The sequence below is a fragment of the Methylocystis silviterrae genome, assembly GCF_013350005.1.
GTDB classification, from domain to species: Bacteria; Pseudomonadota; Alphaproteobacteria; order Rhizobiales; family Beijerinckiaceae; genus Methylocystis; species Methylocystis silviterrae.
Map to the genome: position 1 here is coordinate 1 of NZ_JABVWW010000016.1, position 54,827 is coordinate 54,827.

The 54,827-nt window shown below is 61.1% G+C and carries 55 protein-coding genes, 2 tRNA genes and 2 pseudogenes (1 of these 59 running past the window's edge); 26 read left to right on the forward strand and 33 right to left on the reverse strand.

The genetic code is table 11. From position 1 onward, the window contains the following. The first annotated feature begins 656 nt into the window (after positions 1–656). A tRNA-Phe gene (locus HUN39_RS14665) sits at positions 657–732 on the forward strand. 484 nt (positions 733–1,216) lie between these two features. On the opposite strand, the gene HUN39_RS14670 is transcribed toward HUN39_RS14665, so the two are convergent. After that, a complete protein-coding gene (locus HUN39_RS14670; protein WP_175095235.1) occupies positions 1,217–1,669 on the reverse strand; it encodes a MerR family transcriptional regulator in 453 nt (150 codons plus the stop codon). A gap of 70 nt (positions 1,670–1,739) precedes the next feature. On the opposite strand from HUN39_RS14670, the gene HUN39_RS14675 reads away from it, so the two are divergent. Together HUN39_RS14675 and HUN39_RS19310 are read left to right on the forward strand one after the other, a co-directional pair. Further along, entirely contained in the window at positions 1,740–2,171 is a 432-nt protein-coding gene (locus HUN39_RS14675; RefSeq protein WP_175095236.1) for a mercury transporter MerT, read from the forward strand. Beyond that, entirely contained in the window at positions 2,172–2,414 is a 243-nt protein-coding gene (locus HUN39_RS19310) for a GDCCVxC domain-containing (seleno)protein (protein ID WP_232366116.1), read from the forward strand. It begins immediately after the preceding gene. Between the two features lie 125 nt (positions 2,415–2,539). Here HUN39_RS19310 and HUN39_RS14680 read toward each other — a convergent pair whose 3' ends face one another. Then, positions 2,540–3,448, reverse strand: a complete 909-nt coding sequence (locus HUN39_RS14680) for a LysR family transcriptional regulator (protein ID WP_175095237.1) — start codon at positions 3,446–3,448, stop codon at positions 2,540–2,542. A gap of 126 nt (positions 3,449–3,574) precedes the next feature. Here HUN39_RS14680 and HUN39_RS14685 point away from each other — a divergent pair, with 126 nt between their 5' ends. The 8 genes from HUN39_RS14685 to HUN39_RS14720 all read left to right on the forward strand — a co-directional run bounded on the left by HUN39_RS14685 (position 3,575) and on the right by HUN39_RS14720 (position 9,864). Further along, entirely contained in the window at positions 3,575–4,120 is a 546-nt protein-coding gene (locus tag HUN39_RS14685; RefSeq protein ID WP_175095238.1) for a carboxymuconolactone decarboxylase family protein, read from the forward strand. A 60-nt stretch (positions 4,121–4,180) separates the two neighbouring features. Further along, positions 4,181–4,678 carry a nuclear transport factor 2 family protein gene (locus HUN39_RS14690; RefSeq protein WP_408631409.1) on the forward strand — a complete coding sequence of 166 codons (498 nt, stop codon included), beginning with the start codon at positions 4,181–4,183 and terminating at the stop codon, positions 4,676–4,678. Between the two features lie 32 nt (positions 4,679–4,710). Continuing rightward, positions 4,711–5,352, forward strand: a complete 642-nt coding sequence (locus HUN39_RS14695; RefSeq protein ID WP_175095239.1) for a pyridoxamine 5'-phosphate oxidase family protein — start codon at positions 4,711–4,713, stop codon at positions 5,350–5,352. Between the two features lie 664 nt (positions 5,353–6,016). After that, complete coding sequence (gene mtnP, locus HUN39_RS14700; protein ID WP_332310768.1) at positions 6,017–6,931, forward strand: S-methyl-5'-thioadenosine phosphorylase; 915 nt, start codon at positions 6,017–6,019, stop codon at positions 6,929–6,931. Between the two features lie 150 nt (positions 6,932–7,081). After that, positions 7,082–7,342, forward strand: a complete 261-nt coding sequence (bufA2, locus tag HUN39_RS14705; protein ID WP_175095241.1) for a BufA2 family periplasmic bufferin-type metallophore — start codon at positions 7,082–7,084, stop codon at positions 7,340–7,342. Between the two features lie 75 nt (positions 7,343–7,417). After that, on the forward strand, positions 7,418–8,263 hold the full coding sequence (gene bufB / locus HUN39_RS14710; RefSeq protein WP_175095242.1) for an MNIO family bufferin maturase: 846 nt from the start codon (positions 7,418–7,420) through the stop codon (positions 8,261–8,263). Then, positions 8,260–9,039 (forward strand): HvfC/BufC family peptide modification chaperone, encoded by a 780-nt coding sequence (locus HUN39_RS14715; protein ID WP_175095243.1) that lies wholly within the window; start codon positions 8,260–8,262, stop codon positions 9,037–9,039. The genes bufB and HUN39_RS14715 overlap by 4 nt, the downstream gene beginning before the upstream one ends. A 30-nt stretch (positions 9,040–9,069) precedes the next feature. Then, a complete protein-coding gene (locus HUN39_RS14720) occupies positions 9,070–9,864 on the forward strand; it encodes a C40 family peptidase (protein WP_175095244.1) in 795 nt (264 codons plus the stop codon). 2 nt (positions 9,865–9,866) lie between these two features. On the opposite strand, the gene HUN39_RS14725 is transcribed toward HUN39_RS14720, so the two are convergent. After that, on the reverse strand, positions 9,867–10,694 hold the full coding sequence (locus tag HUN39_RS14725; protein WP_175095245.1) for a TIGR04282 family arsenosugar biosynthesis glycosyltransferase: 828 nt from the start codon (positions 10,692–10,694) through the stop codon (positions 9,867–9,869). A 159-nt stretch (positions 10,695–10,853) separates the two neighbouring features. Here HUN39_RS14725 and HUN39_RS14730 point away from each other — a divergent pair, with 159 nt between their 5' ends. The 3 genes from HUN39_RS14730 to HUN39_RS14740 are packed head-to-tail and all read left to right on the forward strand — an operon-like array spanning position 10,854 to position 13,548. After that, the gene (locus HUN39_RS14730; protein WP_232366118.1) at positions 10,854–11,459 is read left to right on the forward strand and encodes a rhodanese-like domain-containing protein; all 606 of its coding nucleotides are present in this window, start codon (positions 10,854–10,856) and stop codon (positions 11,457–11,459) included. Next, the gene (locus tag HUN39_RS14735) at positions 11,459–12,844 is read left to right on the forward strand and encodes a hypothetical protein (protein WP_175095247.1); all 1,386 of its coding nucleotides are present in this window, start codon (positions 11,459–11,461) and stop codon (positions 12,842–12,844) included. Before HUN39_RS14730 ends, HUN39_RS14735 begins: the two co-directional genes overlap by 1 nt. After that, positions 12,841–13,548, forward strand: a complete 708-nt coding sequence (locus HUN39_RS14740) for a glycosyltransferase family 2 protein (protein WP_175095248.1) — start codon at positions 12,841–12,843, stop codon at positions 13,546–13,548. The genes HUN39_RS14735 and HUN39_RS14740 overlap by 4 nt, the downstream gene beginning before the upstream one ends. Positions 13,549–13,579: 31 nt before the next feature. Here the strand turns inward: HUN39_RS14740 and HUN39_RS14745 are convergent, their stop codons facing one another. From HUN39_RS14745 to HUN39_RS14780, 8 genes are read right to left on the reverse strand one after another with little or no spacing between them, the layout of a single operon-like run. Next, the gene (locus HUN39_RS14745; RefSeq protein WP_175095249.1) at positions 13,580–14,443 is read right to left on the reverse strand and encodes a phosphate ABC transporter ATP-binding protein; all 864 of its coding nucleotides are present in this window, start codon (positions 14,441–14,443) and stop codon (positions 13,580–13,582) included. After that, positions 14,440–15,291: a phosphate ABC transporter permease PstA gene (gene pstA / locus HUN39_RS14750; protein WP_175095250.1), complete on the reverse strand. Its 852-nt coding sequence runs from the start codon at positions 15,289–15,291 to the stop codon at positions 14,440–14,442. Before pstA ends, HUN39_RS14745 begins: the two co-directional genes overlap by 4 nt. Before the next feature lie 28 nt (positions 15,292–15,319). Further along, complete coding sequence (gene pstC / locus HUN39_RS14755; protein WP_175095251.1) at positions 15,320–16,198, reverse strand: phosphate ABC transporter permease subunit PstC; 879 nt, start codon at positions 16,196–16,198, stop codon at positions 15,320–15,322. Further along, positions 16,155–16,967, reverse strand: a complete 813-nt coding sequence (locus tag HUN39_RS14760; protein WP_210266990.1) for a phosphate ABC transporter substrate-binding protein — start codon at positions 16,965–16,967, stop codon at positions 16,155–16,157. Before HUN39_RS14760 ends, pstC begins: the two co-directional genes overlap by 44 nt. Positions 16,968–17,005: 38 nt before the next feature. Next, positions 17,006–18,058 carry a methyltransferase domain-containing protein gene (locus HUN39_RS14765; protein ID WP_175095253.1) on the reverse strand — a complete coding sequence of 351 codons (1,053 nt, stop codon included), beginning with the start codon at positions 18,056–18,058 and terminating at the stop codon, positions 17,006–17,008. Positions 18,059–18,103: 45 nt separating this feature from the next. Further along, positions 18,104–18,790 carry an NrsF family protein gene (locus tag HUN39_RS14770; protein ID WP_175095254.1) on the reverse strand — a complete coding sequence of 229 codons (687 nt, stop codon included), beginning with the start codon at positions 18,788–18,790 and terminating at the stop codon, positions 18,104–18,106. Then, positions 18,787–19,371 carry a sigma-70 family RNA polymerase sigma factor gene (locus HUN39_RS14775; protein ID WP_232366119.1) on the reverse strand — a complete coding sequence of 195 codons (585 nt, stop codon included), beginning with the start codon at positions 19,369–19,371 and terminating at the stop codon, positions 18,787–18,789. The genes HUN39_RS14770 and HUN39_RS14775 overlap by 4 nt, the downstream gene beginning before the upstream one ends. A 37-nt stretch (positions 19,372–19,408) precedes the next feature. Next, a complete protein-coding gene (locus tag HUN39_RS14780) occupies positions 19,409–19,804 on the reverse strand; it encodes a winged helix-turn-helix transcriptional regulator (protein ID WP_175095255.1) in 396 nt (131 codons plus the stop codon). A 114-nt stretch (positions 19,805–19,918) separates the two neighbouring features. On the opposite strand from HUN39_RS14780, the gene HUN39_RS14785 reads away from it, so the two are divergent. Both HUN39_RS14785 and HUN39_RS14790 read left to right on the forward strand, forming a co-directional pair. Then, the gene (locus HUN39_RS14785; RefSeq protein WP_175095256.1) at positions 19,919–20,134 is read left to right on the forward strand and encodes a tautomerase family protein; all 216 of its coding nucleotides are present in this window, start codon (positions 19,919–19,921) and stop codon (positions 20,132–20,134) included. Between the two features lie 16 nt (positions 20,135–20,150). Next, positions 20,151–20,726, forward strand: a complete 576-nt coding sequence (locus HUN39_RS14790; RefSeq protein WP_175095257.1) for a carboxymuconolactone decarboxylase family protein — start codon at positions 20,151–20,153, stop codon at positions 20,724–20,726. A 305-nt stretch (positions 20,727–21,031) separates the two neighbouring features. Here the strand turns inward: HUN39_RS14790 and HUN39_RS14795 are convergent, their stop codons facing one another. The 7 genes from HUN39_RS14795 to HUN39_RS14825 all read right to left on the reverse strand — a co-directional run bounded on the left by HUN39_RS14795 (position 21,032) and on the right by HUN39_RS14825 (position 27,585). Further along, complete coding sequence (locus tag HUN39_RS14795) at positions 21,032–21,640, reverse strand: DUF3047 domain-containing protein (protein WP_332310769.1); 609 nt, start codon at positions 21,638–21,640, stop codon at positions 21,032–21,034. A gap of 175 nt (positions 21,641–21,815) precedes the next feature. Continuing rightward, the gene (locus HUN39_RS14800) at positions 21,816–22,673 is read right to left on the reverse strand and encodes a DUF547 domain-containing protein (RefSeq protein ID WP_175095259.1); all 858 of its coding nucleotides are present in this window, start codon (positions 22,671–22,673) and stop codon (positions 21,816–21,818) included. A 164-nt stretch (positions 22,674–22,837) separates the two neighbouring features. Further along, on the reverse strand, positions 22,838–22,993 hold the full coding sequence (locus HUN39_RS14805; protein WP_175095260.1) for a hypothetical protein: 156 nt from the start codon (positions 22,991–22,993) through the stop codon (positions 22,838–22,840). Between the two features lie 868 nt (positions 22,994–23,861). Then, positions 23,862–24,437 (reverse strand): carboxymuconolactone decarboxylase family protein, encoded by a 576-nt coding sequence (locus HUN39_RS14810; protein WP_175095261.1) that lies wholly within the window; start codon positions 24,435–24,437, stop codon positions 23,862–23,864. Positions 24,438–24,470: 33 nt separating this feature from the next. Beyond that, entirely contained in the window at positions 24,471–25,166 is a 696-nt protein-coding gene (locus HUN39_RS14815) for a TVP38/TMEM64 family protein (RefSeq protein ID WP_175095262.1), read from the reverse strand. Further along, the gene (locus tag HUN39_RS14820; RefSeq protein ID WP_175095263.1) at positions 25,163–26,590 is read right to left on the reverse strand and encodes a dihydrolipoyl dehydrogenase family protein; all 1,428 of its coding nucleotides are present in this window, start codon (positions 26,588–26,590) and stop codon (positions 25,163–25,165) included. Before HUN39_RS14820 ends, HUN39_RS14815 begins: the two co-directional genes overlap by 4 nt. After that, the gene (locus HUN39_RS14825; protein ID WP_175095264.1) at positions 26,587–27,585 is read right to left on the reverse strand and encodes a radical SAM protein; all 999 of its coding nucleotides are present in this window, start codon (positions 27,583–27,585) and stop codon (positions 26,587–26,589) included. Before HUN39_RS14825 ends, HUN39_RS14820 begins: the two co-directional genes overlap by 4 nt. Positions 27,586–27,771: 186 nt before the next feature. Here HUN39_RS14825 and HUN39_RS14830 point away from each other — a divergent pair, with 186 nt between their 5' ends. Together HUN39_RS14830 and HUN39_RS14835 are read left to right on the forward strand one after the other, a co-directional pair. Beyond that, the gene (locus HUN39_RS14830) at positions 27,772–28,440 is read left to right on the forward strand and encodes a TIGR04283 family arsenosugar biosynthesis glycosyltransferase (RefSeq protein ID WP_175095265.1); all 669 of its coding nucleotides are present in this window, start codon (positions 27,772–27,774) and stop codon (positions 28,438–28,440) included. A gap of 2 nt (positions 28,441–28,442) precedes the next feature. Beyond that, positions 28,443–29,051, forward strand: coding sequence for a TIGR04282 family arsenosugar biosynthesis glycosyltransferase (locus HUN39_RS14835; protein ID WP_175095266.1), 609 nt, complete (start codon positions 28,443–28,445; stop codon positions 29,049–29,051). Here HUN39_RS14835 and HUN39_RS19610 read toward each other — a convergent pair. Then, positions 29,028–30,350, reverse strand: coding sequence for an adenylate/guanylate cyclase domain-containing protein (locus HUN39_RS19610; protein WP_175095267.1), 1,323 nt, complete (start codon positions 30,348–30,350; stop codon positions 29,028–29,030). The two genes, HUN39_RS14835 and HUN39_RS19610, sit on opposite strands and share 24 nt — an antisense overlap. A 981-nt stretch (positions 30,351–31,331) precedes the next feature. On the opposite strand from HUN39_RS19610, the gene HUN39_RS14845 reads away from it, so the two are divergent. The 7 genes from HUN39_RS14845 to HUN39_RS14875 all read left to right on the forward strand — a co-directional run bounded on the left by HUN39_RS14845 (position 31,332) and on the right by HUN39_RS14875 (position 40,020). After that, positions 31,332–32,180 (forward strand): sterol desaturase family protein, encoded by an 849-nt coding sequence (locus HUN39_RS14845; protein ID WP_175095268.1) that lies wholly within the window; start codon positions 31,332–31,334, stop codon positions 32,178–32,180. A gap of 444 nt (positions 32,181–32,624) precedes the next feature. After that, positions 32,625–32,948, forward strand: a complete 324-nt coding sequence (locus tag HUN39_RS14850) for a hypothetical protein (RefSeq protein ID WP_175095269.1) — start codon at positions 32,625–32,627, stop codon at positions 32,946–32,948. Positions 32,949–33,118: 170 nt separating this feature from the next. Continuing rightward, positions 33,119–33,526, forward strand: a complete 408-nt coding sequence (locus HUN39_RS14855; RefSeq protein WP_232366120.1) for a FixH family protein — start codon at positions 33,119–33,121, stop codon at positions 33,524–33,526. A gap of 38 nt (positions 33,527–33,564) precedes the next feature. Next, positions 33,565–34,761 carry a TolC family protein gene (locus tag HUN39_RS14860; RefSeq protein ID WP_232366121.1) on the forward strand — a complete coding sequence of 399 codons (1,197 nt, stop codon included), beginning with the start codon at positions 33,565–33,567 and terminating at the stop codon, positions 34,759–34,761. After that, positions 34,758–36,134, forward strand: a complete 1,377-nt coding sequence (locus tag HUN39_RS14865) for an efflux RND transporter periplasmic adaptor subunit (protein ID WP_175095271.1) — start codon at positions 34,758–34,760, stop codon at positions 36,132–36,134. The genes HUN39_RS14860 and HUN39_RS14865 overlap by 4 nt, the downstream gene beginning before the upstream one ends. Continuing rightward, positions 36,131–39,313 carry an efflux RND transporter permease subunit gene (locus tag HUN39_RS14870; RefSeq protein WP_175095272.1) on the forward strand — a complete coding sequence of 1,061 codons (3,183 nt, stop codon included), beginning with the start codon at positions 36,131–36,133 and terminating at the stop codon, positions 39,311–39,313. Before HUN39_RS14865 ends, HUN39_RS14870 begins: the two co-directional genes overlap by 4 nt. Positions 39,314–39,943: 630 nt before the next feature. Then, a tRNA-Met gene (locus HUN39_RS14875) sits at positions 39,944–40,020 on the forward strand. Here the strand turns inward: HUN39_RS14875 and HUN39_RS14880 are convergent. The 14 genes and pseudogenes from HUN39_RS14880 to HUN39_RS14945 form a co-directional block, all read right to left on the reverse strand. Then, a complete protein-coding gene (locus HUN39_RS14880; protein ID WP_175095290.1) occupies positions 39,977–41,638 on the reverse strand; it encodes a recombinase family protein in 1,662 nt (553 codons plus the stop codon). The two genes, HUN39_RS14875 and HUN39_RS14880, sit on opposite strands and share 44 nt — an antisense overlap. Before the next feature lie 428 nt (positions 41,639–42,066). Next, a complete protein-coding gene (locus tag HUN39_RS14885) occupies positions 42,067–42,351 on the reverse strand; it encodes a DUF2274 domain-containing protein (RefSeq protein ID WP_175095273.1) in 285 nt (94 codons plus the stop codon). Further along, the gene (locus HUN39_RS14890; RefSeq protein ID WP_175095274.1) at positions 42,348–43,556 is read right to left on the reverse strand and encodes a TrbI/VirB10 family protein; all 1,209 of its coding nucleotides are present in this window, start codon (positions 43,554–43,556) and stop codon (positions 42,348–42,350) included. Before HUN39_RS14890 ends, HUN39_RS14885 begins: the two co-directional genes overlap by 4 nt. After that, a complete protein-coding gene (trbG, locus tag HUN39_RS14895; protein WP_175095275.1) occupies positions 43,553–44,548 on the reverse strand; it encodes a P-type conjugative transfer protein TrbG in 996 nt (331 codons plus the stop codon). Before trbG ends, HUN39_RS14890 begins: the two co-directional genes overlap by 4 nt. Continuing rightward, on the reverse strand, positions 44,545–45,228 hold the full coding sequence (trbF, locus tag HUN39_RS14900; protein WP_175095276.1) for a conjugal transfer protein TrbF: 684 nt from the start codon (positions 45,226–45,228) through the stop codon (positions 44,545–44,547). Before trbF ends, trbG begins: the two co-directional genes overlap by 4 nt. After that, a pseudogene (gene trbL, locus HUN39_RS14905) lies at positions 45,228–46,505 on the reverse strand (P-type conjugative transfer protein TrbL). Before trbL ends, trbF begins: the two are co-directional and overlap by 1 nt. Positions 46,506–46,509: 4 nt before the next feature. Beyond that, a complete protein-coding gene (trbK-alt, locus tag HUN39_RS14910; protein WP_175095277.1) occupies positions 46,510–46,926 on the reverse strand; it encodes a putative entry exclusion protein TrbK-alt in 417 nt (138 codons plus the stop codon). A 15-nt stretch (positions 46,927–46,941) separates the two neighbouring features. Beyond that, positions 46,942–47,685: a P-type conjugative transfer protein TrbJ gene (gene trbJ, locus HUN39_RS14915; RefSeq protein ID WP_175095278.1), complete on the reverse strand. Its 744-nt coding sequence runs from the start codon at positions 47,683–47,685 to the stop codon at positions 46,942–46,944. Next, positions 47,682–50,117, reverse strand: coding sequence for a conjugal transfer protein TrbE (trbE, locus tag HUN39_RS14920; RefSeq protein ID WP_175095279.1), 2,436 nt, complete (start codon positions 50,115–50,117; stop codon positions 47,682–47,684). Before trbE ends, trbJ begins: the two co-directional genes overlap by 4 nt. Before the next feature lie 12 nt (positions 50,118–50,129). Continuing rightward, complete coding sequence (locus HUN39_RS14925) at positions 50,130–50,414, reverse strand: VirB3 family type IV secretion system protein (protein WP_175095280.1); 285 nt, start codon at positions 50,412–50,414, stop codon at positions 50,130–50,132. Next, entirely contained in the window at positions 50,414–50,737 is a 324-nt protein-coding gene (locus tag HUN39_RS14930) for a TrbC/VirB2 family protein (RefSeq protein WP_175095281.1), read from the reverse strand. Before HUN39_RS14930 ends, HUN39_RS14925 begins: the two co-directional genes overlap by 1 nt. Further along, on the reverse strand, positions 50,730–51,668 hold the full coding sequence (trbB, locus tag HUN39_RS14935; protein WP_210266992.1) for a P-type conjugative transfer ATPase TrbB: 939 nt from the start codon (positions 51,666–51,668) through the stop codon (positions 50,730–50,732). Before trbB ends, HUN39_RS14930 begins: the two co-directional genes overlap by 8 nt. Before the next feature lie 518 nt (positions 51,669–52,186). Then, complete coding sequence (locus HUN39_RS14940) at positions 52,187–52,555, reverse strand: ribbon-helix-helix protein, CopG family (RefSeq protein WP_175095283.1); 369 nt, start codon at positions 52,553–52,555, stop codon at positions 52,187–52,189. Positions 52,556–52,562: 7 nt separating this feature from the next. Beyond that, positions 52,563–54,581 (reverse strand): annotated as a pseudogene (locus HUN39_RS14945) (conjugal transfer protein TraG). Between the two features lie 207 nt (positions 54,582–54,788). Here HUN39_RS14945 and HUN39_RS19320 point away from each other — a divergent pair. Next, a protein-coding gene (locus HUN39_RS19320; protein ID WP_175095284.1) for an antitoxin Xre-like helix-turn-helix domain-containing protein crosses the window boundary here: on the forward strand, positions 54,789–54,827 show its 5' portion. It continues 408 nt past the right edge of the window; only the first 39 of its 447 coding nucleotides appear in the window; it begins with the start codon at positions 54,789–54,791; its stop codon lies beyond the right edge, outside the window.

The window sequence follows — 54,827 nt, forward strand, 5'->3', positions numbered from 1 at the left end:
ATCGAAGCGCGACTAACTTTCTCGCAGCCGTCTGCATCGCCGCGACAATCAGCTATTGGTTATGAGTCTGGACCCTAGGAGAGCGCTCGAAGCGAGCACGTTAGGTTGTTCGAACAGCTTGGCTATTCCGACAGAGTGGCCGTTGCGGTCACGCAAAGGCAGCTTGTCGCCTGGCGCCAAGCCTTGGTCCAACAAATCCGCCGCGACGGCGAGGAGAATGTTAGCAAGCTCTTGGCTTCGCGAGATCGAATCCCCGCCAAGCGCCGGAGCGCTACATTCGATTGTGAGCTGGAAATGCATAATGCAAGGTTCCTAATACTCCAGACAGCGCAATGCGCTAGGCGACAACAGCCTGCGTCTACAATTACCTCTTTTCGGGACGCTTCACAATCGGTCCCACCAAATCACGCGGCCGAGCGCTTTGAAGTCCTTTTTGTGCAAGATCACTGGACCGGGACCGGACGGACGCAAATCGGGCGGCCGAGATCATCGTGAGCAGCGGGTAAGCGCTGAGCCCGTGCTGCAAGGGATGCGGCGATCTGATCTGGCGCGTTAGGCCATTCGCTTTGTCGCGCTACAGCTACATCTCGCACCCTAGCGGGTCTGGACAAGTCGTTGCGCGCTTTCTATAAGCCCGACACATCGCGTCCGCGCGAGCCCAGGTAGCTCAGTTGGTAGAGCATGCGACTGAAAATCGCAGTGTCGGTGGTTCGATTCCGCCCCTGGGCACCATCAAAATCAATGAGTTAAGGCTGAGCGCCAAAGGCGTGTCGACACTTTTTTCGGCCAATGTTGACAACTTTGACTGCAATGTGTTCCCGGTAAAGTCGAGCTGCCGAGCGCCCGCCGCGCTTGGCGAGAAGTGTCAGCCGTCTCCGAATAATGCTGGCCCATGCTGAGCGTCTGCTGATCAAGAATGCGGCGGATCAGATCGAGGTCTGACGTGATCTCCCGCAGCCTCGTCCCCAGCGTATGCCTTAAGCTGTGCATCGTCAGTCCCGGCTTTATCGCCGCCAAACGTCGCGCCGATATCGACGCACTTCTTCCTCCGGGTCCAAAAATCGCAAGGTTTCAAGCGAAACGACCACATGCTGGCGACGCCGCCAATCGGCGTCATCGTCTTTCCCGGGTCAGGCTTCTCCGTCAATCTCGCCGATAAGGCGCGAATGCTCGGCGTCCCGGTATGGAAATTCATCGACGGCGGCGCGTCAGCGCGTCAGATCGACTTGATGCGGTGGTCAATCTTCGCCGATTGGTTGATTGGCGCGCCATTCGATGCGGCCAGCATGTCGAGCACGGGGCATGATGGCGCGGGGTCGCCCGAGCAGCGGGAGGCTGTCTCGGCCAGAATATTCTCAAGTCTGGCGAGGTCGGCGAGCTTCGCACGAACCTCGTCGAGATGCGCTTGCGCAATCTCTCTTACCTCGGCGCAGGACGCGCGGGACGGTTCGGCGAGCGACAGAAGCGCGCGGATTTGCTCGATGCTGAATCCCAGCTCGCGAGCGCGGCGAATAAAGGCCAGCCGTCGGATATGGCCGTCCTCATAGGCGCGGCGCCCATTCGCCGTCCGCGCCGGCGACGGCATGAGCTCGATGCGCTCATAATAGCGCACAGTTTCGAGATTGACGCCCGTCGCCGCCGCAAGTCGCCCAATGGTGAAAGGCTGCATATTTCGCTTGCACCCGTAGTGGCTACGGGTTGCAGAATAGCCGCTACGTCGAGAAAGGGCCAGCCAAGCTATGACCGTCAACCACGCCGCACAAAAAGGCGCCCCAGACGCTTCGTCTTCCTCCGCCGCGCCCGCGGCGCCAAAATGGTTCGCGGCCTTTGGACTTGTCGCGGGTCTCGGTGCGGTCGTGGCGTCGTCGTGCTGCGTCATTCCCCTCGGGTTAGCCGCTCTCGGCGCAGGCGCGGGCGTGCTGGGCGGACTCGAGGCGGTCGCGATGTGGCGCGCTCCGCTGCTCTCTGTCAGCGCCCTGGCGCTTGTCGGGGGCTGGGGCGCGTGGTGGTTGAAGCGTCCTGTTGCCTGCGCATCGGACGCAAGCTGCGCGTCGACCGGTCGCTCGCGCGCAACGCTGACGTTGCTCCTCTGCGCGTCGACGGCCGTAATCGCGGCGGCAAGTTGGAGCTATATCGACCCAATGCTGCTCAAGCTTCTTAGAGGCCGCTGAATGGAGCTCGTCTCGACCATTACTTGCCCGTCCTGCGGTCATAGATCAGCGGAAATGATGCCGACCGACGCTTGTCAGTTCTTCTACGAATGCAAGGGCTGCGGCGCCCTCCTCAAGCCAAAGACGGGGGATTGCTGCGTGTTCTGCTCCTATGGCGACGTTCCGTGCCCGCCGGTTCAGGAAGCAAGAGAGCATGGCCGCGCCGCCGGATGTTGTTCGGGCATGCAGCAAGGGAGTTTATGAAATCGGTTCGATGGCCGGTTACAAGCATCGTCGGCGTCAAGATTGCCACTATGTTGGCGGCCCCCTTTGACAGCAGACGTAAGTGCTCGATCGGCTCGCGTGAGCTGCAATCAGAGCAGGCCTTTTTAGGAGATGTTAAGGCCATCGAGCGTCGCATGCAGGCGCGGCGCGGCGAAGTCGATGAAAGCTCTCAGTTTGGAGGAGACCAAGCGGCTCTGAGGATAGACAAGGTGAACTGGGACGGGCGGCGGCGTGAAATTGTCGAGAAGCGGCGCGAGTCGGCCGTCGCGAATCTGGTCGGCGACCATGTACGACAGCGCCACCGTGATCCCATCCCCCATTTCCGCCGCGGCGATGGATGCAGCCGCGTCATTGATCTCGAGCCGCGGGACAAATGAAACGCTGTTGCCTTTTTTGCCGTCGAGAAAGCGCCACTCCCTGTTCGGCATAAGGCCAGTGAACGCAATGATTGAGTGGAGACGTAGATCGGCTGGAGTCTGCGGAACGCCCCGCCGCACGAGATAGTCCGGGCTCGCAACCAATATCCTTCGAACGGTTCCGATCTTCTTCGCGACCAAATTTGAATCCGGCAACGGACCGATGCGGACGGCAAGATCGATCCCTTCCTCCACGAGGTTGGCGATGCGATCGAGCAGCAGCACCGACATGGTTACGCGCGGGTGCTGGCTAAGAAACGCGCACACCACGGGCGTGAGCGCCGACCGACCAAATGTCACCGAGGCCGTCAGCGTGAGATGGCCATGCGGAACCGCCGTTTCGCCGACGGCTTCCTGTTCGGCGCAATCGAGATCGGTCAGGATACGCCGTGCGCTTTCCAGGAAGCGCTGACCGACGTCAGTAATGGTTAGGCTGCGGGTCGTGCGGTTGAAGACGCGGGCGCCGAGGCGATCTTCGAGCGCAGAAATCGCCCGGGTCACCGCAGGGGGAGACACGCGCAAGCGCGTTCCCGCTTTCGCGAAGCTGCCGGCGTCGGCGACGGCGACAAATACCTCGAGCTCGTGAAGACGATCCATTTTATTCCTGTAATCGGAATAATGAATTCCATACGTCAGATATTCTTACAAGAAAAATAACCAGCCATTGTCTGGAGGAGCGGCGCCGAGGCGCGCCGCGCCGTCAACGAAACAAGGATTGACCCTATGGCTCGAATTGCCGTCATCGACCCCAAATCCGCCACTGGCGAAGCCAAGAAATTGCTGGACTCCGTCCAGGCCAGCCTTGGCGCGGTCCCCAACTTCATCCGCGTGCTGGCCAATTCCCCGGCGGCGCTGAACGCGTTCCTCGGCATCCACGGGATCGCCGGCGCGGGTTATCTCGACCCGAAAACGCGGGAGCGCATCGCGCTGGCCGTCGCCGAACAGAACGCCTGCCAGTATTGCGTCTCGGCGCACACGGCCATCGGCCGCAAGGCCGGCCTCGACAGTCAGGAGATGCTGGCGAACCGCATGGGCCGTTCGTCGGACGCCAAGGCGGAAGCCGCGCTCGCCTTCGCCCGCGCGCTCGTCGAACATGCCGGACAGGTGAGCAAGGCGGAATTCGACGCCGTGCGCGCGGCCGGCCATTCGGATGGCGAGATCATCGAGATCATCACGCATGTCGCGATGAACATCTTCACCAATTTGCTCGGCAAGGCGACCCAGATCGAGATCGACTTCCCGGAGATCCAGCTGAACAAGGCCGCCTGACTTACTCGGGACCGGCGCGGAGGACCCTGCGCCGGTTCCTGACCGCGAGAGGAGCTTTCAATGACCGAGATGACCAAGACGACCCAAGATGCCGGCGTCCGTCCGCCGCTGCCGCCGTTCACGCGTGAAACCGCGACACAGAAAGTTCGCATGGCCGAAGACGCCTGGAACACGCGCGACCCAGAGCGCGTGTCGCTCGCCTATACGGAGGACAGCCGTTGGCGCAATCGCGCGGAGTTCCCGGTGGGCCGCGCCAACATCGTCGCGTTCCTGAAGCGCAAATGGACGCGTGAGATCGAATATCGCCTGATCAAGGAACTCTGGGCGTTTGCCGAGAACCGGATCGCGGTGCGCTTTGTTTACGAGTGGCGCGATGACGCGGGCGGCTGGTTCCGCAGCCATGGCAATGAGAACTGGGAGTTCGATGCGCGCGGGCTGATGCGACTGCGCTTCGCGAGCATCAACGATCAGCCGATCCGCGAAAGCGAACGGAAGTTCCGCTGGCCGCAAGGCCCGCGGCCTGCGGATCACCCGGGTCTTTCCGATCTCGGACTTTAAAAGGCTCGGGCGCGAGCCTGCAGGAGGACGCCATGCCGCATCGCTACGCTGACATCGCCTTCACCCCGACGGTGAAGAAGGCGCAGGAGCAATTTGGCAGCCGCAACGCTTATGCGCGCATGGAGGGAGCGCCGGAGACCAGGAACCATCGCCTGAGCGAGGTGGAGGCCCAATTCATTGGCGCCCGAGATTCGTTCTACATGGCGACGGTCAGCGAGACCGGGTGGCCCTACATCCAGCATCGCGGCGGGCCGACGGGATTCGTGCGCGTGCTGGACGAGACCACGATCGGTTTCGCGGATTTCCGCGGCAACCGGCAATATATCAGTCTCGGCAATCTCATGACCGATGATCGCGTGTCGCTCTTCTTCATGGACTACCCCAACAAGACGCGGCTGAAGCTCTTTGGGCGCGCGAAGATCGTCAGTCTCGACGACGAGGCGACCTTGTCTCGACTCGAAACCTCAGATTACCGCGCCCGCGTCGAGCGCGGCTTCCTGATCAGGGTCGAGGGGTTCGACTGGAACTGTCCGCAACACATCGTCGAGCGCTACACGCTCGACGAGATGCGCGCGATGACGGCGCCGCTCACCGCGCGGATCGCCGAACTCGAGCAGCAACTCGCCCAGGCGGCCGGCGCTGCGAACTCAATCCAGGTTCGGCGCGAAAATTGAAGATGCGGCGCCGGTTCAGGCCGCTCGAGCCCATAAACGCCGCCGAACACCGCCCCGAAGATTAGGCGTGGATCGAGCCATGCAAACAGACCCCCCACAGAATCGCGCCAATCGCAAAGTGAACGAGCCACCCCGCGATCGACGATGGCGCAGCCATCACCTTTATTCTTTTGAGCTTCAGCCGAGGTCAGAGAGCGAGACCGCGAACAGGGCGTTCGCGCTCGCATGGTCGTAGCCCACATGCCTAAAAAGCTTCCCGAGCGCGATGAGACGATTCTTGTTCACCTTCGCCGCGACCACGCCCGGAAAGCAGCTCTCAAGATACTCGGTACGGTGGGGCAGATGATCTCGGGAGCCGACTTATCTTTCGATGCAGGAGGCGAATAGGTTACGGCAGGTCCACTGTCGGGCAGTCAAACTGCCGGCGATTGAATTTTTTTGAAAAGGGGAGCGGTTTATCGCTCATTTGAGTCTTCGGCCGTTCGACGCTGTTCACACGATACGAATTTATTTTCGCTGTAAAGCGCCGCGAGGTTACATCCGAGGCGCGGGTAGTTGCGCGGAGCGCCAAACGCGCGTCCCTGGCGGGTCTCGACGCATAGCTCGCGCGTCTCTGTCGCTACAGTGTTGATGAACGGCCCGAAGGCGTCATGCTACAGCAATCATGGATCGCCCCACTGAGGAGAGGATTTTGACGCACTGGACATTGGGAATAATAGGTGGATCGGGCCTGTACGAATTCGAAGGCCTAATGGATCGCCGCTGGGTCAAGGTCGACAGCCCATGGGGCGAACCTTCCGATGAATTGCTCTTTGGCGTGGTAGAAGAGACTCGTTTGGTTTTTCTGCCGCGGCATGGGCGGGGTCACCGACTTCCGCCCAGCGCCATAAACTCGCGCGCCAACATCGATGTCCTGAAACGGGCTGGTTGCACAGACATCTTGTCGGTCTCGGCTGTGGGGTCGCTGCAGGAGGAGTTGGCGCCAGGCATGTTCGCCACCGTCGGTCAGTACGTCGATCGAACGGAAAATAGAGCGAGATCGTTTTTTGACGCAGGCTTCGTCGCGCATGTCTCCATGGCTGACCCAGTTTGCCCTCGCCTGTCCAGCTACGCCAAGGACGCCGCCCGCCAAGTAGGCCTGAGACTGATCGAGAGCGTGACCTATCTTGCAATGGAAGGACCGCAGTTTTCAACCCGCGCGGAAAGCCGGCTGTATCGAAGCTGGGCTTGCGATGTCATTGGCATGACCGCGATGCCGGAGGCTCGACTCGCCCGGGAGGCGGAGCTTCCTTACGCCAATCTTTGCATGATCACGGATTATGACTGTTGGCGCGAAGACAGCGCCGAGGTGGACGTTGCGAGCATTTTGGCGGTGATGCGCGCGAACGTGGGAGGCGCCCAACGTCTGATCGTCGAACTCGCGAAACGACTCCGCAATCCCCGGGCGCCTTCACCGATCGACAGCTGCCTGGATTCTGTTGTCATCAGCGATCCATCGGTGTGGGATCCAAACCTCCTATCGAAATTGGACGCCATTTGTGGTCGTCGCCTGAAGAAAGCCCGCGAGCCCGCGAGCTAGCTACGAGCTGGCGCCCGATTAATTGCATGCAACTCCAAGGGATACATTCTCTGTAACTTTAGGCGCGCTCCGCGCGAAACATGTTTCGTGAGGCTCGTGAGGGGTCCTCACCGCTGTTCGCCAATTGAGCGAACCAATAGGGAGATTGACATGAAGGTCAGTATCGTTTCGGGCTCGACTCTCGCCGCCGCGGCGATTGCGCTGGCGCTTAGCGGCGCGGCCTCGACGCCAGCTGCCGCGAAAAAGGGCATGAAATCCGTTCATTGCATGGGCCTCAACGCCTGCAAGGGCCAGGGCGCCTGTCAGACAGCGAGTAGCGGTTGCAAGGGCCAAAACGCGTGCAAAGGCCAGGGCTGGCTCCCTGCAAAATCGAAGGGCGCCTGCGAGGCGCAGGGCGGCACTGTCGGCTAACGGATCAGGATAATCGGGCGGACCCGCCGTCCGCCCGCTTCTCCATTGCTGCCCACGTACTCTGAGACATTCGCCATGAGCAAGCCTTTGTCATTGGGTTTTGGTCTCGGGCTGCGGCCAGTCTATTACCGAGAGCTTCTCGAAAGCCGGCCGAATGTGGACTGGCTAGAGATCATCACGGAAAATTATCTTGTTCCGGGAGGACGGCCGGTCGCCATGCTCGAACGCATGCGAGCCGACTATCCCATTGTCATGCATGGCGTGTCGATGTCTCTGGCGTCCACCGATCCCCTCGATATCGATTATCTCAAGGCCCTCAAGAAACTCGCTGATCGTATCGAGCCACGTTGGATTTCCGATCATCTCTGCTGGACGGGCGTCCATGGCGTGAACATGCACGATCTACTTCCCGTTCCGTATACTTTCGAGGCGTTGCAACACGTTGTCGACCGGATAAACCGCGTGCAGGATTTTCTCGGACGAAGGATCGCGATCGAGAACGCGTCCACCTACGTGACGTTCCATGAATCCGAAATGGATGAATGGACCTTTGTCCGAGAGATGGCGGAGCGCGCCGACTGCTGGCTGCTTGTCGACGTCAACAATATTTACGTCTCTGCGTTCAATCATGGCTTCGATGAGCGCCAATTCGTCGAGGCAATTCCAGCAGAGCGTGTGGCGCAACTACACCTCGCGGGCCATTCGGACGCTGGAACGCATAAGATCGACACGCATGATCAGCCGATTTGCGCTGACGTGTGGAAGCTTTACGAACGGGTGTGCCGCCAATTCGGCGAGGTCTCGACGATGATCGAGCGCGACGACAACTTTCCGCCATTCCATGAACTGGTCGCCGAACTCGACCGTGCAAGGTCGATATACGCCGCCGTCGTCCACTCACGAGAGGAGACGGCTGCATGACGCTCGCCGAGCTGCAAGAAAGATTTCAGGCCGGGATATTGAGCGAAGAAGCGATCGCGCCGCGTTTCGTCGCGGATTCGAAAAAGACGAACGCGGAGACGCTTTTTGCCGTCTACCATAATGCTTACCGACTTCGCCTCGCGGAGTTTCTCTCGAACGACTATCCGGTTCTAAGAAATTATCTTGAAGACGAAGATTTCGGGTCTCTTGTCGAGGCGTATATTTTAGCGGCGCCGTCGCGCGTTCGAAATGCGCGTTGGTACGGTGCGCGTCTTCCCGAATTTATGGGAACATATGCGCGTTTGGAAAATGACGCACAAGCGATCGACCTCGCGCGCTTCGAGCGTGCGCTCGCTGACGTGTTTGACGCCGCTGACGAGTCAAGGCTCTCTATTGACGCTCTTGCGAACATAGACGTGGAACGCTGGCCCAAGATTTCCTTCAAATTTCACCCCAGTTACGAACTCTTGGATCTCGCGATCGGAACGGCGACGCTATATGAGGCGGTGCGTGACGGGCAGGAGCTGCCACTCATCGATGAGGGGGAAGAGCGCGTCCTGTTTTGGCGTAGCAGCGATCATCAGTCGTGTTATCGTCTCGTTTCGCCCGACGAGCGGCTTGCCCTGATTGAAGCTTCGGCGGGAAAGTCGTTTGCCGAGATCTGTTCGCTTCTGCAATTCCAGGGGTCCGGCGAGAACGTCGCTGCCCGAGCCGGGGAGTTCCTCACGCAGTGGTTCGCGGCAGGGATCATATCCTGTCTGGCGCTCGATGACTGAACCGCCATGTCTCGCACAGAGCCGCTCGCGATGAGAAAGACTCTCGGATGGTTCGGCGATGGACTGGCGCGCTTCCTGACGACCCCGACCCATGTTCATAGCTCCGGGCCCGTAACGAACCCGACGCGGCTGTTGGCATGCCTGCGTCCAGCCGATGTTTTACTCGTAGAAGGGAACAGCCGAGTCAGCGCAGCAGTAAAATATTTGACGCAGTCCCCGTGGTCCCATGCGGCGCTCTATGTCGGCTCGCACCTCACGCAGACCGCCACTGATAGCGATCACTGCTTCGTCGAAGTCGACTTGGTGGACGGCGTGCGTACCGTCGGGACTAGCGAATTCGAGAATGTCCAGACACGTATTTGCCGGCCACTAGGGCTCGACGAAACCGAACGCCGCAAGGTGACGTCCTATGTCATCGAGCGTTTGGGCAATCACTATGATCTTCGCAACATCGTCGATCTTGCGCGCTATCTATTGCCGAACCCGCCGGTTCCGTCGCGGTTCCGTCGTCGCATGATCGCCTTGGGCAGCGGCGATCCGACTCGCGCAATTTGCTCCACGTTGATTGCGCAAGCGTTCCAGTCGATCCGCTATCCGATTCTGCCGATCGTGAATGCTCGGGATATGAGCGCGCCTGATTGCCCGGGATGCATTGAAGAGATCCTCACCATTCGCCACCACGGGCTGTTCACGCCGAGAGACTTCGATGTTTCTCCCTATTTTCAGATCGTCAAACCTCTCATCGATGGTGAATTCGACTTCCGCGCATTGCGCTGGGACGATAGCGCGTCGCCTGCGCATAACGCCGTTTTCAAGCTTCCCTGACGTTAGCGTGTCGGCCAATGCTTCGAATCATGATCTGACTCCAGATAAAATTCGCGGTGCTGGCTCCACTTCTTGATCATGGCGCGGGTCGCGAGCGCGGGAGCAGCGTGCAGATCACCAGAACGCCCATTCGCACCAGCTCCAGAACCTCCGAAGCTTGGCGGCACGCCTGCGATTTCTTCGAGCAGGCGCGAAAAGTCGGCTGCGACATCGACATCGTACCACATCGGAAGCTCGACGGTTGGGATATCCAATTCCCGCGCGCGGTCGCGCGTCACTCGCGCGACCTCATTCGTGCTCCAGGGGATGTCTCGAAACAGCTCCCAGTGAGCATGCTTGAGTCCGATCAAGTAATATCCGCCATCGAATGCCGGTCCGAGAACGACGCAATCTTCATGGCGCCGGAGCGCATCCGACGCCATCGCTAGAATCTGCGGAGGAAGCGTCGGACTGTCAGAGTTAATGAGCATCGCGCCGCCGCGATGGCGTTCGAGGAGACTGGCGATTGCGCCATGGACGATTGACGAGAAGTCATCGCCGTGTTGCGGAACGAGACGAAATGAGCGGGGAAGCAACGCCGCGATCTCGGCGGCGGCGTCGATCGGGGCGTAAAGCCCATAGCCCTGCAAGCTGTGGCTTGATTGGAGGGTCTCGATAATTTTCGCAACGTCGCGCAGGAAGCATTCAGAAAGCAAGGCTGCGAAATCCGCGCCGATCGTGCGACCCAGGCGAGTTTTCGCGTGACCGGGACGCGGCGCTTTACACATAAGCCCAACGGCGATCGCCTCAGCTTGGGGCCGGGACGATATCGGCGGGATCCCCTGAGGCATTTCAGCTCCTTCGCTCGGTTATGCGAGGCTATTCGCATTGGAGCACCCCGAAGTTACGGGGCTCTGCGCCTTCAATTTCGCCGGCTATCGCCATGGTGAATGTAACTTTTCGCTTAGCGGCTCGAACTAGCTCTCGACTGTCCAACCGGATAAGGATGAATGGCGTCAAAGCAGGCAATCCAACGTAGGGGGCGGCTCTGGAAATCCTCTAATTTCCTCTGGGCTCTTACGCTTGTCGGAGTAGTCAGCGGCGTTACCTTTGTTGAACTTCGCCCTGTATCGATCCCAAATCCTGCATCGAAGAACGTCGCTTTGGCGGACGTAGAGCGCGCCGTCGCAGCAAAGTACAATGTTCCCAACATCGTAAGCGCTGAAGCATCTCGACTAATCGCGTCCGGGGACGCCGTTCTATTTGATGTTCGCGAGAGTCGCGAATTCGACGCGGGACACTTGCCGGGCGCGGTCCATGTTGATCCCGCCGAATCGGCAGATCGTTTCCTCGCCGAACATGCAGCGGAGCTGCGCGGGCGCGTCGTGATCTTTTATTGCTCCGTTGGCGTGCGCAGCTCAATCATGGTGGAGCGCATCGCGCAGGCGGCCGCAGCGCATGAACCCCTCGCGCTTTACAATCTCCGAGGAGGGATTTTCCGCTGGTTCAGCGAAGGGCGGCCTGTCGTCGATTTGATCGGGTCCGTCAATCGAATACACCCGTACGACGAGTCATGGGGCGGATTGCTTCAGCGCGCCATGAAGGCGCGCGGTTGATGAGCATTTGGGTAGGCGCTCTGCTGGCGGCAAGCCAGATTGCGCTCGTCGTCCTGAGCCCTGGATTGACTCATGCGGCGGTGAGGGATTTCGCCGGCGTCGCGCCGCTCGTCGGGCTTCTGTCGGCGTCGGCGGCGGTCGGGCTCGTTTATATGCATAGTATACGGGCGATATCCGCGAGGCTGAGTCGTGCGTCGCCTATTTGGCCGATGGTTGGACTTGGCCTCGCCATGAGGCTCGTCTGGTTCGCGACGGCGCCGCCGCTCGAAGACGACTTTTACCGCTATCTTTGGGACGGAGCCGCCGTCGCCTCGGGTCGCAGCCCCTACGCGCTTTCGCCGGCACAGGCGGCGACAGGTCAGAACGGGATACCGCCCTTCGACCTGCTGGCCGAGACGGGGCGCTCGACGCTCAAACGCATCAATTTCCCGGAATATACCTCGATCTATCCTGGCGCCGCGCAACTCGCCTTTGGCGCCGCGCACCTTGTCGCGCCCTGGAGCGTCGACGGCCTTCGGCTCGTTTTTGCAATCGCCGACGTTGCGACGCTCGGCGTCATGTTCCGGCTTCTGGACGAACTGAACCGACCGCGCATGCTGGCGGCGCTTTACTGGTGCAATCCTCTCGTTGTTTTTGCGGGCGCCGCGACCGTTCATGTCGATCTTCTGCTTGGCCCGCTGGTTCTCGGCGCGATGTTCGCCGCCTATCGCATGAGGTCCATTGCGTGCTCGGCGTTGCTAGCGCTGGCGGTCGGCGTCAAGATATGGCCTATACTTCTCGCGCCTCTCATCGCGCGCGCGCATCTCGACGGGCGGCGCTATCCAGTCATCGCCATTTTTGTCTTCGGGATTGCCGCGGCAATTCTGCTGGCGCCGCTATTCGCTGCTTCCTTCACGGATCGCTCAGGTCTCGCGGCCTATGCAGCGCACTGGCAAATCAACAATGCGCCCTTTACATGGCTGTGCGGGCTGTTCGACTGCGTCAGCGGCGACGATTCTCGCTGGACGGCAAAAACCTTGCGTTATCTTTCTGGCGTCTCCGCCGCGGCCGTCGCTGTAATCATCGCTATGCGTCCGATCGAGGATTTGCGTGACCTTCTCGGCCGCGCGCTCATCGTCGCCGCAACGGTTTTCTATCTGTCCCCGGCGCAATTCCCCTGGTATGCGCTGTGGTTCCTACCGCTCGCAGCCGCTGTACAGTGCTGGCCGCTGCTTCTGGCTTCCGTGACGCTTCCTGTATATTATCTGTTCTTTCCGATGGCGGCCATGGGCGAGCGCGCGCTGTTTCAGAACGGGGTCGCAATTTTGCACGCGGCGCCGGTCTGGGCTTGGCTTCTGTGGCGCCGAATTCATGACCAAAAGACGCACTGCGCGAGCCGTGCATGAAAAACGCCGTTGCGCCGGGCGATCTCTCCATCGGGGTCGTCATTCCAGTGAAGAACGAAGCCGCCGCTTTGCCGGTGGTGTTGTCTGCGATTCCGGATTGGGTGAAGATCGTCGTCGTCGCCGATGGCCAGTCGAGTGATGGTTCGGGCAAGATTGCAAGAGATCTGGGTGCGGTCGTCGTCACGGAGCCGCGCCACGGCTATGGACGCGCATGTCTGACCGCGCTCTCGGTCATGCCATCCATGGATGTGATCGTTTTCATGGACGGCGATGCGAGCGACGATCCGGCAGACATGTCGACGCTCGTCGCGCCTATCGCCGATGGCGCTGCCGATCTTGTCCTTGGATCACGAACGCTGGGAAAACGGGAAGCAGGCGCACTGACGCCGCAGCAATTATTTGGAAATTGGCTTGCCTGCCTGCTGATGAGGTGGATCTGGGGCGCGCGTTATACAGATCTCGGACCCTTCCGCGCCATAAGGCGCGACGCCCTCAGGCGACTGGCGCTGACCGACGCGAATTACGGTTGGACGGTGGAGATGCAGGCGCGCGCGGCGAAACATGGCTTGTGCACGCTCGAAGTTCCGGTTCGCTACCGAAGACGCATCGGGGCGTCAAAGGTTTCGGGCACGCTTAGGGGCGCCATCGGCGCCGGCGTCAAGATCCTCTACGTCATCGGCCGGGAGGCCCTTCGGCAAGGCTGACGGCTTCGCTCGGCCTTCCGTAGCGCGCGCCTCAACCCCTTCGCCCGCTAACATAAGCCGCCGTCAGTTCATGGCGTGGCGAGTCAAAAATTCGCTGGCAATGATCAAATTCGATCAGCACGCCGGCGCGATCCTTCACCCAGAAGAAGCCGGCATAATTGGCGACGCGGCGCGCCTGGGCCAGATTGTGAGTGGCGATGACAATCGTGTAGCCGCCTCGCAGGCTCGCGATCAGATCTTCAACGATTGTCGACGAAACGGGATCGAGCGCGCTGCACGGCTCGTCCATCAGCAGGACGTCCGGCTGCAGCGCGATGGCGCGGGCGATACACAGACGCTGTTGTTGTCCGCCGGACAGCGCGAGCGCGGGAGCGTCGAGCCGATCTCTGACCTCCTCCCAAAGGCCGACGTCGACGAGCGACCGCCACACGGCCGCATCGAGATCGGCGCGGCGCTGAACGCCATGCTCCTTCAGCGGCATCTCAAGATTGCGTCGGATGGAGAGCGGAAATGGATTGGGCCGTTGGAAGATCATTCCCACGCGACGCCGCAGCGCCCGGACATTGGTGAGCTGATCATGAATATTCTGGCCATCGAAAAGAATTCGCCCTTCGACTTCGCATCCCGGAATGAGATCGCTCAGCCGGTTGAGGCTCGACAGGAAACTCGTCTTTCCGCAGCCTGACGGACCAATCAGCGCTGTGACGCAACCGCGGAAGATATCGAGGCTCACCTCCTTGAGGGCCGCGCGTCCATCATACGCCAGCGTCAGATTCTCGACGCTAATCTGTGGCCTCGGCTCGCAGCAGGTAGGCCCGGCCGCCAGCGGGCCGAGGGTATAGGCGGCGCGGCCGGAGCCGGCTGTTGCGTCTGTGTCTGCAATATACGCGATCATGCGCGGGCCATCCTTCGGCCGAATATTCTGTTTGAGAACCAAAATGCGAGACTGTTCGCGGCGATCAGGAAGGCGATCAGAACGAGCGCCGAGGCATAGGCGTTGGCGTCGCCGCCGCTGACATTCATCGTGAGATCGTAGATATGGACGGAAAGCGCTCGGCCGGAGTCGAAGAGAGATGACGGCATACGATCGACATAGCCACTTGTGAAAATGAGCGCCGCCGTTTCCGCCACCGCCCGGCCAATTCCAAGGCTCAGGCCGGCGGCGAGCGACGGCGCGGCGGCGGGCAGCAGGACATGCCAGAGAAGGGTCGCGCGTGAGAGATCAAGGGCGGCGGCGCCGAGGCGCCACTCGATCGGCGAAGACCGCAGTCCTGATTCGACCGTGCGGATCAGGATAGGAAGCGCCATGCACGCGAGGGTCAAGCCGCCCGAGAGAATCGAAAAACCGAGGCCCAGAAAGACGCAAAAGAATGCGCCGCCAAAGAGGCCGAATACGATGGACGGCGTACCCGCGAGGACGTCCAGACTGAGACTCATCCAGCGCGCCAAGCGTCCGCCTGCGGGCGTGAATTCCGAAAGGAAAATTGCGGTGGCGACGCCGAGCGGCGCCGCGACCGACATCGCTACTAAGATAATCAGAGATGTCGAGACGAGGATGGGCGCGAGACCGCCATCGCGCCCCGCATTGCGCGGCGGAGTGGTGAGAAAGGTCCAGTCGAGGCGGCCCACGCCCTGCCACGCCAGATCGGCGAGCAGCCAGAAAAATATCGCGGCGACAAGCAAGGCGGCGATGCAAATGCCGAAGCCGTACAGCGCGTCACGCAGGGAAGGAGTCGGCAGCATTGTCGACGCCGCCTGGGGCCTTGCAACCTCATCCATGACAGTGGTCCCCCGAAAGGCGCCAGGCTGCCGCCGCCAGTGCGATGACAAGAGCTGTGAGCATCAGTCCGGAAACGAACAGCGAGGCGCGGTGGCTTCCGGTCGCGTAAGCCATCTCCAGCGCAATATTGGCCGTCAGCATCCGCACTGGGTCGAATAGGCTCAACGGCGCCTGCACGACATTGCCGCTGACCATGACGATCGCCATCGTTTCGCCGAGGGCGCGCGCTGCGGCAAGCAGAATGCCGGCGGCGACGCCGCCGCGCGCGGCGGGAAGCAGCACATGCGCCAGCGTCGCCTCGCGCGACAATCCCAGCGCCACAGCGCCCCGCCCATATGCATCGGGGAGGGAGTCCAGCGCCGCCCCACTCATCAGAGCGATGGTCGGCGTAATCATCACTGTCAGGATCAGAATCCCGGCAAGCAGGCTGGCGCCGGGAGGCTCGAAGCGGCCGATTAGCGGGACGATGGCGGTCAACCCCCAAAGTCCGATGACGACAGATGGGACGCCAGACAACAGAGCCATCGACCAGCGATGAATCCATCCGATCGGGGGCGGCGCATAATGGCGGCAGAAAATCGCCGAGGCGACTCCGAGCGGCGTGGCGAGGATAACCGCGCCGACCGAAGCCGCAAGCGACGCCGACAGCATGGGGGCGAGGCCGAAGAGGCCCTCGGTCGGGCGCCACGCCGGGTCGAAGAGAAATCGCGCAGGACCAATCGTGGATAGCGCCGGCCACGATTCCTTCAGAAGGAAGCCGACGATCAACACGAATATGGCGGACGAGCCGAGCGCGGCCGTCGCCACCGCCGCGACAAGTCGCGTATCACGGCGCGACCGGGACGAAGAACTGCGATTCGACAATGTCATGAACGCTCCTCGATCGAGCGAAATCGATGAAACGTCTCGCAACCGCTCCGGGCGCTCCCTTGCTAACAAGATTGAGCGGGCGGGAGAGCGGAAAGGATCCGCTTCGAACATTCTCAACCGACGCCGCGACGCCACTCATCGGCAAGAGCCTGATGTGAGCGCCGTGACCCGCCTCATATTCCGCCGAACCGATCGACACATAGCCGATGGCGCCAGGATTGCCGGCCACCGTCTTTATGGCCTGCTGATTCTCGCCGATAATGACATGCGCTTTCACGTCGCCGCCCTTCAGCTTGAAATAGTGGAGGAACAGTTCGAGGGTCGACCGGCCCTCAGCCTTGTTGACGACCGTAATCCGTCCGGCCGCGCCGCCCGCTTTGCTCCAATCGGCGATCTTTCCCGTATAGATCGCGACAATCTGCTCGTCCGTCAGCGACCGGACCGAATTATTCGTATTCACGATGATTCCGACGCCGTCGCGCGCGATCGTAAAGAATTGCAGGTCCGTCTCGTCGGCGTTCGGCGCGCGCGACGCCATGCCGAGGTCCGCGAGGCCTGAGCGGGCGTCGGCGACGCCTCGAGAGGAACCGCCCGATTGCACGTCGACGCGGATGCTGGGGTTTTGCTCCTCGAACCGCTTGCCGATCTCCGCCGCGAGCGGCGCCACGGTGCTCGAGCCAGTCAGCACGAGCCGGTTGTCGGCCGCATGCCCGAGAGACGACGAGAAAAAAGCGATATAGACCGCGCAAATGCGGCCGATAGACGCCAACGCGCATCGGTCCTTTCCGCGGAACCAAGAGACCGACATCAGCAGCAGTCGCCGAATTCGCCGCCGCGACTGGCGTCGATGGAGAACGGGATGTTCGTCCCACAGCCGGGAAACACGCCGTAATGATGGGAGAAATCGCCGATAAACTCGAAATGCGGCGCGAAGCGGCTTTCCTTCAGCATCCGCCAACTATTGCCGCAGACCGGGAAAATCCGCCCCTTTTCCATCGCGTGATGGCTGTCGAGCGAGAACACATGCGGCGCTTCCGGAACGCCGCCTTTGTAAATCACCGCCTGACCATAGTCCTCGCAGGCGGGCTCGAGCGCATCGATCTTAAACAGGCGATATGTCGCCGAATAGAAGCGCGCCGCGCCGATTTTTTCTTCGACTTCCGGATCGGTGATTTCGAGCGGGCGGCTCGTTACGAGGCGCGGATCGCCAAAGCCCGCGGACCTTCCCAGGGCGAGAAAATCCCCCCAATAGAGCGCTCCGCCGAGGCATTCGCCATACAGGATGGGATCGCCGCGCACCGCCTCATCAAGCCGCCGGTCGGCATAGACGTCGGCGAAATAAAATTCGCCCCCAGGCTTGAGCAGGTCGAAGACGCCCTCGAGCACCGCCGGTTTGTCGATCGACAGATTGACGACGCAATTGGATACGACGACATCGAAGCTGCCCGGTTCGAGTCCGAGCGTGTTGAGCGCCTCGATATATCCTCTGAGAAACCGCACGTTCAGCCGATCGAAGCCGAATTTCGACATATGCCAGTCGACATGCGCCTCAGCGACCACAAGCTGCTCCGGCGTCATATCGACGCCAACGACCTCGCCCGACGGTCCGACGAGTTGGGCAAGGGCATAAACATCGCGACCCGATCCGCAACCGAGGTCCAGGACGCGGCGTCCCTGCAAAAGCTCCGGAACGACGAGGCCGCAGCCATAATATTTCGCCAGCACCTCGTCATGGACGTTCGACAGGAGCGCTTTGACGCGCTCCGGCATATTGTCCGGCGTGCAACAGGCTTTGGTTTTGAGGTCCTGCGATCCCTGAAGGATCTTGCCGTAATAGTCCTTGACGACCTGGATGTTCATGAGCGCGCCTTTTTAGCCGACCGTCACCCTTTCGGCGTAATCCCGTTAGCAGTGAGGTGTCGTTTGATTGTCGAGCGAACGCATATCGACGGTTCGCCAATACAGGACATGCCGACCGAAGAGCGCAGCAAATCCTGAGAGGACAAGGACCGAACCGAACTGCCAGACAAGCACCATGACGCTTGACTCCTGCTGATGGAACAGGAGCATGCCGGCCGCGACCAGCGCCGCCGCCGCGAGCGTCGCGAGCCCGGTTGTCAGGTAGGGCGCAATTGGCGCGCCTCGGCGAACCATGAGCAGGATCAGGATCAGCGGCGCCGCGCTTGTCGCAACGATTTTCCAGAAGCAACTGAATTCCAGCTGAATGGCGAGACTCTGCACTCCATGGAGCGTCCAATCGCGCCAGCAGCCTTCGCCAAGAGACGCCAGCCAGACCAGCAAGAACGGAAAAGGCGCGAGGCGCTCCCACAGCGGCCGGCCGGGGCAAGTCGAGCAAAACGCGGCCGCCGCCGCCATCATCGACGTCAGAATGGCGGCCGAGAGTTCGATTAAGAAGCGCGGTTCCGCGATCCGAACTGAGAAATCCGCGCGCAAACCTAAGACAAACACCAAGACCGCTGCATAGGTGAGCGAAAGCACAAACCACATCATTGCGCGCCACATGGGGTGCGGCAGACGGCGGACGGGCTTGGCGCTTGCGGCGAGGCGACGAATAAGCTCTTCCGAATTCATTGCGTCTCTCTTTTCAACACTTCACGCATCGTCTTGAGCCCCCGATGCACGCTGACCTTCAACGACGCCACGCTCTTGCCAGTCACGGCGGAAGCCTCTTGGAGCGACAGACCTCGCACTTTCATCAGCTCGACCGCCTGGCGTTGCCCGTCCGGCAATTGCGCCAAGGCGCGCCGTATCGCCTCTTGATCATCGCTGGTCTCCTGTTCGTTCTTCGTATCGCTTCTCGAAAAGGTTTCGGGCATGATGTCGACCGTTGTTTCATTCGCGGATCGAGCTGTCCGGCGACGCGCGGCGTCGATCGTCCGGCGCATCGCGATCGTCATCAGCCAGGGCATGAAAGGGCGAGCGAGGTCGTAAGTGTGTCGGACGGTATGGACCGACAGCAAAACCTCCTGGACGATGTCTTCTACGTCCGGCGCGCTTGGCCATCTGTAAGCGACGAATCTGCGAAGGACGGGAAGAATTTCAGAGAGAAGCGCAGCATAGGCGGCGGTGTCGCCGTCTTGAGCGGCGCGCATCAGTTGCCGCCAGCGTTCCTCGCGCTCCAACCTCGCGCGGTCGTCTCGGGGGGTAGACATGCCGTTTTGACCCTCGGCGCAGAAAGAAGAGCGCTGCTTAATTGCTTGAGCGCAGGATTTTCTTTTCAATCGAGCTTGAGGCGGGCTCCGGACTGGCCTCAGGTTGTTTTCGCTGTATGTGCGTTTGGCCCCACTGGTACAGCTCCCGCAGCAATGGCTCCAGTGTCCTGCCGAGATCGGACAGGGAGTATTCGACCTTGGGCGGCACCTCGGCGAAAACCTTACGCAGAATCATGCCGTCGGCTTCGAGTTCGCGTAGCTGGAGGGTCAGCATTCTCTGCGTAACATTTGGCATCAGCCTGCGAAGTTCATTGAAGCGTCTTGTGCCGTCGAGAAGGCGAAACAGGATCGTCGCCTTCCATTTGCTTCCCATCACGTCCAGGGCGGCTTCGAGCGGGCAGCATGTGTAGGCCTGATGTCGCTGTTTCCTCATGCACGCTCCATTGGTATCAAAAAGGACACTATAGCTAATATTAGTGCCTACTTGTGCAGGTTGCAAATACGTGTGGATATCGCTCCATTGACGCTAAGCCATAGGAGCAGCGGCATGCCACTCGTGAACATCAAGGGAATCAGCGGCTATCTGACGCCCGATCAGAAGAAACAACTCATCTCGGGGGTGACGGAGGCCGTACTGGCGGTGGAAGGCGAGGGCCTGAGGGACGTGACCTGGGTCATCGTCGAGGACGTGGCGCCCGGCGCATGGGGGGTCGGCGGCCAGCCCATGACGGACGCCGATCTTCGTCGTCTGGCGAACCGTTAGTCGGAGAGCGAACGCAATGAGCAACACATATCGAATTAAAGACCTCCCCTTCCTCGCGATCGAGACGGCGACGGGAAAAGCCCGGAGCCTGCTCGAATCCGCTAAAAGACAAATGGGGTTCACGCCAAAAATGTATGGGGCCATGGCCAATGAGCCGGCGCTATACGAAGCCTATTCCTCCGGTTATGCGGCCTTTCGTCAGGAATGCGGATTCACTCCCATCGAGCAAGAAGTGATCTTTCTCGTCATCAGCCGCTGGAACGGGTGCCACTACTGCATGGCGGCGCACAGCTTTGTCGCCGACAAGATGTCGAAGGTGCCACCCGATGTGACGGACGCTATCCGCGACGGCCGGCCAATTTCCGACGCCAAGCTGCGGGCGCTCGCGGAGTTCACGCGGATCATGCTCGAAAAGCGAGGGCGTCCAAACGAAGCCGACGCGCAGGCATTCTTCTCCGCGGGATACAGCGAGAGAAATATTCTCGGAATCATCCTCGCCATCAGCGTCAAGACGATCAGCAATTATGCGAACCACGTCTTTCACACGCCGGTAGACGAGGTTTTCGCCACGCGCGTGTGGGAGATGGCGTAGAGGTCAGACGATTGATGTTCGCGTCGGCGTGTCTCGTCGAGTGTTCTGTCATGGACGGGACACGCCGATTTCGAGGAAGCGACAATGAAGATCTCGATTGAAACACAAATCACTGTCGAAGCGCCACCGACCAGGATTTGGCGGATTCTCACCGACTTCCCCGCTATGCATTCCTAGAATTCCTTTATTCGTTCGATTTCGGACGTGCTCACGCCGGGAAACCGCCTTAGCACGCAAATTGCGCCGCCTGGTCGAGCCGTCAGCTGCGAAATTAGAGCAATCAGAGATTCAACTCTTAGTGACTACTAGCGTCCGTCCACTATCGGCCCGAACAGGGCGGATGCGGGCTCATTCGTCTGATCATTGTCGTTGAACACGGCGATGAAATTCAACTCGCCTGGCTCCTTGCCGAACACATTTCTATAGTCGCCGGCGACGTCACGCTCTTCGGCGCGCATAAGACCGATGTCGGCGCTTCCGCGGAGTTGGATATAGGCGAGGCTTTGGTGTCGCTGGGAGCGGATGATCGATCCGTTGTGCAGGGGCGTCGCCGTCCAAACATAGCCCAACGTCGGAACGTCGCGATTAAGAAACGACGGCTTGCCGAAAACGAACATGATCATTGCGCCGAAATCTTCGGTTGCGAGCTTTCGCAAATCTGCCGTGGCCTGGAGTTGGTCGACGCGCCATCGCCACCGAACGCGCGTCAGCTCAGCGCCGTCTCGTTCAACTGGTTGATAGAGACCGGATGCGGATTTTTGAGGGATGCTACGCAACATGGCGCCCTGCGCGCTCTCCTCGACGCTGAAATCGTTTCGGCCAACGAAGTCGATCCGCTTCGCGCTAGCCAGCGCCTTTGCAGGATCTAGCAGGAGACTTTCCGCCCGCGCGACGGACAAGGCCGTCCACGTCACACAGAATATCGAAATAGCTCCTGCGCCAAGCTTCGCTTTTGTCAATTTCGTATCGCTCCCCGTCTTATAACGAGCCGTTATTCCATGAACCAGTCATGACTGACGACCGGCGACATGCCGCTCATGAAAAATTTGCGTGCCGACGCGCGTCCTGCCGGAATAGCGGAGCCCCGCTTCACCGCAGGACATCGTTGAGCGTCCAATCGTAATGATGACTGCTGATCGATCTTACAGAGTCGAGTTTTAACCTGAGAGACGGAGTCGCATATTTGCGGAGATGTCTGAGGACGCCCACATCATCGCCGCCGAAGTCCGACTTGAACCATTCGTAAATCGACGAAACCACGAGCCGGCCGCCGGAGAAATTCGTTCCTCGCGGGTTGTTGACATAGGCTTTCGCCGCCGCGTCGAGTTGCGCGTCGAGGCGGGCGCCGGTGAAGGCGTGGGTCTGTAGATTGGGACAGCCGACCGATGCGCAATTTACGGAATAATGCGCTCGCGGATCCTTGAACAGTGGCCGCAGCACGCCGTGCTCGATGTCGTCGAGACTGAATTCGACGCCCTGCAGTGTCAGCACTTTGGCCTTCCATGGGCCGCCGGTGAACGCCGCAAAGAGCCCGCCGCCGAGCGAGACGTTTTTGATCGACGAGACAGGATAGTGATCCAGCACGATGTCGATCGTCTTTGCATTATAAAGATTAGCGAGGAAGGCGAACTGCTCCGAACGGCCGAGCGTTCGCGGGTCGACGGCGCGCAGGCTTTCGAGATACTGCTTTAACTCTGCGTGGCCATTCGCTTGAAAGCTTCCATAGTCCACCCGGTTCAGCCCGTCATCGCCCGGATGCACATAGGTTTGCAACAGACGGTCCCACGCCGAGTGATCGACAACCACGGAAGGATCATTTGCAGCTTCGCGGAAGAGATCCGCGGGCTCGGTTGTCGCCGCGGCCGCGTAAGATATAAGCGCGAGAAGTGACGCCACGCGCACACCCCCCCAAAAAGCTACGTCAATCACTTCGGCAATTCTTCGCATTCGCGGCTCCTTCTAGGCAGCAATTCCGCCGTCGACTCTGGCGGCCGTTCCAGGGCATACGTTTAAGAGTTGACGTTCCTCGCGATGTGCGCGGGTCTCGCGGAGATCACATCGTCGGCCCGGCGGCGAGCGCCGGGATCGCACTTGCTTGATTGCTTGCTCGACTAGAATCTTGCCAGGATCGGTGGTGGGGGCGCAAACAGATTGAAGTGATAATTCACGCCCGCGCGGACGGTGTGAAATCGTGTTTCCTCGCGATTGCCGGCAAAAAATGCGTTTCCGCCGTTGTTGCGCAGATTGGTGTAGAGAGGCTGCTTCATCTTGCCGTTCCTTCGCACTGGTTTTGATCTGGAGCTCGCGGCCTTATTGCATCGACTGCATTTGCGCGCCGGTCACGAAGTGACTTTAGCGGCGAACGCTTTCCATGTTTCCCAGTTCGCAAGGTCGAAGAGGAAAGTTACACGTGGACGAATTCATTGATGCGAGAACGGCGGCAAATGGAACATGTCCTACAAATACCGCGACGCATGTCGTCAAACGGAAAAATCAAAACGAAGCGCTAGCGTAAGCGATGTCTCATGCGAAGGCGATCAGCGATGCAAGGCCAGGGCTTTCGTCATTGCCGGTTCAAGGCCTGTCTTGGAAGACAATGAACCGACGCGCTACGACGCTTCACGCGGATTGCTTTTCGACGACGCATCAGCTGCGGCGACTCGTTACGCGGCGAAGCGCTCGCCGCTCCACCTGTTCAGAAGAAATTGCACAATTGGAACGCGGGGCCGCGTGCTGCCGCTCTCGTTAAGAATGGATCAAAAGCTCTCGACCATGCGCTACGATGGCGCTCAACCGACGGCGATGAGCGTGACGACAAGGATGACGACAGCAGCCGCAGCGTAGATCGAAAGAGCAGCCGTGATGGCGTTCATGAGCGTCCTCCTGTCTTGCGCGGCGAAACGGGCGCTTAGATCTCGCGCTTCGAAGCGTTGGCCGCATTCGACAATGGAATCTTCGAACGAACTGTCTGAAAGCTACAAACGCCGTGGAAGCGTCGCAATTGCGATGCGCGCGATCGGCGAACATTCAGTGTTCAGCAATTCCGTCACGGAATTGGGCGCGTGCGAGCCTCCGTCGTTCGAATCGCGATCATGGCGCGCGCAGTGACTCATGAGCGTCGAGCGACGGCGTGGACTATAAGGAAAGCAAGTTCGCGCTCGATTGCGCCGGCACGACGCAAAAGCCTTGAGGCGGAACATCGAGCGCCGCGTTGAATTTTGATGAAAGGTTTTGAAACGCGATTAAACCGGTCAATTCGACGATCGTGTCGTCGGGCCATCGCTGCTTGAGTCTCGCTCGCAAGTCGTCGCTTACGCCCGGCTCAGTGATCGTCATTGCTTCGGCGTATTCAAGAGCGAGCTTTTCGTCCGCGGTGAAGAGCGCGCTCTCCCGCCATGCGGGGAGCGCCTCAATTTTCTGCATTGGGACGCCGCGCTTCGCTAGCGTCGCCGAATTGATGTCGACGCAAAACGCGCAATGATTGATTTGCGAGACTCGCACTGTCACCAGAGATCGTAGTGCAGGCGAGAGCGGGGACGACCGCCGATCCAGCGCGCCATAAAGTAATGCGACAGCCGCGAAAACCCAAGGTGAGCGACCCCACAGCAGGCCAGGATCGAGCACGCGGCCATAGGTTCGCCGTTGCTTCCAGAAGAAAAGGCGAATGATCCACGGATAGTCGGTTATCTCTTTCGCCGGCACAACGGACATTTGGGGGATTCCCATCAGTGAGAGAGATGAGGTTCAAGACGGCGCTTTGCGCAATCGGCGCAAGGCGACCGGCAAGAGCGACAAAAGACCGAGCCCAACAAGGGCGGCGATCAGGGTCGGACTGAATACGTCCTTCAGCCGCACATCGTCTCCGGCGTCGAATACTTGCCCCAGGCTTGCGCCAAAGGCTGTGTAGACCGTAGTCCCCGGGATAATCCCGAGAGCGGTCGCAGCAACATAGGGAGCAAGGCGCATATCGAGGAGCGCCGGGGCCAGATTGACGGCCCAGAACGGGAAGGCCGGCACAAGGCGCAGGAAGAGCAGATAGCTGAAGGCGTCCTTGCGAAAGCCCTCGGCCATGCGGGCAAGAAACGGCCCGGCGCGTTGACGCAGCAAATCGCCAAACGCCGAACGCGCGATAACAAACAGGAGCGTCGCCCCCACCGTCGCGCCAATGACGGTCAGCGTCGCGCCAAGCGGCACGCCAAAGAGGAAGCCGCCGGCCAGCGTCATGATTGTCGCGCCTGGCAGGGAAAGCGCGACAACGGCGGCATAGGTAAGAACAAAGCCGATCGCCGCCAAGAACGCGTGAGACTCGACAAAGACGACAAGTAGGGCGCGATGGTCTTTCAGAGCTTCGAGCGTCAGGTAGCGATCGAGCCGGAACGCAAAAGCGGCCGCGACGAGCGCCACCAGAACAAGGAGAGGGGCGACGCGTTTAAGGTTCATCCGAAAAGTCCCAGAAAGCGCACGAGTTTGCGCGTGCGCGGAGAAAAGAGCGTGGGCGTGTAGTAGCTCCCAGCGGCCCGCTTGGAGATTTCGCTTAGCGTCGGATAGGGTGCGATGAGATTGGCGATGGCGCCGATGTTCAGGCCTTGAGAGATCGCTAACGTCCAGGGCGCGATCAATTCGCCGGCCTTCTGGCCGACCATCGTCGCGCCGAGCACCCGCCCGCGCTTGGTCGTAAGGACTTTGAGAAAACCGCGAGTCGTCCCCTCGGCGCGCGCGCGGTCGTTGTCTCGAAATTCGGCGCGCAGCACTTGCGCGCCGTCGCCATAGTGGTCCCGCGCCTGTTCTTCGTTGAGACCGACCTGAGCGAGTTCGGGGTCGGTATAAGTGACCCATGGAAAGGGCGATGGCTTGCTTTTCGCTGGCAACCGGAAAAGCGCATTACGAATGATGATGCCGGCGTGATAGTTCGCCATATGCGTGAATTGAAGTCCGCCAATCACATCTCCGGCGGCGAAAATGCGTTTGTTCGTCGTGCGCAGGCGCGCATCAACCTCGACGCCCTTTCCGGAGAAGCGCACGCCGGCCGCCTCTAAGCCAAGATTTTCGATATTTGGCTTGCGGCCCGCAGCAAGAAGCAGATGCGAGCCATCGAGGCGTTTCTCTCCAGCCTCCGTCTCAATCACGAGCGCGACGCCGTGATTTCCGTTCTCTACCCGTGCGATTGTTGTGTTTTCCAGTATGTCGACGCCCTCTTCGGCGAGCGTCTCGCGCACGACGGCGACCGCGTCCGGATCATCTTTGGGCAAGATGGGACCAATATCGAGCAAGGTGACTTTCGCGCCGAGGCGCCGATGCGCCTGCGCCATTTCACAGCCGATCGGCCCGGCGCCAACGATGAGCAAATGGTTCGGTAGGACCGAATTCTCGAAGATCGACTCGTTCGTGAAATAAGGAACGTCTTCGATTCCCGGAATGTCGGGGATCGCGGCGCGGCTTCCTGTCGCGAGCACGAAGCGCCGCGCGCGGATGATCTTGCCGCCGGCTTCGATCGTTCGTTCATCTATAAACCCGGCGCGCGCCTGGATTACCGTACAGCCTAACCCAACAAAGCGCTCAACCGAGTCGTGCGGCGCGATCGATGCAATCACGTCATGCACATAGGCGTTGACAGCCGCGAAATCGACGCGGGGCTCGCCGCCATGAACGCCGAAGCGCGTCGCTCGCGAAACCGCATTCGCGGCCTTGGCGGCCGCGAGAAGCGATTTCGACGGCACGCAGCCTGTATTCAGGCAATCTCCGCCCATGCGGTTTGCCTCGATAAGAATCGTCTGGGCGCCCATCTGCGCCGCGCCCGCGGCGACGGAGAGACCGGCGGAGCCGGCGCCGATAATGCAAATGTCGCACGTGATTTGTTCGCTCACGATCCATTGTCTCCCTTCGCGCTGCATGAAGCGCCGCCAAGAACGCAAAAACGCGAGCAGAAGACATGATTGAGACTGACCGGGCGAAATGACTCCGCGAGCGTCGTCCCCAACTCGAAACCAAGCGCGTCCGGCAAAAGCGTGCAGGACACAACAACAGGCCGCTCGGCTCCCTTGCGCTTGATCACCATCCGCGAAGTCGCGCACATCATGTCCATGGGGGAGCGGCCCAATATGCTCCAGCAGCCTTCGCTGATCTCAGGCACATCTTCGCGCGCGTCCATTTCCGGGAAGAGGACCAATCGAGCGGCATCGTCTGCGTCGACGCCCAACCCCAGCCTGTCGAACAGCGCGCGAAATCCGCCTCGCGTCTCGGCCTCGGTCTCGTCCCATACGAGACGCGAAGCGATGGTCAGATCAAAATTATTCCAAGCCAGCCAGCGAAGCCCGTCGATCGCAGGTTTCCAGCTGTTGGGTCCGCGAATTTTTTCATGGCCAGCCGTTTCGTAATGGTCGAGCGATACGCGTATCGTCAATCTGCCAGGGAATCTCGCGCTGAGATCGAGCAGCTTCGCCTTCGCGCGCTGCATCGGTTTCATCCCATTCGTGAGGACAACAACCCGATGGCCAGCGTTGAGGCAATCTTCAAGCATTCCCAGCGCATCGGGGTTCATGAAGGGCTCGCCGCCGGTGAATCCGATTTCTAACGGTCCATCAGAGAGCCCCGTCGCTTCCATCAGGAAGGCCGCCGCCTCAGCGCGCGTCAGATAGGAAAGGCGGTCGTTGCGCGGCGAGGATTCGATATAGCACCCCTCGCAGGCGAGATTGCAAAGCGTCCCTGTGTTGAACCACAAGGTTTCAAGACGGTGAAAGGGAACCGTCGCGCGGCGCTCACCCTTGGCCGTGAGGTCTGGATCAGTGAATTGGGCGGCAGCCCGGGAAAGGTCTGCGCGAACGCCTTCCCCATTCAAGACACTGACCGAAGGGACTCTCATACGACGGTTCCTTGATGTTCAGTTAAGCAATTCGAATCTGCGCTACAAAAGGTTTCACCGCTGCGGCGGATATGTCGCGCCGCAGCTATATAGTCGGCCAACTGCCTTCCTCGAGGATGTTTTCTAATCTTCGGCACGGAAGTAACCTTTCCCGGGTCGCGACGAAGGCCTCAATAGGCGGTCAGCATGAGCCTATCGATTGTCATTCCGATCTTGAACGCTTCGCAAACGCTGCCAGGAGCGCTGGCGGCGCTGGCTGGCGTCGACGGCGAAGTTCTCGTCGTCGACGGCGGCTCGACCGATGCTAGCGCCAAGATGGCGCACGACTGGGGCGCGCGGGTCATTGTCGCGCCGAGAGGACGCGGCCCGCAGTTAAGCGCCGGCGCCGAGCAAGCAGGGGGCGACTGGCTCTTGTTTCTTCACGCCGATACTTTGCTGGAGGAAGGCTGGCGGAAGGCCGTGACCCATTTTTGCAAGGACCCGGCAAATCGGACGAAGGCGGCGACCTTCCGCTTCGCTCTGGATGATCCATCACGGCAAGCGCGACGTCTGGAGCGAATGGTCGCCTGGCGCGTTAGGAGACTGGGCTTGCCCTATGGCGATCAGGGCCTGCTTATTCATCGCGACCTTTATCGCGCTGTCGGCGGCTATAGGCCGCTGGAGCTGATGGAGGATGTCGACCTCGCGCGCCGGATCGGTCGGCGCCGCGTCGTAGCGCTTCCCGTAACGGCGCGCACCTCCGCCGCGCGGTGGCGCCGAGAGGGATGGCTGCGGCGTAGCGCTCGCAATCTTCTCTGCCTTTTGCTCTATTTTGCGCGTGTTCCGCCTCGGTTGATCAAACGTGTCTACGGCTGACGATGGGTCTTCGCGCGCATCTTGTCATTTTTACGCGCGCGCCCCGATACGGCGCCGGCAAGCGGCGCCTCGAGGCAGGCATAGGGCCTATGCAGGCGCTGAGGTTTCAGCGCGTTATGCTGACGCAAACACTTCGACGTTTCGGCGCCGATCCGCGCTGGACAACGTGGCTCGCGGTGACGCCCGATCGTTCTGGACCGTGGCCGCCTCGCTTCGACGTTTTGCCGCAGGGCAAAGGCGACCTCGGCGAGCGCATGGCGCGGGTCGCAAAGGCGTTGCCGGCGGGACCCGTACTCATCATGGGCTCCGATGTGCCGCGGGTCACGATTGCCGAAGTGGCGCGCGCTTTTCGGGTGTTGGGCAATCACGACGCGGTTTTTGGTCCTGCGGCGGACGGTGGCTATTGGGCCGTTGGCTTTCGCCGCCGACCCCACTTCGTTGATCCCTTCCGCGACGTGCGGTGGTCCACGGAACATGCGTTATCCGACAGTCTGGCGAATTTAGCCGGCGCTTCGGTCGCGATGCTCAATATGCACGAGGACGTCGACGACGCCGCGTCGCTCGCGCGTCTTTCCGGTTGGGAGTTTCTATACGGTCTCCGCCGCCGGTAACCGAGGTCCATTGGAGGAACGCCCCGCCTCTATTAGAACCGCGAGATCCACTGGATAGTCGACGCCCGCAATTTCGCGCCCAAGACGATAACCCCACCTTTCGGTTGATGCGTAACCTTGGGACCGAGCAAGTTCAAACGTCGCCGAATCGGTTATGGCCGTCACCCGCTCAATCTTGGAGTGCTTTTCGAGCCGGGCGCCGAAATTGACGGCGTCGCCGATAATCGTGTACTCGAGCCTTGTGCTGTCGCCAACCGCGCCAAACAAAACATCGCCCGTTGAGACCGCCAAGCCAAACGAGGGCGCCACTAAGCCGGCCTCGATGCGCGTAGCGCGCCACGCCTCAAGCTCCGACGCGATTGCATCGACAGCGCGGAGCGCGTCAGCGGCATAAGTTTCGTTTACGATCACAGCGCCAAAACTCGCGAGGATGCCGTCGCCGAGGAATTTGTCGATGAATCCTCCGCTACGCTGAACGAGCGGTATAACGCGTCTTTGATATTCGCCGAGCAGCTGCATTACCTCTCGAGGCGTCAGGCGGCGAGAAGTCCTTGTGAAATCGCGCAAGTCGATAACGAGGGCGGCAGCCGATCTCAGCTCCGCCTGACCGGCCTCGATCGGCGCCTCGGCGCGCGCGATTCTCTGCGCCAGGCCTCTTGCGACGAAGCGAGACAACTCGTTGGCAGCAGCATGATCGACGACGCAACGCAGAACAAGTTGCCGCGTTCTCCGCAACGCTAACGCCAGCACCGCCGTAACCATGAGAATCGAGACAATCTTGTCAAATTCCGCGCCGAGCAGAATGCTCGACGAATTCATGTAATGGACATAGTCGTGAGTGACCGGAGGATTATCCGATTGCGCCACGATGGCGTAGAGTAAGAGACCGCCCCAGCCGGCGGCGCTGACCGCTCCTGCGAGCAACACCCATCGCGCCTCGAAACTCAATGTGCGCAAAGCTATAAAGATAAAGACATAAAGCAGCGTTGGCGCCTTCAAGTAAAAAGCTGGCGGCTGACCATATTGAAGATGAAAGCTCCAAATCAGCAACATCAACACGCCTATATCGACGATGATCGAAAGCGCGACATGCCAATCCGCCAGTCGGTTTTGATAAATCAGGATGAGCCTGACGATGATGAACGCGCCATAGGCCGCCAGCGTCCACGGAACGGACTCGAATGCTTGCGAGGGTAAAGCTCTTGGCGCGAGCGCATAGAGCGCGCTCCAAATCAGCAGCAATGCGCCTTGCGCCCAAGCGATAAGCAGTTCTCCCTGTTTATGTTCCTGCGCAATCACTCCTCTCAACCGTGACGGAATATGAGCCGGCGCCGGCTCGCCAAGCGGAGCCGCCGCTAACGAGCGCCAGAATTGCGAAATTGCGCGTCGGAACATCGTCGTTGTGTGAGCCAAGGAGTTCATGGTGGGTGAGTGGCTTAATGTTCTTTCGGCCAGTTGTGGGCCTTTGCTTGCTCCCATGCAGTTCCAAGCGATTCCGTCAGGCTCGGCTCACTGGCAAATTGCGTAGCCAAGGCAGGGGTCGCTGGCGCCGGACCTGAGTGAATTGACGATTTTTGCGCTACCGCCTGCGACGCCAATGAAGAGCAGGAATGCGAGCAACGCGATTTGAACTGCCTTTTTCAGGTCGTCCTTCCTTATTGGCTCCATCCTTGGCGGCATGAAACCCTTCTCGCGCTGTACCGTATTCGCTCGTCGGCGCGCCCCACAATTCCGCCTACGGACGTGAGTGCTCTGATCGTCAAGCAGGATCAGGACGCGACTGCGAATCCGCTACGAAGATACGCCAATAGGAAGGTCTAAAACATTCTTCGAAATAGGCCGGTTCTTGGTTACGGCGCTGACTGAAATTCTTTTCTGAAGAGATTTCGAAAACTTGAGGGTCGTCACCTCTATCGACGACATCGTCCTATCAGCCGCCGACCTTTAATTCGCACTCGGATTGGCTGTTCAAGCCGTCACCGCCGCTCCTCAGAGTAACGTAACGCCCAATCAATTTAACGGTCCCTCTCATCCGCCCTCTACACGTGCGGGATCCCGAAATTGGCTGACAAAGCGTCGCCGAAATTGTACTTCGTCAAGCGCTGGGTCAGGCGCCCTTACGCGGTGAGGAGGATGTTGACATGATCTTCTCGACGCTCCTCTTGGTTTCAGTTCGATCGAGACCCAAGTCTCAAATGAAATGCCGTGAGTGGCGCCGAGCATTTCTGGTCTCGGATTGAACTGTCAATCGACACGCCTCAAGGCCTCCTTGTGCCAGACATGACCTTCGTCGAGTTCCTCCTTGCCTACGAACCCCCGATCCGCCTGGGGGTTTTCGCCAGCGTCCTCGCCGCGATGGCGCTTTGGGAACTGCTGGCGCCGCGGCGACGCCAAGCCGTTGGCCGCCTCCAGCGCTGGCCCAGCAACCTCGGCATCGTCGTGATCGACACCTTGCTCGTTCGCTTCACCTTTCCGGTTGCCGCTGTCGGCGTGGCTCTGGTTGCCGACGACCGCGGCTGGGGGCTGTTCCGGGCGTTAGGAGCGCCAGCTTGGCTCGCGCTCACCGCCGCGATCATTCTCCTGGACCTCGCCATTTACCTGCAGCACGTACTGTTCCATGCCGTGCCGGTGCTGTGGCGGTTACACCGCATGCATCACTCCGACCTGGAATTCGATGTGACCACCGGCGCGCGGTTCCATCCGGTCGAAATCCTGCTCTCGATGGTGATCAAGATCGGCGTCGTCGCCGCGCTCGGGACGCCGGCGGTCGCCGTGCTGCTTTTCGAAGTGCTCCTCAACGCGACCTCGATGTTCAATCACGGCAACGTCCGCCTTCCGAAGAGGTTCGACAAAGCGCTGCGCTGGATTCTCGTCACGCCCGACATGCATCGCGTTCATCACTCGGAGGCGCCACATGAAACCAACAGCAATTTCGGCTTCAACCTGCCCTGGTGGGATCGGCTGCTCGGGACCTATCGCGCCCAGCCGGCGGCCGGTCACGAGGGCATGATAATCGGCATCGAGCAGTTCCGCGACCCGAGCGAACTGCGCCTCGACCGCATGCTTCTGCAGCCGTTCCGGGATGACGACCGCAGCTATCCGTTGGGCCGGCGGGGCCCTGCCTCATGATGCCGTAGATTCACGTGCGAGTGTATTAGCAGCGTTCGAGGAGCCCGAATCGCCAACCGAAGTACAGAACGCTCGATGGGCGCTCAATGCACGCCTGGCGGCGGCGCAACATTCAGGATTGAAGGGATGCGACGCTGGCAACTCCCGAGTTGACGGCTTCGGCGCTCAATCGCGCACTGATACAGGCGGCGTGCGAAGGTCCCGACGGACGGACCGACCTTCACGTCGTAGGCGCTTCTCACCTTCGGCCGGCCGGCCCAAGCGCAAGCGCGACGCCAAAAGGCGGTTACCGCCGCGGTCTTGAGGTGGACGAACGGGAAGTCCGCATCATGGGCCACAAGAGCGCCTTGCCGTACACGCTCGTCGCCGCGTCAAGCGGAACTGGCGTCCGCCACAGTTTTGCGGGCCGAGGAGTCCGTGATATCAATCGCGCAGAGGACGACAATGAAGCAGAACTGGCTGCGCCTAATCGTCTCCGCGATGGTTGTCGTCGCCGCACTCTCGGGCGCGGCGGCCAGTTTTGCTGCGCCAGTCGCGAATTCATGTGTGGGAATGTCGGCGGCGGAGGATTGTCCGGACCATCCGGTCGACCACACGGCGGCGCTGCGACACTGCGATTCTCTCATCTGCGGGGCGATTCAGCTCGCGCCTCACGCAACCTTCACGCTGGCGCGCATGGCGGAGGTAGGGCTGCGGACGCAGCTTTCCGACGATGCGACGCATCGAGGCGTCTTGAGCCCGCCGGGCCTTCGTCCGCCAATCTCTTAAAGCTGGCTAGCGCCAATTTTTTCAGCGCGCCTTGGCGCGTCGACGGCCATGTCGCCGGCCCCCTTGCTTTGCGCTGTTCAAATCGGCCTCCGCCCGTCCGCGCGCGAATTTGCGCGGAATAGTCGCGCGACAGCATTTCCTCAGCACCAGCTTCCGAATGGAAGCGAGAGATGACGCTAATGCCAAAGAAACACATGCAGCTTGCCAGGGGCGCGCTGCTGGCGCTCCTGATATTTGGCGCAGGACAAGCCCGCGCGGCCATCGACGATTATACTTTTGAGCTGGTCCAGTCGGCGCTCAAGAGGGGACGAGGGGTCATTGACGTGCGGTTGATTCACAAGCCGGACGGGAAACTCGTGTCCGGCGCCGTAATCTTTGCCATGAGGCTCGACATGGCGCCGGACGACATGGAAGCGATGACAGGCGCCATTGAGTCGACAAGAGCCTCGCAGCCTGGTCTCTATCGATTTAAGGTCGACCTAACCGACGAGGGACGTTGGCGCATCTCCCTTGCGGCGAAGCTTCAAGGAGAGATCGGAACGCTTCAGAACCGTCTTGTCTTTCGGGTTACGCGATGATGCAACGTCTCCGTTTGCCTCTAGTTGCAGCCCTGCTCTTGAACCTATCGATTGCGTCCGCTTCGGCGACCGATCGTGACCTTCCCGGCGTAACGGCTGAGAGCGTCGTTGCGTTGGCAAAAAAACTCAGCCCCGAGGTGGCGGCCGCGGTTCTCGATGCGGATTCCGCCTCCCAGCGCGTCGGCGCTGCAGGCGTCCAGCCAGATCCCGTGGTCACGTTACAAGCTTGGGACGTGAACAGTCGTGGAGTCGGTCAGCGGTGGATCGGCGCCCAGCAGACGTTCAGGCTTTGGGGGAAGACTGATCTGGAGAGGGGCGTCGCAGAAGCGGACGCCGACGCCGCCTGGCATCGCAGTCATGCAATTGAGATTGACCTCGTCGCACGCGTCAAGACCGCTTTCGCTCAATACAACGCCGCGCAGCGCGCAGTGGCGTTGTCGAAGTCGTTGAAGCAACGGGTCGACCAACTGCTTGAGCTGTTGCGCCTGCGCTATGGCGCAAGCTCAGTCGAGCAGGAGGATGTCATCAAGGCAGAGCTCGAAGCCGCCAACGCCGCCGCAGATGTCGCGCGCCGCGAAGGGGAGGCGAAATCTGCGGCCGCCAGATTGAACGCTTTGATCGGGCGCGACGCGCGCTCGCCGCTTGGCGCGCCCAAGGGTTTTCCCTCTCTCAAAACAAAACTGTCGCTTGCGGGAGTTCAGGATCTCGCACGCGCGTCCAACCCGCAGCTCGCCGCCACGCATGCTCAAGTGCGATCCGCAACGACGGCCAAGAAGCTCACCGATCTGAATTACTATCCGGACATCACCGCTGGCGCGAACTTCGTGCAACGCCAGACCGGCGAAAACAGCGGCATGTTTATGCTCGGCTTTACTGTGCCGCTGCAATATGAGGCGAAGGACGCCGAACAGCGGGCGGCGAGCGCCAGTGTTGGGGCCGCGCAAGCGCGCAACGAGGCGCTCCGCATCCGCCTCGACGGCGAAGTCGCTGAGGCATGGTTCCGGCTCGAGGCCGTCCGCAAGGCGATCAGGATATTCGAACAGCGACAGCTCCCGCCGGCGAAACTGTCGATCGAAACGGCGCGCAGCGGATTCGACGCGGGCACGACGAGCTTGGCCGCGCTCCTCGAATCTGAGCGTCGCTTGCGCGCCATCGAGCTGGAGCTCCTCGGCTTGAAAATCGAGGAGCAGAGCAGATACGCCGACCTCGAACGCCTCGCCGGAGGTCCGCTATGAAGGGCGCGAAACTTCTTTTCGGGGCGGCTCTCGCTGTGGCGGCATTCGTCGGCGCTGGCGTCGTGTTTTGGCGCGCCAAAGAGCCGGTGCGCGCGCCTACCGAGATCCATGCGGGAACTGGGCCGGTGATCTACTACCGGGATCCGGACGGGCTCTTCTATTCCGCCGAGCCGAAGAAGAACGCTGCAGGAAAGGACTATGTCGCCGTCCGCGCCAGCGAAGACGTGTCCTTCGAAGACAAGCCGCCTGCGTCTGGCCATCAAGAAAGCCGCGGCCGTCGCATCCGTTATTACCGCAACCCGATGGGCCTCCCCGACACGTCGCCTGTTCCAAAGAAAGACCCGATGGGAATGGACTATGTGCCCGTCTATGAAGACGAGACGCAGGATGCCTCCACGGTCGTCATCAGCGCCACCAAGTTGCAAAAGACGGGCGTACGTTCGGAGCCTGTCCAGCGGCGGATGATCGCCGTTCCTGTTCGGGCGTCTGGCCGCGTGGACTTTGACCCGCGACGCATGTCGGTCGTGTCTCTCCGTTTCGAGGGATTCGTCGAATCCGTCGAGAAGTTCGCGGAGGGCGATTATGTGCGCAAGGGCCAGCCGCTCATGCGCATCTACGGGCCCGACCTCTCCAACGCCGCGGCCGAATATGTCGCGGTGCTGAACGCCCATTCCTCGGCGCGAATCGAAGGCGCACGGCGGCGGCTCGTCAATCTTGGACTCGACGACGCCATGATCGCCGCTATTGCGCGGAGCCGCCGCGTTCCCCGCGTCATTACATGGCCGGCGCCGCAGGATGGCCACGTCATCGAACGCAAGGCCTTAAGCGGCATGCGCGCGGCGCCCGGAGAGATGCTGTTTCGCATAGTCGATCATAGCGTCGTGTGGGTGCTCGCGGATATTCCCGAACGAGACGTGGAATCCGTCGCCGCGGGTCAGACGGTGATCATCCGCACGAGGTCCTATCCGGATCGGCCCATCAAGGGACGCGTCGCGCTTATCTATCCCCATCTGAACATGGAAACGCGCACCGCGCGCGTGCGCATCGAACTACCGAATGCGGAAGGCTTGCTGCTCGGCGATATGTACGCCGACGTAGAGATCGAAACCGGCGGCAAGGGGAAGGTCCTCGCCGCGCCGGAAAGCGCGATTATCGATGCAGGCAAGCGACAGGTCGTGCTTCTCGACAAAGGCGAAGGCCGCTTCGAGCCGCGACAAGTCAAGATCGGCCGTCACGGAGACGGCTATGCGGAAATCGAAAGCGGCGTCGCCGAAGGAGACCGCGTCGTTACTTCCGCCAACTTCCTGATTGATGCGGAGAGCAATCTGAAAGCGGCGCTAGAGGCGCTCGATCATGGCGAGGCGGGCAAATGATCGGCCGGCTTATCTCCTGGTCGGCCCGCAATCTCGTGCTGGTGTCGGTTGGGACCTTCTTTGCGATCGCCGCCGGCCTCTATTCGCTGCGAACTCTGCCTCTAGACGCCATCCCGGATCTTTCGGACGTGCAGGCGATCGTCTTTACCGAATATCCGGGACAGGCGCCGCAAGTCGTGGAGGACCAAGTCACCTATCCATTGGCGAGCGCCATGTTGACGGTTCCGCGGTCGAAGGTGGTGCGCGGCTTCTCCTTTTTCGGCGTCTCCTTTGTCTACGTGATTTTCGAAGACGGGGTGGACGTCTATTGGGCGCGTTCGCGCGTGCTCGAATATCTGAGCGCCGTGACAAAACGTTTGCCGGCCGGCGCCTCGCCGGTTCTCGGTCCTGACGCGACGGGCGTCGGCTGGGTCTATCAATATGCGCTCGTCGCAAAGCAAATGACGCTTGCTGAATTGCGCTCGCTGCAGGACTGGACGCTGCGTTACGGGCTCGCAAAGGCCGAAGGGGTCGCCGAAGTGGCGAGCGTTGGCGGCTACGTGCGACAGTATAACATCGTCGTTGATCCAAACCGGCTGCGCGCCCTCAACATTCCCCTTTCGAAGATTCGTCAAGCCGTTCGCGCCAGCAACGCGGATGTCGGCGGCCGAACGGTAGAGCTTTCAGAATTCGAATTTATCGTTCGGGGACGGGGCTATCTGAAAAGCCTCGCCGATATCGAAAACATCGTTTTGCGCGCCGGCGAGGGAACGCCGCTCCTTCTCAAAGATGTCGCGCGCGTTGAGCTTGGGCCCGATGAGCGGCGCGGAATCACCGAGCTCAATGGCGAAGGCGAGGTCGCGAGCGGAATCGCCGTGCAGCGTTATGGCGCCAACGCCCTGACCGTCATCGACAATGTTAAGGCGGCGCTGGCGCAGATCGCGCCAAGTCTTCCCAAGGGCGTTGAGATTGTCCCGGTCTACGACCGTTCCGAACTTATCCACGCCGCGATCGAAACCCTTCGCGGCACGCTTGTCGAGGAAAGCGTCATCGTCGCGCTCGTTTGCGTTGTCTTCCTTTTGCATTTCCGCAGCGCGCTGATCGCGATCATCATGCTGCCGGTCGGCGTGCTCATGGCCTTCGCGGCGATGAAGGCGCTCGGGCTCGGGTCCAACATCATGAGCCTGGGGGGCATCGCCATCGCCATCGGCGCGATGGTCGACGCCGCGATCGTGATGATCGAGAACGCCCACAAGCGGCTGGAGCGGGCCGCGCCCCATACGCCGCGCCTCGACATTCTGATCGACGCAGCGACTGAAGTCGGTCCGGCGTTGTTCTTCAGTCTGCTGATTATAACGGTCTCGTTCCTGCCGATCTTCACGCTGGAGTCTCAGGAGGGCCGGCTGTTCAGCCCGTTGGCCTTTACAAAGACTTTCGCCATGGCGTCAGCGGCGCTGCTATCCGTTACGCTCGTGCCGGCGTTGATGGTTGTTTTCGTGCGCGGCAAGATCGTCTCGGAGGAAAGAAACCCGATCAACCGGGCGCTGATATCTGTCTACCGGCCGATCATCCGCCTAGTCATGAACGCGAAGATTCCAACGATCCTTCTGGCTGTCGGCGTTCTTGTCGTCACGATCCTTCCCGCGCGCCAGCTCGGTTCGGAGTTCATGCCGGCGCTCAACGAAGGCGCGCTGCTTTATATGCCGACGACCCTTCCAGGTCTTTCCGTGACCAAGGCTGCGCAACTGCTGCAGACGCAGGATCGGATCATTAAATCCTTTCCCGAAGTAAGGTCAGTTTTCGGCAAGGCCGGCCGCGCATCGACGGCGACCGACCCCGCGCCGCTCGAAATGTTCGAGACCATCATCAATCTCAAGCCGAAGGATGAATGGCGGCCAGGCGTCACGATCGACAGCCTCGTCGCGGAGATGGACGCCGCATTGCAGTTCCCAGGCGTTTCCAACGCTTGGACCATGCCGATCCGCAACAGGATCGATATGCTCGCAACCGGCATCAAGACCCCGGTCGGCGTCAAAATCATGGGCAATGATCTTTCGAAACTCGAAGGGCTCGCGCGGCAGGCCGAAAAAGTCATTAGGGGCGTGCGTGGCGCCTCGTCCGCCTATGCCGAGCGCGTGATGGGCGGGTATTATCTCGACATCGAGCCGGATCGAGGAGCGCTTGCGCGCTATGGACTGATGATCGACGACGTGCAGGGAACAATTGCGACGGCGCTCGGCGGCGAAGTCGTGACCACCACGGTCGAAGGACGCGAGCGCTATGGCGTCAACATCCGCTACCCCAGGGACTTTCGTTCAAGCCCTCGAGCGATCGCGAGCGATGTCCTCATCTCGCTTCCCGGCGGCGGAACCATCCCGCTTGGCGAGGTCGCAAGGGTTGAGCTGGTCCGCGGCCCCACCTCCATCCGCACGGAGAATGGACAGCTCGCCGTCTACATCTTCGTCGATATCCGAGACCGTGACATCGGCAGTTTCGTGGCCGAGGCCCGCAAAGCGGTTAGTGACGCAATCGATTTTCCAGCGGGCTCCTATGCCGTCTGGAGCGGTCAGTTCGAATATCTGCAGCGCGCCGAGACACGCATGCGCATTGTCGTTCCGGTCACGCTCGCAATCATATTCTTGCTACTCTATCTGAACTTCAGGCGAATTACCGAGACATTGATCGTCATGCTGTCCCTGCCTTTCGCCCTCGTCGGCGGCGTTTGGCTAATGTGGCTCATGAAATTCAACATGTCCGTCGCTGTTGGCGTGGGCTTCATCGCGCTCGCCGGCGTCGCCGCGGAAACCGGCGTCGTCATGCTGATTTATCTTGACGCAGCGATGAACGAAGTCGCCGACGCGCGCGCCAATCAAGGTAAAGCGTTCACAAAGGCGGATCTTCGCGAAGCCATCATGCTCGGCGCCGTTGAACGGGTGCGCCCCAAGATGATGACGGTCGTCGCCATCATGGCGGGCCTCGTGCCGATATTGTGGAGCACAGGCGCCGGCTCTGAGGTGATGCAGCGTATCGCTGTCCCGATGATCGGCGGCATGGTCTCCTCAACCTTGCTGACGCTTATCGTGATCCCGGCGATCTATGCGCTGATCAAAGGCATAGGATTGCCCGTAAGAGGACCCGAAAGGGGCCAAGAGATGCGGGCTTTGAAATCGGAGCCGCCGCGAGCTGGGTTGAACGTCTGAGCTGTTACGAAGCGGCCGGACAATAGTTCGGCGCCAAGCCATGCAAGCATCGCGACAGGGAGCGCCCGTTCGATCCGTGAAAGGAATTCGTCGGCCTCTCTGAGTCTGTCCGATCTTGACGCCTCCTCACGTTCCGACATCACTTGGCGCGCCCGCTCTTCGGCCGTGCGGCCGCGCTGTTGGTTGCTGCGACGCAAACGCCGCCGGGCGTTGTTGCAAGCGTCATGCTCCCCCCACCCAGGGTCAGTATCGCAGGCCATGTGGGTGACCATCGACGTAACGCGCGGCGAACAGATTCTTACCCCGCCAGCTTGCTGTTTACACGTTCGATTCCATCATTTTCGCAAGGCCGGCCTTGGCCGAGACAACACCCTTCTCCAGGGCAACGCCAAAGAGATCAAAACTGACAGCCAATTCGATCGGCGGATCGAGGAAAGGCCGAGGAAGCCGGCGTCGCGACTGAAAAATCGCAGTGTCGGTGGTGGATTCCGCCCCCGATCCGGCCCTAGGGGCTTTTATTGTTTTTTGTCGCGCTACAAATGTGATTGTCGCGCTATAATTCCCGGCCTTGACTTGCGCGGGGACGCCGACCTATATCGCAAATTCTTCCAGACCGCTGAGGCGGGTCGGGGCGGAGTAGCTCAGTCGGCTAGAGCAGAGGAATCATAATCCTTGTGTCGGGGGTTCGAGTCCCTCCTCCGCTACCATCTTACCCCACACTCCCCGAACGCGGTTGGGGTAGGCCTGCTCACCGAGCAGCGCCGTTAAGCGGCCTGATATCTCAACCTGAACGCCGCCGATGCGAGCGCCGTCTCGGAACACGGTGACTGTCTCGACCAAGTCCCGGATGGCCTGCGCACATTCCATATCGCCATCTCTGATTCCGCCTGCCAGAGCTGCTTGGAGGCGTGTCAGCTGCTCTTCGTAACGGGCGAGCATGGCTGGATGCAGCGCGACGACCTCGGTGGTCGGCGTCGATTCCGCGAGTTCGCCGATGATCTGTTTGCGCTCGCCGTCCAAAAGCGTCGACTTGGGACCCAGAACGGCCGGATCCCCCTGCCCCTTCGCGATGGCGTCGACCAGACGGTCAATCTCACGGTTAAGTTCTCCGAGCCGTCGCTCGAGCCGCAAACGCTTGCGATTAGCATCAGCGGCAAGCCGTTTGCGTTCGGCATGATAAGTGCGGACATATTCGGCGATAACTTCGGGACGGCGGAGTTCGGCAGCCAGTCCATTGAGCACAACTGCTTCAACGGTCTCGAGATAAAAGGTCTTCGGATCAGGGCATATGCCGCTTTCGGTCGCCGCCGAGCATCGGATGCGAACGCGTCCAGATGGATCCTTGCCGTTGCTTGCCATCCCGGCACCGCACGCTCCGCATTTTAGCAATCCCGATAAAATATGGCGGGGGCGGCGCTGCCGACTTGGATGCGTGACACTGCGCGACTTTTTTCGCCTCTGGGCAGCTTCAAAAAGCTCCCCGCTGACAATTGCTAGGTCAGGAACACTCGTCGTTTGCCAATCGCTCTCGGTGTTTGGACGAGAAATTCGCTTTCCCGTGTCCGGATCTTTCACCATTCGGACCTTGTTCCAAACGAGCCGGCCGGCATAAAGCTCATTGTTCAGAATTCCGTTTCCGCGCTGCATATTCCCGTTGATCGTGGAAGCATTCCATACCCTACCACGAGGCGGGGGAAACTGCTCGGCATTGAGCTCGTGAGCTATGTCGCGCGGCGTGCGGCCAGCGACATAGTCGCGAAAAATTCGACGCACGATATCCGCTTCCGCCTCGATTATCGTGCGCTTCCCCGGATCGCCGGGCACGGGCCCGTAGCCGTAGGTGCGACCGCCAGCATTAAGGCCCTTGTCCACGCGTCCTGCCTGCCCCCGTCGTACTTTGTGGGCATTGTCTTCGCGGTAGAGCTGTCCGACCAAACTACGCAGTCCAACCAAAACGGTATTGACAACGCCCTCATGGACCGCGCGCATTTCGATACCTAATAACGAGAGGCGTTTGTGGATGCCGGCAAGGTCCTCCATATCGCGAGAGAGCCGGTCGAGCGCTTCGACGATAATCACGTCGAACGATCGTTCACGCGCTTTGTCCATGAGCGCAAGCAAACCATCGCGTCCAAGAATAGATCCGCCAGAGCGTGCACGGTCGTCAAAAACCGCGACAACGTCGAGGCTTTCGCGTTCAGCGTATTTTCGACAAAGGGCGACCTGATCTTCTATCGACCTTTCATCCTGAAGGTCGGTCGAGAAGCGAGCATAGATCGCGGCGCGTTTCGTTTTGTCGGGTCTCGTCAGCGCATTCGCGCGCATGATCTTCTCGCGCAGCCTGGCGAGCGAGGACGCGCGCGAGACAAAGAATCGCGCTATCCAGTTCGACTTGCAAGGCCTGTTTTTCTAATCGATTTGGCTCGCTTCGCTGAAGATGCGGATGAGGAATATTTAGCCGTGAATCCTCCGCTCTAGCAGGGCATGGGTGCTCGTTCGCGCTGCGCTGAGACACAGCAACAACGTTACGGTTTCTCTTTGTCCGTGCGATCCTTTCCGCATTGTCCATGTTCCGATCATGGCCGCACAATCTCGTCGGTGTAAGTCAATCGCGCTCCGTGTCGAAGAAAAGGATGTTATCTCGCGTAAATCGGATGCCGATGATTTCCAGCTGCTCGCAGATAGTAGCGCGACGCTGACCTACGCCCCAGTATGGCTGGCCGAGAATGATAATCCGGCGCTACGCCGACTCCTCAGACTTGCGCGGAAGACGGCGAAGAAAGGCTGAAGGGCGATTTTGGCGGCGCCGGCGCGGCAGGTTTCTGGGTGGGATTGCGCGCTTTCGCAAAGCCTCGATCGCTCGCGATAAATTTTTCCAGCATCGGCGCGATGAGCTTTGCGGGCTCGACGGGCTTGCCGGTTTCCTTCGCGAGAATCTCCGCATAAGCGACCAGATTTCGGTGAAGCGCGGCTGATAGCGTAACGGTGAGCTTCACCGGTTTGTCGTCATCGATCCCGGCGAGTTTCAGTTTGGTCATGGATCATCCCGCTGCGCAGCGATGGTTGCTCTCTCTCGGTATGGCGCGAGCACAAGATCGCGCGTGATGATGACGCGCACGGGAAAACCCGGCCTGATGGTCAGCGTCGGCTGAATGTTGAGATTGCGGCCGACGATCTGTTGGCCTGTCTGATTGAGGCTTTGCGCGCCGCCGCGACGCAGCGCCTGGATGAGCACGCTTTCTTCGCCCGTCGTTCCGAGCTGGGTTCCGACGCCGAGAATGGTCGATACCGCGGCGGCCCCCGCCAGTCGCAACCAATGATGATCGACCTCGTCTTCGAGCCCCGAATAGCCAGCTGCGTCGGCGCCTGGCTGGCGCTCCAGCACGATGGATTGGCCGTCCGGAAGGATCAGCCGATTCCACACGAGCAGCACGCGCGATTGGCCGAAGGCTATTGACGAGTCATAGACGCCGATCAGCTTCGCGCCCTGGGGGATAAGCAGGAAGCGCCCGGTCGGGCTGTCATAGACGTTCTCGGTGACTTGCGCAGTGATCTGCCCGGGAAGATCGGAGCGGATGCCGGTGACGAGCGCGGCGGGAATGACGGCGCCGGCTTGCAACACGTAACGAGAAGCGGGTTGCGCCAGACAATCGGAACTCACGGTGCGACGATCGGCGGGCGCATTGACGAAGGCGAGTTTGCGGTCCTGCATATTCTGGATCGCGTTTGGATCGATCGGCGGCGCCTCGCCGAATTCGACATTCGGCGACGCGGACGCGGTTCCCGACGCAGGGGCAAGAGCGCCAGCCGCCGGACGCTCATGCGCATTCGTCGATGCGAAGAGTTTCGCGGTGCGCGCCGCTTCGCGTTCCTGACCGATGCGTTGTTGTTCTGGATCGACACTTGTTTGCGGCAATTGCCCCTGCGCGGCAAGGATCGGCCGACCGAGATCGCCGGGGAGCGGCGGGCCGAGCTTTGGAACGTCTTTTGGCAAGCCAGCGTAGTCGCGCGGCAGGTTCACGAGACCATCGGCCGTTGTCTTCGCCTCGGTGTTGTAAAGTTCCGGCGCGGGGCCGGAGCGCCCGCGCTGCTGCAGGGCGAAAACGGTGAGCCCCAGAATGGCGGTGGCGGAGACGCCGGAAAGCGCGATCAACACGCGTCGGGAGAGGCGTGTGACCGGCGGGCGTTCGGGACGAAGCCGCAATTCTTCAGCGAGCTTCCTCTCGTTCTCCGGCGCGCTCATATCGCCGGCCTCCCGTCGCTGCGCACGATACGAACGACTTGCTGTGAGTCGGCGCCAAAGCGCAGCTCCGCGGCAGCGAAGAGCCGGTCAATGATCATGTGATTGCCGCGCACGCGGTAATTGACGAGCTGGCTGTCGCCGGAGGCGCCGATGGTAAAGAGTGGTGGCGTCTCGCCCTGGGAGATCCCGCGCGGAAATTCGACATAGACCTTGCGGCCGTCGTCAAAGGCGCGCAGCGGTCGCCAGGGCGCGGCGTCCCCCTCGATCGCATAGCGAAAATTGAGCCTTGCGAGATCGAGCGCGACATCAATTGGCGCAGCGGCTTCGGCGGCGACATTCTGCCGGCGCAGCGCCATGAGCTCGTCCTGCGGATAGCACCAGGACACGGAAGCCATGTAGGTCTTCTCGGTCGAGCGCAGTTCGAGATGATAGGTGCGCCGGTCGGTGTTGATGACGAGATTGGTCATCAGATCGGCGCGCGTCGGCTTGACCATGATATGGGTTTTTTGCGTATTCCCCGCGCCGCTTTCCGTATCGCCGATGATCCAGCGCACCGTATCGCCGGCGGCGACGGGACCGGAGCCGACCAGCTGTTCGCCGTCCTGCAGGGCGATGTCGGTGATCTCGCCGGGGGAAGCGTAGACTTGATAGAGCGCGCCGTCGGAAAACGGATAGATTTGGACGGCGTTGATATAGTCGGCTCGCCTCGGCTGGATCCGCGCGGCGGCGTTGGCCTGTTCGACTCGTATTTTCGGATCGTTCGGCTCATCAGGTTCGCCCTTGCCTCGCGGCAAGATTTTGAGCTGGCCTGGCAGCGGCAGGAGTTTGGGGACTTCGACGATTTTGACTGGGCCCGGCGGCTCGCTCTGCAATGCGGCGGGAGCGGGAAGATCGTCATAGGCGATCTCCGGCGGCTTGACGGTCGAGCAACCGGTCAGCGCGGTGGAGCCGAGCAGCAGAACGATCGATGCGCGTAGCGAAAGCAGCGTCATTGTCCGAACTCCTTCGACCAGTTGACGGCGTGGATTAAGACGCCGAGCGGATTCTTGCGCAGGCGCTCGGCGTCGCGCGGCGGCTGAACGATGATGGTGAGGATGGCCGTCCAGCGTTCGGTCGATGCGAGACTCGCGTTCTCATAGCGTCGCTCGGTCCAGGCGACGCGGAAGGAATCGTCGGAGGCGCGAATGACGCTGGCGACCTCGATCGCGATCTGGATTTGTCCGATTTTGGCGAAGGGATCATTGGCGCGGGCGTAATCGTTTAGGGCCAGCGCGCCCTTATCGGTCGCGAAATCATAGGCCTTCAGCCAATTTTGCCGGACGATGATCGGATCGGAAGGGATGGCGCGGACATTCTCGACGAAGCGTGCGAGATGCCAGGCGATCTGCGGGTCGGTCGGCTTGTAGTCGGCGATGGCCGGCGCGATCGCCTGCGCTTCGCCGATCTTGTCGACCTGCACCACCCAGGGAACGATGGAGCCGCGCGCGCCCTGCCAGACGAGGGCCACGGCGAGGCCGCCGGCGAGAAAGAGATTGCCAAAAGCTATGAGCCGCCAGTTCTTCGCCTGCACCCGCGCCGCGCCGATGCGCTCGTCCCAGACTTGCGCGGCTTTTTGATAGGGCGTTTCGGGTTCGGGCGTGCGCCCGTAGCGGATGGAAGAGCGTTTGAACATCAGCGCGCCTCGGAAAGGTTGATGGACGCGCCGGCGCCATGGGCGTCGCCGGCGCGAATAGAATGAGCGGCGAGCGAGAGGCCGTGACTGACGGTCTGCGCGCGCTTTAGGCGCTTGGCCCAGGCGGGCTCGCCGCTCGTAAGAGGCGCTGTGGCGTCTGGCGTCATCGATGGATCGCTTCCGCCGCCTGCGGCTGGGGCCGTGCCGATCGCTGAAGCAGAAGAGAACTGCCCACGTGCCACGCCTATTCCTCCTCCCGGCCCGCCATTCGGCCCGGAAGGTGGAGCGCCAAATGACGGCGGTGCACTCGGTGATCCCGGTCCGCTTCCCGGCGGGATCATCGTTGCGGCTGCCGTGTCACGATTGCCGCCAAGGGAATCGAGGGCGCCGCCAGCGTAACGCGCCGCGCCATAGGTTGCGGCGGCGCCGCCGGCGACAATCAGGCCGGTTCCAACGACAGCGCCGGCGCCAAGCTGCGGTCCGCCCGAGACGATGCCATTTGCGACCCCGGGACCGAAGACGCCGAGGCCAAGAAGCGTCAGCGCCGCCAGCACCAATGTCATGGCGTCGTCGATCGTCGGCTGCGCGCCGCCAGCCCCTTGTGTGAATTGCGTAAACAGCATCGAGCCGATGCCGATGATGACGGCGAGCACCAGCACTTTGACGCCAGATGAGACGACATTGCCGAGCACGCGTTCGGCCAGAAAAGCGGTCTTGCCGAAGAGACCGAAGGGGATGAGCACGAAGCTGGCGAGCGTCGTCAGTTTGAACTCGATCAGCGTGACGAAGAGCTGGATCGCCAGAATGAAGAAGCTGAGGAGAACGATCAGCCAGGCGAAGAGCAGGACGGCGATCTGGATGAAGTTCTCAAAAAACGAGACATAGCCCATCAGACCGGAAATCGCTTCAAGGATCGGCCGGCCGGCGTCGATGCCGATCTGAGCGACGCGTCCGGGACGCAGAAAGTCCGCCGCGGCGAGGCCGCTTCCGGCGGCTTTGAGGCCAAGCCCGGAAAAGCTTTCGAAGACGATGCTGGCGAGATGGTTCCAATTGCCGATGAGCTAGGCGAAGACGCCGACGAACAGCGTCTTCTTGACGAGACGGGCGATGATGTCCTCGTCCGGCGCCAGACTCCAGAAGAGCGCGGCGAGCACGATGTCGATGACGACCAGCGTCGACGCCAGAAAGCCGACTTCGCCGCCAAGGAGGCCGAAGCCGGAATCGATATAGGAGGTGAAGACCTCGAGAAACCGATCGATGACGCCGGTCCCGCCCATGACGTCACTCGCTCTTGAGCTTTTGCGAAGGCTTTGGCGCGGGCGACGTTTTGGGCGCGGTCGTCGGCGCGGGCTTTTCGAGCGCGCGCGGCGCCGAGGGGAACATGTCCAGCGGCTTCGTAGCGTCTTCGGCGGGCTCGGCCGGCGGCGCGAAGAATTTGCGCCGCTGCTCGGCCCAAAGCGCGCGGCATTTGGGATCATCGGCCTGTTCGATCGGGATCGTCGCGCAGCGCAGCAGCTCTCCGTCGATCCGAGGCGCTTCTACCGGCGCGCCCGTGGGCAAAACAGACGACGATTGCGCTCTCGCCGCCACGTCGGCGTCGCAGGTCGCCTCGACGCCGACAAGAGCGATGGCGCCGATCACGACGCCGAGCGCGATAAAGCCGATATTCTCGGGAGCGATCCAATCTTCGATTTTCATCTCGGCGCGCCTCAATCAGTGGAACATGGAGACATTTCCGGGCTGGTAGCCCTGGCTAGGGACAATGAAGCGGCGCATTTGTTCGCGCGCCTGTTCCTGCGCTTGCGCGCTGCGGGCCATCTCCAGCGACTGGGCGCGGCCTTGCGACGCGAGCAGCGCCGTCACATCGGCAAGCTGTTTGCTTTGAAGCGCGAGGAGTTGATTGCCGGCCTGCGACGCCTGCAACGCGCCGACGGCGGATTGGCTGGGCGAGATCAGCGCGCTTGCTTCGGATCGGGCGGTTTCGACGCCTTGCACGATGCCGGCCTGAACGCGCAGCGCGTCCTGGAATCCCGCGAGAGAATTCTGCCAGCGTTGCCGGGCGCCGTCGATGAGCGACGCGCTGCTCGCCGACGCGTTCGCCGCTCCATACTGGGTGGAAAAAGCCTGATTGATCTGCTGCACGTCATAGGCGATTCGCTGGGCCTGATGCAGGAGCTGCTGGGTCTGCGCAATCGATTGCTGGACGGTCTGCAGTGACGAATAGGGAAGATTGGTGAGATTGCGCACCTGATTCATGATCATCCGCGCCTCGTTTTGGAGGCTGGTGATCTGATTGTTGATCTGCTGCAGCGTATTCGCCGCCGTCATCACGTTCTGGGCGTAATTGCTTGGATCGAACACCATGAACTGCGCGCGCGTCGCCCCGAGCGGCGCGAGGGACAGCGCCAGGGCGAGCGCGAGGCGGCTTGCGGAGATGGGGAAACGACTGCGATTCATGACGTGGCCTCCACTTCGTTTTGTTGAGGGAGAAGATCGGCGGCCCAGACGAGGCCGCGGCTGACGAGCCAGGCGCGCGCAAAGCCGTCACGGCCATATTCGGTAATCAGCCCCGAGATGAGCTTTTGATCTGTCTTCGAGGACGCCGCGCAGAGCGCCAGCGCCAGCGGACCAAGGCCAAGTTCGAACAGCCGATTGCCGCGCCGCGATTGGCAGTAGTAGTCGCGCTTTGGCGTCGCCCGCGCGATGATCTCGATCTGCCTGTCGTTCAGGCCGAAGCGGCGATAGATGGCGGCGATCTGCGGCTCGAAGGCGCGTTCATTCGGGAGAAACAGGCGCGTCAGACAGCTCTCGACGATCGCCGGCGCAATCGGGCTCCTTTCGATATCGGCGAGCGACTGGGTGGCGAAGACGACGGAGGCGTTCTTCTTGCGCAGGGTCTTGAGCCATGCGCGCAACTGGCCGGCAAAACCCTTGTCGTCGAGGGCGAGCCAGCCTTCATCGACGATGATCAGGCTCGGCGACCCATCGAGTTGGCCTTCGATGCGATGGAAGAGGCAGGCGAGAACGGCGGGCGCGGCCGATGAGCCGATCAGCCCTTCGGTCTCGAAAGTCTGAACGTCGGTGGCGCCGAGAACTTCGGCGTCGGCGTCAAGGAGCCGCCCATGCGGTCCGCCAAGGCAGAAAGGTTTTAGTGCGCGCTTGAGGGCGTTGGATTGCAACAGGACCGAGAGCCCGGTCAGCGTGCGCTCAGGGGCCGGCGCCGAGGCGAGGGAGCCGAGCGCCGTCCAGAGATGTTCTTTGACCTCCGGGGTGACGCTGACATTTTCGCGGGCGAGGATTGCGGCGATCCATTCGGCCGCCCAGGCGCGCTCCGCCACTTCATCAACGCGCGCCAGCGGCTGCAGGGAGACGGGAACGACGGCGTCATCATTGAGCGAACCGCCAAGATCGTTCCACTCGCCGCCCATCGCGAGCGTCGCGGCGCGCGCCGATCCCCCGAAATCGAAAATGAAAATCTGAGAATTTTCATATCGGCGAAACTGCAGCGCCATCAACGCCAGCAGCACGCTCTTGCCGGCCCCGGTCGGACCGACAATCAGCGTATGCCCGACATCGCCGACATGCAGCGAGAAGCGAAACGGCGTCGATCCTTCAGTCCGCGCGAAGAACAGCGGCGGCGCGTGAAGATGCGCATCCTGTCGGGGGCCCGCCCAGACCGCCGAGAGCGGAATCATATGGGCGAGGTTGAGCGTCGAGACCGGCGGCTGGCGGACATTGGCGTAGACATGTCCGGGGAGGGACCCAAGCCAGGCCTCGATCGCGTTGACCGTCTCGACCATGCAGGTGAAGGCGCGGCCCTGGATGACCTTCTTGGCGAGCCGAAGCTTTTCGTCGGCAAGGCGCGGATCATCGTCCCAGACGGTCAGCGTCGCCGTCACATAGGCTTCGCCGATCAGATCGGAGCCGAGATCCTGCAGGGCTGCGTCGGCTTCGAGCGCCTTGTTATGGGCGTCGGTGTCGAGCAGCACCGAGGCTTCATTGGTCATCACCTCCTTGAGGATGGCGAAGATGGATTTGCGCTTGGCGAACCATTGCCGCCGGATGCGGGTCAGGATTTTGGTGGCGTCGCTCTTGTCGAGCGCGAGCGCCCGCGTCGACCAGCGATAGGGAAAGGCGAGCCGATTGAGTTCGTCGAGAACGCCGGGATAGGTCGCTGAGGGAAAGCCCATGATGGTGAGGGTGCGCAGATGTGCGCTCCCAAGCCGCGGCTCCAGGCCGCCGGTCAAAGGTTCGTCGATGAGAATGGCGTCGAGATGCATCGGCGTCTCGGGGACGCGCACATTGTGGCGTTTGGTCGAGATGCAGGAATGAAGATAGGTCAGCGTCTCGGGATCGGAGAGCCAGTCGGCCTCCGGCGCGAAGCCTTCAATCAGCTGGAGCAGGCGATCCGTGCGATCGATAAAGCCGGCAAGCTCCGCGCGCGGCGTATCGCCAGAGGCGCGTCCTTCATAGAGCCAGCTCTCGGCGCCAGCCGCGTCATCTTCCGGCGCCAGAAAGACGAGGGTGAGAAAATACCCGCTCTCGAAATGCGCGCTTTCCTCTTCGAACTGGGCGCGGCGCTCTTCATCGACCAGCGCCGAGACGGAATCGGGAAAGCGGCCTGCAGGATAATGTTGTGCAGGATTGCGCTGCGCCTCGAAGAAGATGGCCCATCCTGACCCCAGACGCCGCAGCGCATTGTTCAGACGCGCCGTCGCGCCGACGAGTTCGGCCGGCGTCGCGCTATCGAGGTCCGGCCCCCGAAACCGCGCCGTCCGCTGGAACGAGCCGTCCTTGTTCAACACGACGCCGGGCGCGACCAACGCCGCCCATGGCAGGAAGTCGGCGAGGCTTTGCGGCTTTTTGCGATGTTCGGCGAGGTTCAGCATCAACGCCTCTCCTCAAGCGCCAAGATGCGCGGGGTAGCGCAGATGCCGGCGCACGACCTCGACGAAGTCGGGATCGCGCTTTGCCGCCCAGACGGCGGCAAATTGCGCCACGACCCAGAAGGCGAGGCCAGCAATCCAGAGACGCAGACCGAGACCGAGCGCCGCCGCCAGCGTGCCGTTAAGAATGGCGATGGCGCGCGGCGCGCCGCCGAGCAGGATCGGCTCGGTCAAGGCGCGATGGACGGGAATCCGAAAGCCAGCGACCGAACCGCCATTTTGAAGAAGCAAGTTCTCCATCAGATCAGCGCTCCGCCGCCGAAGGAGAAGAAGGAGAGAAAGAAGCTCGACGCGGCGAAGGCGATGGAGAGGCCGAAGACGATCTGCACCAGCCGCCGAAACCCGCCCGACGTGTCGCCGAAGGCGAGCGTCAGGCCCGTCGTGATGATGATGATGACCGCGACGATCTTGGCGACCGGTCCTTCGATCGATTGCAGGATCTGTTGGAGCGGCTGCTCCCAGGGCATGTTGGAGCCGGCGGCGAAGGCAGGCGTCGCAACGGCGGCGACACCGATGATGAGAACGACTGCGGCAAAGTGTTTGCGAACAAGAATCCTATTCATTATCGTCTCCGAGATTGAGATGCGTGAGATCGGCGAGCTCATAGCCGCCGCTTTGAGTCAGGCCCTGAACGGCGGCGAGTTCGATTAGCCGGCGGTTGCTTCCGCGGCCCGCCAGCACGGCGATGATCTGGATCGTCTCGGCGATCATCGCGCGCGGCACGGTGACGACCGCTTCCTGGATGAGCTGTTCGAGGCGCCGCAATGCGCCGAGCGCCGAACCCGCGTGGATCGAGCCAACGCCGCCCGGATGTCCGGTTCCCCACGCTTTCAGAAGATCAAGGGCTTCGCCGCCGCGCACTTCGCCGATCAGAATGCGGTCCGGCCGCAGCCGCAGCGATGAGCGCACGAGTTCGGAAAGGGTCGCGACGCCTTCCCTGGTGCGCAGCGCCAGGAGGTTTGGCGCGGCGCATTGCAGTTCGCGTGTGTCTTCGATCAGAACGACGCGATCATTCGTCCTGGCGACTTCTGCCAGCAGCGCATTGATGAGAGTCGTCTTTCCGGTCGAGGTGCCGCCGGCGACAAGAATATTGCTTCGCTCGACGACGGCGGCGCGCAGGGTCGACGCGTGCCGCGGCCCTATGATGCCGGCGGCGACATAATCATCGAGCGTGAAGACGGCGACAGCCGGCTTGCGGATGGAGAAGGCCGGCGCCGCGACGACGGGTGGCAGCAGGCCTTCGAAGCGCTCGCCTGTTTCTGGCAACTCCGCCGAGACACGCGGCGCGCCCGGGTGAACCTCGGCGCCGACATGGTGCGCAACAAGCCGGACGATGCGTTCACCATCTTCGGGCGAGAGGCGCGCGCCAGCTTCCTCCAATCCGCTCGTCAGACGATCGAGCCATAGTCTTCCATCGGGATTGAGCATGATTTCGACGACGCTGTCATCGTCGAGCCATTCGGCGATCTGCGGTCCCAGCGCCGTGCGCAACATGCGTGCGCCGCGCGAAATCGCTTCTGCGTGTTCGTGGTGAGCCGCCACTGCTGTCCCTGGTTCTCGTCGAATCGCGCGTCGGCGGCTCGAAACCGGGATCGATTAAGAAAGGCCGAAGCCGACGCGATGCAACAAGTCAGTCAGGGGCGTAGGGCTCTGGCGCGCAAAAACAGGTGAAAGAGAAAATGAGCGCGCGGGGCTGATCAATCGATATCCTGGAAGATCGCCAAAAGATCATGCAGTGCGAGCAGCAAGTGAATCGCTTTGCGCAATCGCCACACACATTGATGCGGACGACGGTCGAGCTGCACTGATCCGGAAACGGTGATTGGCAAACATTGTCGCGACTCAATCCCATCAATGCGACCGGGGAATTTTTCGTCTATTTGAAATTCAGGTTTCGTCCAGATGAAATTGAAAGCTCGCCTCAAGGACGCGTCCTTTCTGCGATCAGTCTCGGCGCCATCCGGTCCGGCGGGCGGCGTGACTTCCTCAAAGACTTCCCGCGACAGCTTTTGTCATTTCGCCAGTCTTCTCCCCAAGGCCGCGATGAAACTTTCATATCGCTCACGGCCTTTCGCCTGGGCGGCGGCTTGCGCATTGTCGGGCAACGGCGGCGTCGCGGTTAGCCACGCGCGGATATAGAGCGCCAGCGCTTCGACCGAGAATTCGAGGTCACGCTCCAAGCGGTCGATCGAACGGGTGAGTCGATCCATGCGGCGCGTCACCGCAGCTTCCCAGCGATCGGCGTCGTCGGCAGTCAGAAAGGACATGATGGCCGCTTCCGCGATCGCCGATTTGGCAGCGCGCTCCTTGTCGGCGAGTTTTTCGAGCCTCGCCATCATGTCGGCGTCGAGATAAACGGAGAGGCGTTGCTTTACGGACATGGGCAGCTCACAGCGCTATTCCGTCGTCGGGATCCATCGAGGCTTGGCGCGCGACCGACCGGATGCGGGCTCGGAGCGTGCGGGCGCGGATGGCTTCCTCGTCGTCGGGTTCTTCGGGCGGCGCATCGTCCAGCGACTGAGTGGAACGCGCCGTCTCGGGCGCGACGGCTTCGTGCTCGGGAATTTCGGGCTCCCGACGAATTCCGCCATTGGCCGAATCCTTGGCGTCAGATCGCTCCGTGATGGATTGCCTCTGATTCGCCACTGCCTTCGCGGGCAAAGCCAAACTGCTCCAATCGCCTGCTAGATTGCATGGCGACATTTCGCCCGTCGTGATGTTACATTCTGTTCGATCGGTATTCGGCCGCGGCAGGATTCGACCCGCCAGTCGTCGATCCTCGAAATAGCGCGCCTTCTTCGCTCACGCGAGCCCCGAAACGAGCACCAATTCATCCGAAGGCGGAAGCTGCATCACCTCGCCAGGCGTGAGCAGCGGGCGCGCTGTCTCTTGGCGCGACACCATGAGATGGCCGAGCCACGGCGAAAGACGGTGATCGGCATAGTTGCGCGCGTCGCGGATTTCCGTCGCGGTGCCGAGCGCGTCCGACACACGCTTCGCCGTGCGTTCGTCGTTGGTGGCGAAGGAAATGCGCACATGGCAATTGTCGAGGATCGCATTGTTCGGTCCATAGGCCTTTTCGATTTGATTGAGTGATTGGGCGATGAGAAAACTCTTCAATCCGTAGCCGGCCATGAACGCGAGCGCCGACTCGAAAAAGTCGAGGCGCCCGAGCGCGGGAAATTCGTCGAGCATTAAGAGGACGCGATGGCGTCGTTGCTTAGCGTCCAACTCTTCCGTCAGTCGACGACCAATCTGGTTGAGCACTAAACGCACCAGCGGTTTGGTACGAGAAATATCGGAAGGCGGCACGACGAGATACAGCGTTGCCGACCTCTTCGCCGATACGAGATCGTCGATCCGCCAGTCACAGCGGCGTGTCACCTGCGCCACGACGGGATCGCGGTAGAGGCCCAAGAACGACATGGCGGTGGAGAGCACGCCGGAGCGCTCGTTCTCGGATTTATTCAGGAGCTCGCGCGCGGTCGAGGCTACGATGGGATGCGGCCCGGCCTCGCCAAGATGCGCGGTCGTCATCCTGGCACGCAGCGCCGTCTCGATTGGCCGCTTGGGGTCCGACAGGAAATTGGCGACGCCGGCGAGCGTCTTGTCGGCTTCCGCATAGAGAACATGCAGGATCGCGCCGACAAGCAGCGAATGGCTGGTTTTCTCCCAGTGATTTCGCCGTTCGAGCGCGCCTTCGGGATCGACGAGAATATCGGCGACGTTTTGAACATCACGCACCTCGGCCGCCCCACGCCGAACCTCCAGCAACGGATTGTAGGGACATGAATTCTCGTTGGTCGGATCGAACAGCAGCACGCGTCCAAATCGCGCTCGCCAGCCGGCGGTCAGGCCCCAGTTCTCGCCCTTGATGTCGTGAACAAAGGCGGATCCCGGCCAGGTGAGCAGGGTCGGCACGACGAGTCCGACGCCTTTGCCGGATCGGGTCGGCGCGAAAAACAAGACATGCTCCGGTCCATCGTGGCGAAGATAGTCGCCGTCGAATCGTTCCAGCACGACGCCATCTGGATCAAGCAGCTTGGCGTTGCGCATCTCGCTTGCGGTCGCCCAGCGCGCCGAGCCGTAGGTGACGACATTTTTGGCTTCTCGCGCCCGATAAACCGACATGCCGATGGCGACGGCGATCGAAGCGAAACCGCCCGACGCGGCGATGACGGCGCCTTCGACAAAGATGCTCGGCGCATAAGCGTCGAAATGATACCACCACCAAGAGAAAGCCGGTGGCGGATAGACCGGCTGCGCGCCGAGAAGGAACCATGCCGGCCCCAACTCGGGCTGGAAGGCCAGTCGCCATGCGGTCCACTCAGTCGCGCCCCATGTGGTCGCGAGCAGGATCGTAAAGACGCTGAGAATTTGACCCCAGAGGATGCGTGTGGCGGACATGGGCGCCAGCTTCCGAGGCCAGCGCTCTCGCGTGCAAGGGAAATTCAGCGACGGCACAACACCGTCGCGCTATGGCGCGCGAAAACAGGGTGTGTCGAAAATCGCCCCGTCGATACGCGTCAGGGCTCGCGACCCGGATCGCCCTTGAATGCTCTGCCAATTGGCAATATATAGTCTGTCAAGTGACAAGAAACCTGTGAGGCTGTCATGAGCTTTGCAAGTGCTGCCGGCCCGGCCATGGATAGC

What these genes read in the sequence shown, in the direction of transcription:
- HUN39_RS14670 (WP_175095235.1), bottom strand. Translation starts at nt 1,669, where the DNA reads ATGCAGCCTTTCACCATTGGGCGACTTGCGGCGGCGACGGGCGTCAAT.
- HUN39_RS14675 (WP_175095236.1), top strand. Translation starts at nt 1,740, where the DNA reads ATGACCGTCAACCACGCCGCACAAAAAGGCGCCCCAGACGCTTCGTCT.
- HUN39_RS19310 (WP_232366116.1), top strand. Translation starts at nt 2,172, where the DNA reads ATGGAGCTCGTCTCGACCATTACTTGCCCGTCCTGCGGTCATAGATCA.
- HUN39_RS14680 (WP_175095237.1), bottom strand. Translation starts at nt 3,448, where the DNA reads ATGGATCGTCTTCACGAGCTCGAGGTATTTGTCGCCGTCGCCGACGCC.
- HUN39_RS14685 (WP_175095238.1), top strand. Translation starts at nt 3,575, where the DNA reads ATGGCTCGAATTGCCGTCATCGACCCCAAATCCGCCACTGGCGAAGCC.
- HUN39_RS14690 (WP_408631409.1), top strand. Translation starts at nt 4,181, where the DNA reads ATGACCGAGATGACCAAGACGACCCAAGATGCCGGCGTCCGTCCGCCG.
- HUN39_RS14695 (WP_175095239.1), top strand. Translation starts at nt 4,711, where the DNA reads ATGCCGCATCGCTACGCTGACATCGCCTTCACCCCGACGGTGAAGAAG.
- mtnP (WP_332310768.1), top strand. Translation starts at nt 6,017, where the DNA reads ATGGATCGCCCCACTGAGGAGAGGATTTTGACGCACTGGACATTGGGA.
- bufA2 (WP_175095241.1), top strand. Translation starts at nt 7,082, where the DNA reads ATGAAGGTCAGTATCGTTTCGGGCTCGACTCTCGCCGCCGCGGCGATT.
- bufB (WP_175095242.1), top strand. Translation starts at nt 7,418, where the DNA reads ATGAGCAAGCCTTTGTCATTGGGTTTTGGTCTCGGGCTGCGGCCAGTC.
- HUN39_RS14715 (WP_175095243.1), top strand. Translation starts at nt 8,260, where the DNA reads ATGACGCTCGCCGAGCTGCAAGAAAGATTTCAGGCCGGGATATTGAGC.
- HUN39_RS14720 (WP_175095244.1), top strand. Translation starts at nt 9,070, where the DNA reads ATGAGAAAGACTCTCGGATGGTTCGGCGATGGACTGGCGCGCTTCCTG.
- HUN39_RS14725 (WP_175095245.1), bottom strand. Translation starts at nt 10,694, where the DNA reads ATGCCTCAGGGGATCCCGCCGATATCGTCCCGGCCCCAAGCTGAGGCG.
- HUN39_RS14730 (WP_232366118.1), top strand. Translation starts at nt 10,854, where the DNA reads ATGGCGTCAAAGCAGGCAATCCAACGTAGGGGGCGGCTCTGGAAATCC.
- HUN39_RS14735 (WP_175095247.1), top strand. Translation starts at nt 11,459, where the DNA reads ATGAGCATTTGGGTAGGCGCTCTGCTGGCGGCAAGCCAGATTGCGCTC.
- HUN39_RS14740 (WP_175095248.1), top strand. Translation starts at nt 12,841, where the DNA reads ATGAAAAACGCCGTTGCGCCGGGCGATCTCTCCATCGGGGTCGTCATT.
- HUN39_RS14745 (WP_175095249.1), bottom strand. Translation starts at nt 14,443, where the DNA reads ATGATCGCGTATATTGCAGACACAGACGCAACAGCCGGCTCCGGCCGC.
- pstA (WP_175095250.1), bottom strand. Translation starts at nt 15,291, where the DNA reads ATGCTGCCGACTCCTTCCCTGCGTGACGCGCTGTACGGCTTCGGCATT.
- pstC (WP_175095251.1), bottom strand. Translation starts at nt 16,198, where the DNA reads ATGACATTGTCGAATCGCAGTTCTTCGTCCCGGTCGCGCCGTGATACG.
- HUN39_RS14765 (WP_175095253.1), bottom strand. Translation starts at nt 18,058, where the DNA reads ATGAACATCCAGGTCGTCAAGGACTATTACGGCAAGATCCTTCAGGGA.
- HUN39_RS14770 (WP_175095254.1), bottom strand. Translation starts at nt 18,790, where the DNA reads ATGAATTCGGAAGAGCTTATTCGTCGCCTCGCCGCAAGCGCCAAGCCC.
- HUN39_RS14775 (WP_232366119.1), bottom strand. Translation starts at nt 19,371, where the DNA reads ATGTCTACCCCCCGAGACGACCGCGCGAGGTTGGAGCGCGAGGAACGC.
- HUN39_RS14780 (WP_175095255.1), bottom strand. Translation starts at nt 19,804, where the DNA reads ATGAGGAAACAGCGACATCAGGCCTACACATGCTGCCCGCTCGAAGCC.
- HUN39_RS14785 (WP_175095256.1), top strand. Translation starts at nt 19,919, where the DNA reads ATGCCACTCGTGAACATCAAGGGAATCAGCGGCTATCTGACGCCCGAT.
- HUN39_RS14790 (WP_175095257.1), top strand. Translation starts at nt 20,151, where the DNA reads ATGAGCAACACATATCGAATTAAAGACCTCCCCTTCCTCGCGATCGAG.
- HUN39_RS14800 (WP_175095259.1), bottom strand. Translation starts at nt 22,673, where the DNA reads ATGCGAAGAATTGCCGAAGTGATTGACGTAGCTTTTTGGGGGGGTGTG.
- HUN39_RS14805 (WP_175095260.1), bottom strand. Translation starts at nt 22,993, where the DNA reads ATGAAGCAGCCTCTCTACACCAATCTGCGCAACAACGGCGGAAACGCA.
- HUN39_RS14810 (WP_175095261.1), bottom strand. Translation starts at nt 24,437, where the DNA reads ATGTCCGTTGTGCCGGCGAAAGAGATAACCGACTATCCGTGGATCATT.
- HUN39_RS14815 (WP_175095262.1), bottom strand. Translation starts at nt 25,166, where the DNA reads ATGAACCTTAAACGCGTCGCCCCTCTCCTTGTTCTGGTGGCGCTCGTC.
- HUN39_RS14825 (WP_175095264.1), bottom strand. Translation starts at nt 27,585, where the DNA reads ATGAGAGTCCCTTCGGTCAGTGTCTTGAATGGGGAAGGCGTTCGCGCA.
- HUN39_RS14830 (WP_175095265.1), top strand. Translation starts at nt 27,772, where the DNA reads ATGAGCCTATCGATTGTCATTCCGATCTTGAACGCTTCGCAAACGCTG.
- HUN39_RS14835 (WP_175095266.1), top strand. Translation starts at nt 28,443, where the DNA reads ATGGGTCTTCGCGCGCATCTTGTCATTTTTACGCGCGCGCCCCGATAC.
- HUN39_RS14845 (WP_175095268.1), top strand. Translation starts at nt 31,332, where the DNA reads ATGACCTTCGTCGAGTTCCTCCTTGCCTACGAACCCCCGATCCGCCTG.
- HUN39_RS14850 (WP_175095269.1), top strand. Translation starts at nt 32,625, where the DNA reads ATGAAGCAGAACTGGCTGCGCCTAATCGTCTCCGCGATGGTTGTCGTC.
- HUN39_RS14855 (WP_232366120.1), top strand. Translation starts at nt 33,119, where the DNA reads ATGACGCTAATGCCAAAGAAACACATGCAGCTTGCCAGGGGCGCGCTG.
- HUN39_RS14865 (WP_175095271.1), top strand. Translation starts at nt 34,758, where the DNA reads ATGAAGGGCGCGAAACTTCTTTTCGGGGCGGCTCTCGCTGTGGCGGCA.
- HUN39_RS14870 (WP_175095272.1), top strand. Translation starts at nt 36,131, where the DNA reads ATGATCGGCCGGCTTATCTCCTGGTCGGCCCGCAATCTCGTGCTGGTG.
- HUN39_RS14880 (WP_175095290.1), bottom strand. Translation starts at nt 41,638, where the DNA reads ATGCGCGCGAATGCGCTGACGAGACCCGACAAAACGAAACGCGCCGCG.
- HUN39_RS14885 (WP_175095273.1), bottom strand. Translation starts at nt 42,351, where the DNA reads ATGACCAAACTGAAACTCGCCGGGATCGATGACGACAAACCGGTGAAG.
- HUN39_RS14890 (WP_175095274.1), bottom strand. Translation starts at nt 43,556, where the DNA reads ATGAGCGCGCCGGAGAACGAGAGGAAGCTCGCTGAAGAATTGCGGCTT.
- trbG (WP_175095275.1), bottom strand. Translation starts at nt 44,548, where the DNA reads ATGACGCTGCTTTCGCTACGCGCATCGATCGTTCTGCTGCTCGGCTCC.
- trbF (WP_175095276.1), bottom strand. Translation starts at nt 45,228, where the DNA reads ATGTTCAAACGCTCTTCCATCCGCTACGGGCGCACGCCCGAACCCGAA.
- trbK-alt (WP_175095277.1), bottom strand. Translation starts at nt 46,926, where the DNA reads ATGAAAATCGAAGATTGGATCGCTCCCGAGAATATCGGCTTTATCGCG.
- trbJ (WP_175095278.1), bottom strand. Translation starts at nt 47,685, where the DNA reads ATGAATCGCAGTCGTTTCCCCATCTCCGCAAGCCGCCTCGCGCTCGCC.
- trbE (WP_175095279.1), bottom strand. Translation starts at nt 50,117, where the DNA reads ATGCTGAACCTCGCCGAACATCGCAAAAAGCCGCAAAGCCTCGCCGAC.
- HUN39_RS14925 (WP_175095280.1), bottom strand. Translation starts at nt 50,414, where the DNA reads ATGGAGAACTTGCTTCTTCAAAATGGCGGTTCGGTCGCTGGCTTTCGG.
- HUN39_RS14930 (WP_175095281.1), bottom strand. Translation starts at nt 50,737, where the DNA reads ATGAATAGGATTCTTGTTCGCAAACACTTTGCCGCAGTCGTTCTCATC.
- trbB (WP_210266992.1), bottom strand. Translation starts at nt 51,668, where the DNA reads ATGTTGCGCACGGCGCTGGGACCGCAGATCGCCGAATGGCTCGACGAT.
- HUN39_RS14940 (WP_175095283.1), bottom strand. Translation starts at nt 52,555, where the DNA reads ATGTCCGTAAAGCAACGCCTCTCCGTTTATCTCGACGCCGACATGATG.